Origin of the sequence: Halodesulfovibrio aestuarii DSM 17919 = ATCC 29578 (assembly GCF_000384815.1) — a bacterium.
Classification (GTDB): domain Bacteria; phylum Desulfobacterota; class Desulfovibrionia; order Desulfovibrionales; family Desulfovibrionaceae; genus Halodesulfovibrio; species Halodesulfovibrio aestuarii.
Map to the genome: position 1 here is coordinate 573,548 of NZ_ARQF01000021.1, position 57,020 is coordinate 630,567.

56 protein-coding genes and 3 tRNA genes (2 of these 59 running past the window's edge) are annotated in these 57,020 nt (G+C 44.1%); 16 read left to right on the forward strand and 43 right to left on the reverse strand.

All coding sequences use genetic code 11. From position 1 onward, the window contains the following. The 18 genes from sqr to hysB all read right to left on the reverse strand — a co-directional run. A protein-coding gene (gene sqr, locus F461_RS0113515) for a type III sulfide quinone reductase, selenoprotein subtype (RefSeq protein ID WP_020001694.1) crosses the window boundary here: on the reverse strand, positions 1–374 show its beginning. Its footprint begins 865 nt before the window's first position; 374 of the gene's 1,239 nt are visible here — the first part of the coding sequence; it begins with the start codon at positions 372–374; its stop codon lies off the left edge, out of view. A gap of 168 nt (positions 375–542) precedes the next feature. Continuing rightward, complete coding sequence (locus tag F461_RS17950; RefSeq protein ID WP_020001695.1) at positions 543–1,019, reverse strand: RrF2 family transcriptional regulator; 477 nt, start codon at positions 1,017–1,019, stop codon at positions 543–545. Between the two features lie 347 nt (positions 1,020–1,366). Beyond that, positions 1,367–1,792 (reverse strand): RrF2 family transcriptional regulator, encoded by a 426-nt coding sequence (locus F461_RS0113525; RefSeq protein WP_020001696.1) that lies wholly within the window; start codon positions 1,790–1,792, stop codon positions 1,367–1,369. Positions 1,793–2,210: 418 nt separating this feature from the next. After that, a tRNA-Ile gene (locus tag F461_RS0113530) sits at positions 2,211–2,286 on the reverse strand. Between the two features lie 192 nt (positions 2,287–2,478). Continuing rightward, entirely contained in the window at positions 2,479–3,201 is a 723-nt protein-coding gene (locus F461_RS0113535; protein WP_020001697.1) for a protein phosphatase CheZ, read from the reverse strand. A gap of 259 nt (positions 3,202–3,460) precedes the next feature. Beyond that, on the reverse strand, positions 3,461–3,970 hold the full coding sequence (locus F461_RS0113540; RefSeq protein ID WP_020001698.1) for a hypothetical protein: 510 nt from the start codon (positions 3,968–3,970) through the stop codon (positions 3,461–3,463). Positions 3,971–3,984: 14 nt separating this feature from the next. Next, positions 3,985–4,416 carry an NIL domain-containing protein gene (locus F461_RS0113545; RefSeq protein ID WP_020001699.1) on the reverse strand — a complete coding sequence of 144 codons (432 nt, stop codon included), beginning with the start codon at positions 4,414–4,416 and terminating at the stop codon, positions 3,985–3,987. 20 nt (positions 4,417–4,436) lie between these two features. Then, positions 4,437–5,339 carry a tol-pal system protein YbgF gene (gene ybgF / locus F461_RS18755; protein ID WP_020001700.1) on the reverse strand — a complete coding sequence of 301 codons (903 nt, stop codon included), beginning with the start codon at positions 5,337–5,339 and terminating at the stop codon, positions 4,437–4,439. Between the two features lie 3 nt (positions 5,340–5,342). Next, positions 5,343–5,615, reverse strand: coding sequence for a PLD nuclease N-terminal domain-containing protein (locus F461_RS17960; protein WP_020001701.1), 273 nt, complete (start codon positions 5,613–5,615; stop codon positions 5,343–5,345). A gap of 9 nt (positions 5,616–5,624) precedes the next feature. Next, a complete protein-coding gene (gene lspA / locus F461_RS0113560; RefSeq protein WP_020001702.1) occupies positions 5,625–6,095 on the reverse strand; it encodes a signal peptidase II in 471 nt (156 codons plus the stop codon). Between the two features lie 310 nt (positions 6,096–6,405). Then, positions 6,406–9,219, reverse strand: a complete 2,814-nt coding sequence (ileS, locus tag F461_RS0113565) for an isoleucine--tRNA ligase (RefSeq protein WP_020001703.1) — start codon at positions 9,217–9,219, stop codon at positions 6,406–6,408. Positions 9,220–9,392: 173 nt separating this feature from the next. After that, complete coding sequence (locus F461_RS0113575) at positions 9,393–9,644, reverse strand: HypC/HybG/HupF family hydrogenase formation chaperone (RefSeq protein WP_020001705.1); 252 nt, start codon at positions 9,642–9,644, stop codon at positions 9,393–9,395. 67 nt (positions 9,645–9,711) lie between these two features. After that, positions 9,712–10,200, reverse strand: coding sequence for a HyaD/HybD family hydrogenase maturation endopeptidase (locus F461_RS0113580; RefSeq protein WP_026364770.1), 489 nt, complete (start codon positions 10,198–10,200; stop codon positions 9,712–9,714). Positions 10,201–10,457: 257 nt separating this feature from the next. Continuing rightward, positions 10,458–12,146 (reverse strand): nickel-dependent hydrogenase large subunit, encoded by a 1,689-nt coding sequence (locus F461_RS0113585; RefSeq protein ID WP_020001707.1) that lies wholly within the window; start codon positions 12,144–12,146, stop codon positions 10,458–10,460. Positions 12,147–12,184: 38 nt separating this feature from the next. Further along, positions 12,185–13,138: a hydrogenase small subunit gene (locus tag F461_RS0113590; protein ID WP_020001708.1), complete on the reverse strand. Its 954-nt coding sequence runs from the start codon at positions 13,136–13,138 to the stop codon at positions 12,185–12,187. 264 nt (positions 13,139–13,402) lie between these two features. Continuing rightward, positions 13,403–13,876 (reverse strand): NiFeSe hydrogenase maturation protease, encoded by a 474-nt coding sequence (gene hysD / locus F461_RS0113595; protein ID WP_020001709.1) that lies wholly within the window; start codon positions 13,874–13,876, stop codon positions 13,403–13,405. Between the two features lie 246 nt (positions 13,877–14,122). After that, positions 14,123–15,601 (reverse strand): NiFeSe hydrogenase large subunit HysA, encoded by a 1,479-nt coding sequence (gene hysA / locus F461_RS0113600; protein WP_020001710.1) that lies wholly within the window; start codon positions 15,599–15,601, stop codon positions 14,123–14,125. A gap of 40 nt (positions 15,602–15,641) precedes the next feature. Beyond that, on the reverse strand, positions 15,642–16,598 hold the full coding sequence (gene hysB / locus F461_RS0113605) for a NiFeSe hydrogenase small subunit (RefSeq protein WP_020001711.1): 957 nt from the start codon (positions 16,596–16,598) through the stop codon (positions 15,642–15,644). 835 nt (positions 16,599–17,433) lie between these two features. Here hysB and gluQRS point away from each other — a divergent pair. Together gluQRS and F461_RS0113615 are read left to right on the forward strand one after the other, a co-directional pair. Next, on the forward strand, positions 17,434–18,480 hold the full coding sequence (gene gluQRS / locus F461_RS0113610; RefSeq protein ID WP_020001712.1) for a tRNA glutamyl-Q(34) synthetase GluQRS: 1,047 nt from the start codon (positions 17,434–17,436) through the stop codon (positions 18,478–18,480). A gap of 113 nt (positions 18,481–18,593) precedes the next feature. Continuing rightward, on the forward strand, positions 18,594–18,971 hold the full coding sequence (locus F461_RS0113615; protein WP_020001713.1) for a hypothetical protein: 378 nt from the start codon (positions 18,594–18,596) through the stop codon (positions 18,969–18,971). 114 nt (positions 18,972–19,085) lie between these two features. Here F461_RS0113615 and F461_RS0113620 read toward each other — a convergent pair whose 3' ends face one another. After that, positions 19,086–19,664: a TetR/AcrR family transcriptional regulator gene (locus F461_RS0113620; protein ID WP_020001714.1), complete on the reverse strand. Its 579-nt coding sequence runs from the start codon at positions 19,662–19,664 to the stop codon at positions 19,086–19,088. Positions 19,665–20,026: 362 nt separating this feature from the next. After that, positions 20,027–20,809 (reverse strand): lysophospholipid acyltransferase family protein, encoded by a 783-nt coding sequence (locus tag F461_RS0113625; protein ID WP_020001715.1) that lies wholly within the window; start codon positions 20,807–20,809, stop codon positions 20,027–20,029. Positions 20,810–21,122: 313 nt separating this feature from the next. Here F461_RS0113625 and ettA point away from each other — a divergent pair, with 313 nt between their 5' ends. Further along, positions 21,123–22,808, forward strand: coding sequence for an energy-dependent translational throttle protein EttA (gene ettA, locus F461_RS0113630; protein WP_020001716.1), 1,686 nt, complete (start codon positions 21,123–21,125; stop codon positions 22,806–22,808). 209 nt (positions 22,809–23,017) lie between these two features. On the opposite strand, the gene F461_RS0113635 is transcribed toward ettA, so the two are convergent. From F461_RS0113635 to F461_RS0113655, 5 genes are all read right to left on the reverse strand, one after another. Continuing rightward, positions 23,018–23,566 (reverse strand): BON domain-containing protein, encoded by a 549-nt coding sequence (locus F461_RS0113635; RefSeq protein WP_020001717.1) that lies wholly within the window; start codon positions 23,564–23,566, stop codon positions 23,018–23,020. 25 nt (positions 23,567–23,591) lie between these two features. Beyond that, the gene (locus tag F461_RS0113640; RefSeq protein ID WP_020001718.1) at positions 23,592–24,806 is read right to left on the reverse strand and encodes a replication-associated recombination protein A; all 1,215 of its coding nucleotides are present in this window, start codon (positions 24,804–24,806) and stop codon (positions 23,592–23,594) included. 13 nt (positions 24,807–24,819) lie between these two features. Then, positions 24,820–25,551, reverse strand: a complete 732-nt coding sequence (locus tag F461_RS0113645) for a 16S rRNA (uracil(1498)-N(3))-methyltransferase (RefSeq protein WP_020001719.1) — start codon at positions 25,549–25,551, stop codon at positions 24,820–24,822. A 92-nt stretch (positions 25,552–25,643) separates the two neighbouring features. Next, positions 25,644–26,732 (reverse strand): glycine cleavage system aminomethyltransferase GcvT, encoded by a 1,089-nt coding sequence (gcvT, locus tag F461_RS0113650; RefSeq protein WP_020001720.1) that lies wholly within the window; start codon positions 26,730–26,732, stop codon positions 25,644–25,646. A gap of 49 nt (positions 26,733–26,781) precedes the next feature. Further along, complete coding sequence (locus F461_RS0113655; protein WP_020001721.1) at positions 26,782–28,515, reverse strand: hypothetical protein; 1,734 nt, start codon at positions 28,513–28,515, stop codon at positions 26,782–26,784. A gap of 323 nt (positions 28,516–28,838) precedes the next feature. On the opposite strand from F461_RS0113655, the gene F461_RS0113660 reads away from it, so the two are divergent. From F461_RS0113660 to F461_RS0113670, 3 genes are read left to right on the forward strand one after another with little or no spacing between them, the layout of a single operon-like run. After that, a complete protein-coding gene (locus F461_RS0113660; protein WP_020001722.1) occupies positions 28,839–29,894 on the forward strand; it encodes a GAF domain-containing protein in 1,056 nt (351 codons plus the stop codon). Beyond that, a complete protein-coding gene (mreB, locus tag F461_RS0113665; protein WP_020001723.1) occupies positions 29,895–30,917 on the forward strand; it encodes a rod shape-determining protein in 1,023 nt (340 codons plus the stop codon). A gap of 45 nt (positions 30,918–30,962) precedes the next feature. Beyond that, on the forward strand, positions 30,963–31,736 hold the full coding sequence (locus tag F461_RS0113670; protein WP_020001724.1) for an inositol monophosphatase family protein: 774 nt from the start codon (positions 30,963–30,965) through the stop codon (positions 31,734–31,736). Between the two features lie 26 nt (positions 31,737–31,762). Here F461_RS0113670 and F461_RS17965 read toward each other — a convergent pair whose 3' ends face one another. Further along, the gene (locus F461_RS17965; protein WP_020001725.1) at positions 31,763–32,320 is read right to left on the reverse strand and encodes an NUDIX hydrolase; all 558 of its coding nucleotides are present in this window, start codon (positions 32,318–32,320) and stop codon (positions 31,763–31,765) included. A 19-nt stretch (positions 32,321–32,339) separates the two neighbouring features. On the opposite strand from F461_RS17965, the gene rimI reads away from it, so the two are divergent. From rimI to F461_RS0113695, 4 genes are all read left to right on the forward strand, one after another. Then, a complete protein-coding gene (rimI, locus tag F461_RS0113680; protein WP_026364773.1) occupies positions 32,340–32,813 on the forward strand; it encodes a ribosomal protein S18-alanine N-acetyltransferase in 474 nt (157 codons plus the stop codon). A 17-nt stretch (positions 32,814–32,830) separates the two neighbouring features. Further along, positions 32,831–33,580, forward strand: a complete 750-nt coding sequence (gene tpiA / locus F461_RS0113685; protein WP_020001727.1) for a triose-phosphate isomerase — start codon at positions 32,831–32,833, stop codon at positions 33,578–33,580. A gap of 40 nt (positions 33,581–33,620) precedes the next feature. Next, complete coding sequence (secG, locus tag F461_RS0113690) at positions 33,621–33,962, forward strand: preprotein translocase subunit SecG (RefSeq protein WP_020001728.1); 342 nt, start codon at positions 33,621–33,623, stop codon at positions 33,960–33,962. A 43-nt stretch (positions 33,963–34,005) separates the two neighbouring features. Further along, positions 34,006–34,091 (forward strand) — tRNA-Leu (locus F461_RS0113695). 101 nt (positions 34,092–34,192) lie between these two features. Here F461_RS0113695 and F461_RS0113700 read toward each other — a convergent pair. Further along, positions 34,193–35,500: a phenylacetate--CoA ligase family protein gene (locus tag F461_RS0113700; RefSeq protein ID WP_020001729.1), complete on the reverse strand. Its 1,308-nt coding sequence runs from the start codon at positions 35,498–35,500 to the stop codon at positions 34,193–34,195. 442 nt (positions 35,501–35,942) lie between these two features. Here F461_RS0113700 and rsfS point away from each other — a divergent pair, with 442 nt between their 5' ends. The 3 genes from rsfS to F461_RS0113715 are packed head-to-tail and all read left to right on the forward strand — an operon-like array spanning position 35,943 to position 38,106. Then, positions 35,943–36,317, forward strand: coding sequence for a ribosome silencing factor (gene rsfS / locus F461_RS0113705; RefSeq protein ID WP_020001730.1), 375 nt, complete (start codon positions 35,943–35,945; stop codon positions 36,315–36,317). A 2-nt stretch (positions 36,318–36,319) separates the two neighbouring features. Further along, on the forward strand, positions 36,320–37,861 hold the full coding sequence (gpmI, locus tag F461_RS0113710) for a 2,3-bisphosphoglycerate-independent phosphoglycerate mutase (RefSeq protein WP_235633749.1): 1,542 nt from the start codon (positions 36,320–36,322) through the stop codon (positions 37,859–37,861). A 2-nt stretch (positions 37,862–37,863) separates the two neighbouring features. After that, entirely contained in the window at positions 37,864–38,106 is a 243-nt protein-coding gene (locus F461_RS0113715) for a hypothetical protein (protein ID WP_020001732.1), read from the forward strand. A gap of 81 nt (positions 38,107–38,187) precedes the next feature. Here the strand turns inward: F461_RS0113715 and F461_RS0113720 are convergent, their stop codons facing one another. Further along, on the reverse strand, positions 38,188–38,613 hold the full coding sequence (locus F461_RS0113720) for a hypothetical protein (protein ID WP_020001733.1): 426 nt from the start codon (positions 38,611–38,613) through the stop codon (positions 38,188–38,190). A gap of 508 nt (positions 38,614–39,121) precedes the next feature. Between F461_RS0113720 and F461_RS0113725 the strand changes: the two genes are divergently transcribed. Continuing rightward, complete coding sequence (locus tag F461_RS0113725; RefSeq protein WP_020001734.1) at positions 39,122–40,606, forward strand: sodium-dependent transporter; 1,485 nt, start codon at positions 39,122–39,124, stop codon at positions 40,604–40,606. A gap of 22 nt (positions 40,607–40,628) precedes the next feature. After that, positions 40,629–40,730 carry a methionine/alanine import family NSS transporter small subunit gene (locus F461_RS19100; protein WP_020001735.1) on the forward strand — a complete coding sequence of 34 codons (102 nt, stop codon included), beginning with the start codon at positions 40,629–40,631 and terminating at the stop codon, positions 40,728–40,730. A 315-nt stretch (positions 40,731–41,045) separates the two neighbouring features. Here F461_RS19100 and rho read toward each other — a convergent pair whose 3' ends face one another. From rho to F461_RS0113805, 15 genes are all read right to left on the reverse strand, one after another. Beyond that, entirely contained in the window at positions 41,046–42,470 is a 1,425-nt protein-coding gene (gene rho, locus F461_RS0113735) for a transcription termination factor Rho (RefSeq protein ID WP_020001736.1), read from the reverse strand. Between the two features lie 217 nt (positions 42,471–42,687). Beyond that, the gene (locus F461_RS0113740; RefSeq protein WP_020001737.1) at positions 42,688–43,197 is read right to left on the reverse strand and encodes a CarD family transcriptional regulator; all 510 of its coding nucleotides are present in this window, start codon (positions 43,195–43,197) and stop codon (positions 42,688–42,690) included. A 96-nt stretch (positions 43,198–43,293) separates the two neighbouring features. After that, positions 43,294–43,899: an aminoacyl-tRNA hydrolase gene (gene pth, locus F461_RS0113745; RefSeq protein WP_020001738.1), complete on the reverse strand. Its 606-nt coding sequence runs from the start codon at positions 43,897–43,899 to the stop codon at positions 43,294–43,296. Positions 43,900–43,980: 81 nt separating this feature from the next. Next, positions 43,981–44,565: a 50S ribosomal protein L25 gene (locus tag F461_RS0113750; RefSeq protein WP_020001739.1), complete on the reverse strand. Its 585-nt coding sequence runs from the start codon at positions 44,563–44,565 to the stop codon at positions 43,981–43,983. Between the two features lie 57 nt (positions 44,566–44,622). Beyond that, the gene (locus tag F461_RS0113755; protein ID WP_020001740.1) at positions 44,623–45,570 is read right to left on the reverse strand and encodes a ribose-phosphate diphosphokinase; all 948 of its coding nucleotides are present in this window, start codon (positions 45,568–45,570) and stop codon (positions 44,623–44,625) included. Positions 45,571–45,608: 38 nt separating this feature from the next. After that, positions 45,609–45,684 (reverse strand) — tRNA-Gln (locus F461_RS0113760). A gap of 3 nt (positions 45,685–45,687) precedes the next feature. Next, positions 45,688–46,575 carry a 4-(cytidine 5'-diphospho)-2-C-methyl-D-erythritol kinase gene (gene ispE / locus F461_RS0113765; RefSeq protein WP_020001741.1) on the reverse strand — a complete coding sequence of 296 codons (888 nt, stop codon included), beginning with the start codon at positions 46,573–46,575 and terminating at the stop codon, positions 45,688–45,690. A gap of 1 nt (position 46,576) precedes the next feature. Further along, positions 46,577–47,116 (reverse strand): ATP-dependent protease subunit HslV, encoded by a 540-nt coding sequence (gene hslV, locus F461_RS0113770; RefSeq protein ID WP_020001742.1) that lies wholly within the window; start codon positions 47,114–47,116, stop codon positions 46,577–46,579. A 97-nt stretch (positions 47,117–47,213) separates the two neighbouring features. Next, positions 47,214–48,677, reverse strand: coding sequence for a M48 family metallopeptidase (locus F461_RS0113775; RefSeq protein ID WP_020001743.1), 1,464 nt, complete (start codon positions 48,675–48,677; stop codon positions 47,214–47,216). Positions 48,678–48,679: 2 nt separating this feature from the next. Further along, positions 48,680–50,137: a cysteine--tRNA ligase gene (gene cysS / locus F461_RS0113780; RefSeq protein ID WP_020001744.1), complete on the reverse strand. Its 1,458-nt coding sequence runs from the start codon at positions 50,135–50,137 to the stop codon at positions 48,680–48,682. 16 nt (positions 50,138–50,153) lie between these two features. Further along, entirely contained in the window at positions 50,154–50,588 is a 435-nt protein-coding gene (rpiB, locus tag F461_RS0113785) for a ribose 5-phosphate isomerase B (protein ID WP_020001745.1), read from the reverse strand. A 36-nt stretch (positions 50,589–50,624) separates the two neighbouring features. Then, positions 50,625–50,933: a hypothetical protein gene (locus tag F461_RS0113790; RefSeq protein WP_020001746.1), complete on the reverse strand. Its 309-nt coding sequence runs from the start codon at positions 50,931–50,933 to the stop codon at positions 50,625–50,627. Positions 50,934–51,036: 103 nt separating this feature from the next. Further along, positions 51,037–51,852, reverse strand: coding sequence for a hypothetical protein (locus F461_RS0113795; RefSeq protein ID WP_020001747.1), 816 nt, complete (start codon positions 51,850–51,852; stop codon positions 51,037–51,039). Further along, on the reverse strand, positions 51,852–53,531 hold the full coding sequence (locus tag F461_RS0113800) for a tetratricopeptide repeat protein (RefSeq protein ID WP_020001748.1): 1,680 nt from the start codon (positions 53,529–53,531) through the stop codon (positions 51,852–51,854). The genes F461_RS0113795 and F461_RS0113800 overlap by 1 nt, the downstream gene beginning before the upstream one ends. Positions 53,532–53,581: 50 nt before the next feature. Continuing rightward, a complete protein-coding gene (locus tag F461_RS0113805) occupies positions 53,582–54,637 on the reverse strand; it encodes an RNA polymerase factor sigma-32 (RefSeq protein WP_020001749.1) in 1,056 nt (351 codons plus the stop codon). Positions 54,638–54,859: 222 nt separating this feature from the next. Between F461_RS0113805 and F461_RS0113810 the strand changes: the two genes are divergently transcribed. After that, positions 54,860–57,020 carry the 5' portion of a homocysteine S-methyltransferase family protein gene (locus F461_RS0113810; RefSeq protein WP_020001750.1) on the forward strand. It continues 254 nt past the right edge of the window, so the window shows 2,161 of its 2,415 coding nt (coding positions 1–2,161); the start codon lies at positions 54,860–54,862; the stop codon falls past the right edge of the window.

Consider the following 57,020-nt stretch of genomic DNA (forward strand, 5'->3'; position numbering starts at 1 on the left):
TGAATGTCACCGCGCCAGTCGTCCATCATGCCTTCAACTTCTTCCGGCACAACACGACAGCCAGTACCGATTACAATCCAGTCGTAATCGTACTTGCCTTCTTTAGTGGTAACAACTTTGTTCTTAGGGTCGATGTTGGTGATGGTATCCAGTACGAAGTTAACACCTTTAGGGATAAATTCAGCTTTTGGCTTTACACAATCACCCGGAGTGTAAATCCCGAAAGGCACAAACAACCAGCCTGGCTGGTAGTGGTGCATCGGGTCACGGTCGATGATGGTGATATCCCATTCTTTCTCGGCAAGCAGCTTGCGCATTTTTGCGGCAATCATTGTGCCGCCACAACCTGAACCGAGAATAAGTAGTTTCTTCATGCCTGATCTCCTCTTACATATCAGTGAAGTAGTGCCTACACGTGGGTGCCTAGCAGGCCACGGTAAGCGGTTACGTCATTTTTAGACGATTTTTAAAGCAACATTATATTCATGGAAAAAGTGTACTGCGCGGCAACGCAGTCGTTTTTTTTCTGAATAGATGTACAATTAAGCTAACGTCGGAAGGGGGATGTGTGTCGCATCTCGTGCTTCCAATGTGTTACTGAGCAAAATGTTATTACTGTAGCTTGAAGCTTGACTCCGCATCAGATCAGCAAGAGTAATTTTTTCAAGCGTGTCTTCTAAGGCTTGTGCTACACTATCCCAAGAGCCGACAACCTGAGCCGGGAAGAATTCATCGTCAGAATTAGGAGTAGGGGCAATTACTCCGCCTTCAATTACTCGTAATACCTGCGCAAGAGTTACGTCTTCAGGACGTCTGCAGAGGATATGTCCTCCGGCAACGCCACGTACGCTTCTCACCATTCCCGCAGTTTTCAATGACCGAATAATTTTTTCGATGAACTTAACGGAGATCCCTGTTTTGTCAGATAAAGCCGCAGCTGGGACTGGTTTATTGCCATCCTGTAGAGCAAGATGAGCTAGCAATAACGATGCATTATGTGCAGTTGTAGAGATTCGCATGACTTGCTCCTTAGTTTGGTGTGTAGTTCGTGTCTGTTTAATTCCTACTTTGGTAATCCAGATTAATTTAATCCGGATTAGATAGGTCGGAAATAGCTGAATCAGAAAGGGGTGTCAATAAGGATTACAAAAAATAGTTATGTGTATTAGAGGGAGTTATGGAGAGAGGGATCGAAAGAGAAGAGGACTATCTGTAAACAGTGGGGGCGGTTATAGTCGTGTGGTGTGAAGAAAAGAGAAACACAAAACAACAACGCCTTGCTATACAAAGTAGCAAGGCGTTGTTGTTTGTTCCATATATAAAGCATGTTACAATGCAAAAAATACGAAAGGAAAAATGTTAAAAACTATTCGATAGGGTGAACTTTACCATCAATAATATCTTGCAAAGAAATGGAGTTAAGCTCGTTTTCAAGAACTTGAGAAGCTTTGATCCAGACGCTTCGAGTAGTACAGAAATCTTTGCGTGGACAATCGTCCGCAAGTTTTTTGTCACAGCATGCGGTAAGGCCAACATGCCCTTCCATTATACGAATAACATCCCCAACGGAGATATCCTCGGGGGTCTTAGCAAGCATATGGCCGCCAGCAGCGCCACGCATACTTGCAATTAGTCCGGCTTTTTTTAGGGGACGCAATATTTGTTCTATGAATTGTACAGAAACTCCGGAAGATTCAGATAAGGATGTGGTTTTCAATGGAGAGTCAGTGCCATGCCGTCCTAATTTAACTAGAATTCTGACAGCATAGCGAGTACGCGCAGAAAGCTTCATTAATTATGCCCCTTAAATTACGAAGTCTATTTATTGCGTGTCGATAAGCGTTAAAATTACTACGTTAGTAAGTGCTTCTCGTCAAGGTAGGCTGCGGTTTTAACCCGATTCATATATTGAATATTATATGGCAGTGTTGGCAGCTTCAACAGCTGGATACTAATATTACAAATAATATCATAGCTGGGTTGTATTATGTGGTTGGAGAATGAAAAAGCAAACTCTGGTAACTTCCGTATGGTATGGCATAACAAACCGCTACCAAATGTAACAGAGTATAGTGAAATGGTATAATTTTTTGAGTACTCAATCTTTTTTGATGCTGATAGGATACATCAGCATATACGGTTGGGTAGCAAGAAGGTAGTAAAAACGAAAAAAGGATTTACGGGGATATCCCGTAAATCCTTGTTCTCTCTGGTGGGCCTAGCAGGATTTGAACCTGCGACCTGCCGGTTATGAGCCGGAGGCTCTGCCAACTGAGCTATAGGCCCTTTATGTGCTGAGGAGGAGTAGCTAACACCTTGGTAACTCACTGTCAATTGCAAACTTGCAAAAAGTTACTATGGATGTATGTCTCAGCGTTTTTCTTGTAGTTGTGTGTATCACTTTAGAGCAGGTCATGAAACAGTATTTTGGGTAACATACAAGAAGTATAGTAAAAAGTAATCACTATCTTATAAGTTCTAAAGCCCAAGGGATGCGAGTAGATTATCGACATCTGATTGAGACGTTGCGTCGCTAGGTCCTTTAAGCTCTGAATTTTCAACTTCTTTCGTAAGGTCAGTCTGTTTCGCCTGAGATTCTCTTTCAGCTTTTTTTACTGCGATGAAATCGCTTGTTGAATAGAGGTCAAACACGGTGGTTTTAAGATTTTGTAACGCACCGATGATGCGGAGAATACGCTGGCCGGCAAGGTCCTGAAAGCTTAGTGCTGTCATGATTTCATTCATATTCTGTCCTAGCTTATCTTCAAGAGAAGCAAGGGCAGCTAGATCTTTGTTGTCTGGCTGTGCTCGCCGTGCATTTTGCAGGTGGGCAAATGCAAGTTCCCGCATTTGAATCTGTTGCTCGACAATGGTCATAATGTCATCAGTGGCGTTTTCCAGTGTCTTATATACAGCGTCCAGTTGTTCAGAAGCTTCTCCGAAAAGCTGGGTGGCTTTCTTTTCTTCAGAGACCGTTGACGTATCATCAGGGCCAGTGATTTCAGAATAAATAGATTGAAGGCCTTCATGCATTTCCACACTGAGTTTTTTGTAGAATTCGCCTTCCATTAATGCCTGAGTTAAATGCTCGCTTAGGGTATTTTCTACACTGTTGGTAATGGTCTGTGTAATGCTGTTCGCGAGTTGAGTAGAAACGCGATTTAAAATTTCGTCCATTACAGGAGTGTCTGAGTTATTCATGAAAAAAGTCTCCCTAAGATGTCGTTGAAGTGAGAAAGAAAACAAAAGAGAAAATACCCTTGGGGCACGTGCAACTATGAAGAATTATGGCTTGAAAAGCAACGTGTTCTATGTTGTTTTCCGCAGCATTGATAAAATGTAATAATATTGAAATGTAAGAAGCTTGTGCAGAACAGCAAAAAGCCCTCTGTTGAGAACAACAAGAGGGCTTATTTATTATGAAAGTCTATGGATTCCAGAACGGTTCAACGGTTAGCTGTTATGTAAGACGCTGAGTTCGGATTTGTCTTCGTTCTTCAACAAAGACGTGATGAACTATTTTTTCTCTATCTTCAGCGCTGATCCGGTCAAACTTAATAGTAGCACTTTCGCTGTCAGCCTTTGTTACATGACCACAAGCACCTGCAACACTCAATGGGAAGTCACTTAGAAAGATAAGCAGCTCAAGGTGTGCACCTTCTGTTAATCCAAGGGTGTTCTTGATTGTAAGGTCTGCTCCGCTAAGCTTGATTACCTCTATTGGATTTGGAAAGTCCATTTCGAGCTGATCATGCTTTAAGTGGGAGAGAATCGCATCAAGTTTTGCATTCATGTTTAGCAGAAACGAAACCATTGCTTCCGGTGTGTGTGAGTTTGTAAGCTCTTCAACATCAGCAGCGGAATCAGAAAGACCGAATCCGGAAAAACGGGACGGCTCATCTTTGTCAGTAAGAAGGCGCAGACGCCCTTTGAGATACAATGAGATGGATGCAAATTCTCGTTTTTCCATAAACAACTCCGGTGTTAGATCATTCCGTTTTCAGCATCAACGTGCATAGCGTTAACTGGGCATACTCGTACGCACATGCCGCAAGCGGTGCAGCGTTCAATATCAAATTCGACAATACGCTTTTCACGATTAACAAAAAGAGAACCATTAGGACAGATTGCCGTGCACATACCACAATGCATGCAGGAATCTTCATCACGAGAGATTCGCTGCGCAACAGGGGTTGCAACAACGTGATTTTTTTCCAGATAATCAATTCCTTTTTGGTAATTTTCTCTGGAGCCGATAATTTCAACGGTCATGTACCCTTCTTTACGAGGAGTAATCTGTGCTTTAAGAATGTTAAAAGAAAGGTCAAACATTCTGGTAAGGTCACAGATAACAGGTGAACCGGAAATGGTCGGTGGAAATGTCAGGTGGACGTTTTTACGGAACTCTTTTGTCATGATGTTAACCAATATTGCACTTACTGTTTAGCAAGCTCTTGCTTTGCGCGTTTAGCCTCAACGGATTTAGGGAATTTTTCAATAAGTTGGTTGAGGCGGAACTTGCCGGCATTCGTTTTGCCTTGTTTAATAAAACTGAGACCCTGTTTTAATAAGGCCTGTGGGTATTTGTTGCTGTGAGGATATTTTTTAATAACATCCTCGTAGGCCAAGGTTGCACGCGGGTAATTTTTCATTTGAAAATACGCTTCCCCCTGCCAAAATTTAGCGTTAGCGGCTAACTTAGACTTTGGATAGGTTTTTTCATACTCACTCCACATGCGCTGCGCGTCTTCATAGCGGCGTTCATTAAAAGCATCTAGTGCGCTTTTGTATAATGTTTCTGCAAGATCTTCAGGAGCTACCTTCTGAGGAGGAGTTGCAGGAGCAACAGGCGTAGGAACAGCTACAGGTGGAGTGCCCGGTATTACTTGTCCATTCTGGGGAGGAAGCATTGCTCCGGAGTCAGCAGACTGTGTCGGAGTTTTTTGCGGTGCAGGCGCTGGAAGATGGTTTTCAATACCTAGTTGTGACGACATCATCCGCATGGCACCTTCGATTTGTGTAATGCGTTGTTTAATGTTTGCCACGTCAGCTTCAAGAGAAGCCATGGTACCTGTTTCAGTCTGCACATCCTCAATCTGGCCTTCCAGTGTCGCTACAGAAACTTTCATGCCCTTAAGTTCAGACCAGATATCAGCCTGTTCAGGGCGAACTGTTTCGAGTGCTTGTGACGTTGAACCGAGTGAGTTGTTAAGAACCAAAATTTGTTGTTCTTGTTGAGACAGCTTACGTTCGAGGAGGTTTACTTGTTCCTGTTTAACGCAAGCAAGCAGAAATAACGTACTGAGACATACAATAGTTATACGAATGGTAATTCGCATGGATTATCCTCTCTGTTGAGGTGGTTTCGCCCATGGGGCAAGGCCGGTAGTGCGACGGAAGCCGAATAGAAGGTAGAGGATTCCACCCAGTACTGGCAGCATTACACCAGCAAGCATCCAACCATATTTTTCCATTGGTGAGGTAAATTCATGTTTATACGAATGCCAAATAGACCACAAATTAGGCAAAATGGGAAGAGCGAGTGCCAGAGCTAACAGTGCCGGATGCATTTCAGACACCGAAAAAACATTTAAAATTGGTAGTAATTCAGTCATGAGCCCTCTCTAAGTAAAGTCCCTGATAGTCAGCAGCATTAATCCAGCACCTACACATATGCAGATATCCGCAACGTTGAATGCCGGCCAGTGGTAGTTTTTATAATAAAAATCAAGAAAATCGATAACAGCGCCAATCCGGATTCGGTCAATGAGATTGCCAATGGCACCGCCGAGAATAAAACCCAGCGCTGTAAATAAAATTTTGTTAGATTTTGCTGAACGTGTCATTAGATGCACTGCAACACAGGCAGCTATTGCAGCACCACTAAACAACCAGATTTGCCAGTTGCTTTCTGTACTGTTTAAAAAACCAAATGCCGCACCACGGTTAAGTACATGCACTAAGTTAAAGAAATCAGGAACAACAGGAAAGCCCCTCCAAAGGGGGATGTGGTGAACGGTAAGCCATTTGGTGAACTGGTCCGCGATAATGGAAAAAAGACCAATTCCGTAGACGATCAGATATCGTGAGCGCATGGAACCTCCAGATATGGAAGCATATAGAAAAAGAGCCTGCCGAATCAAGTCCGGAAGGCTCTTAACTTTATGACAAAACCAGTTGCCTCCGGTTATTGAGGATGACCTGCTACATTTTTCTTTGTAACGTTCGCTTATAGCGAAATGTCAATGGTTTGCCTGTAACGCTTTTCCTTAGACGACTTTTCAAAGGCTTTTTACAATGAAAAGTCAAATGAAGAAGCTGTCAGTGCAATTAATTGCAGGTGAGAGCAAAAGCTCTCATACGGGCCAGGGCAACGCCCTAGCCCGTAGAGGCAACTATATTTGATTACTTTGCTGCCTGAAGTACGCCTGTACAACGTGGGCAGATAGTCGGATGTTCGCTGTCTGTACCAAGTTCGTTGCTGTAAATCCAACAGCGTTCGCATTTTTCGCCTTCAGCTTTAGCAACTGTAATCTTAAGTCCTTCAACGGCTTCAGATGCAAAAGCATCTGCCGGAGCATCATCAAGAGCTGCTGTAGAAAGCTGGGAAACGATAAAGTTGGCACGCAGGTCTGTTTTTAGTGCTTCAAGTTTTTCTGCAATAGGTGCTGCCATGTATAAAGTAATGTGGGTATCCAGAGGATGGCCAACAATTCCTTCTTTACGCACTGGCTCAATCGCTTTGGTCATTTCAGAGCGAACTTGAAGCAGCATTTCCCAGTTTACTCGTTCTTCATCTGAGATAGAGAACAGCTGCAGGTCCTTGGAAGAGAGAGCAAATACCGTATCTACTTCCGGCTTGAGGCCTTCAGGAATGTATTTGAACACTTCTTCAGCCGTGAAACTGAGAACTGGAGCCATGCTACGAACCAGTAAGGTTACAATGTGCAGCATTGCAGTTTGTGCTGAACGGCGCTCTTTGCTGTCTGCAGCAGAAGAGTAGAGGCGATCTTTCAGAATATCTAAGTAGAAAGAAGAAAGATCCGTTGTGCACAAGTTATGCAGTGTATGGTACACCTTGTGGAATTCGTATTCGGTGTAAGCAGTCTGAATTTTTTCATATGCACGGCATACAAGGTCAACTGCGTAGCGATCAAGTGGTTCCATTTCTTCAAACGAAACAAGCGCATCAGGAGTAAGGTCGCTGATGTTGCCAAGCAGGTAACGGCTGGTGTTGCGGATGCGACGGTATGCATCAACCAGTCGGCTCAGAATTTCTTCAGAAATACGAACGTCTTCACGGTATTCAACAGAGGATGCCCACATACGGAGAATTTCTGCACCGTATTTTTTGATTACCTCTTCTGGCTCAATACCGTTGCCCACAGACTTGGACATTTTTTTGCCTTCACCGTCGACAACGTAGCCGTGAGTAAGAACCTCTTTATACGGAGGACAGCCACGGGTGCCCATGGAGGCCAGCAGTGAGCTGTGGAACCAACCGCGGTGCTGGTCAGAACCTTCAAGGTACATATCGGCAGGGAAGCTGAGTTCTGGACGCTGTTCTACAACTGCGGCAAAGCTGGTGCCGGAGTCGAACCAAACGTCGAGAATGTCTTTGCTGCGCTTCCAGTGGTGTCCACCACATTTAGGACAAACAAGATCTTCTGGTACGAGGTCAGCGATATCTGATTCAAACCAGTAGTCACAGCCCGTTTTATGCTCTGCAAATTTCTCTACAATGCCTTTTACCCAGTCGGTGTCGTACCATGCTTCGTCACAGCTTTTACAAAGCAGTGCGATGATAGGTACGCCCCACATACGTTGACGTGAGATACACCAGTCAGGGCGGTTTTCGATCATATTGTAGATACGTTCTTCACCCCATGCCGGAATCCATTTAACATCGTTACGGATTGCTTCAAGAGAGCGTTTGCGAAGGTCGTTAGTTTCCATAGTGATGAACCACTGAGTTGTGGCACGGAATATAACAGGCTTCTTACATCTCCAGCAGTGTGGGTAAGAGTGCTTTACTTTGGACTGCGCGAGAAGGTTGCCGACTTCTTCAAGCTTCTCAATTACTTTAGGGTTAGCTTCAGTAATAGTGAGGCCTGCGAAGAACTCAACAGAATCGAGGAAGCGAGCTTCGTCGTCCATTGGAGAATAAATTTCAAGACCGTACTTCTGACCAACTTCAAAGTCTTCGCGACCATGACCCGGAGCAGTGTGAACACAGCCGGTACCGGATTCGGTAGTAACGTGGTCACCGAGGCAGAGAGGAGATTCTCGGTCATAAATAGGGTGCTTGGCTACAATACCTTCAAGCTTATCACCTGTGGTTGTTCCAACTACAGCGTAGTTTTCCCATCCAAAGGTTTTAACGTTTTCTTCAACCAGTGCAGAAGCAAGCAGGTAGAAGTCGCCATTTACAGCCACAAGGCTGTATTCAAGCTCTGGGTGTACAGCAATCGCCATGTTGTCTGGAATAGTCCAAGGGGTGGTTGTCCAGATGACGGCAAAGGTTTTTGCTGGATCAGCCTGCGGGAATACTTCCTTCACCCGTGCGTCGTTCATAGGGAAACGAACATAGATAGAAGGGGATACGTGATCGTCGTACTCTACTTCTGCTTCTGCAAGAGCAGTTTTACAGGATGAACACCAGTAAATTGGCTTTTTGCTACGAGAAACAGAACCTTTTTCCATAAAGTGACCAAGCTCACGAGCAGTTGCAGCTTCGTAAGATGGGTGCATGGTGAGGTAAGGGTTGTCCCAGTCACCAAGAACGCCAAGACGCTTGAATTCTTTACGCTGGATACCAACAAACTTTTCTGCGTATTCGCGGCATACTTTACGGAACACGTGCTCAGGAATAGAGTTTTTCTTATCGCCGAGCTGCTGTTCAACTTTAAGCTCAATTGGGAGACCGTGACAGTCCCAACCCGGAATATACGGAGCTCTTTTGCCCTGCATGTTCTGGGATTTAATAATAATATCTTTAAGAATCTTGTTCAGTGCGTGACCAAGATGGAGATGACCGTTAGCATATGGAGGTCCGTCGTGCAGGACGTACTCACCATTCTCACCGCTTGCGGCGAGCATGGCATCATAGGCTTTTTTGCTTTCCCATTCTTTGAGCATTTCTGGCTCTTTCTGGGAGAGGTTTGCCTTCATCGGAAATTTGGTTTTTGGGAGATGTAGCGTCTTTTTGTAGTCGCTCATGGGAATCTCTTCCTCCGGAAGTAACATTGCTGAAATAAGTCAGTTAGATTGATTTAAATGTTTGCTAAAGTCAAGAACACAGCTGTGATGAAGAAAAATAACTTTTTTGTCAAAAGAAAAAAGTCCCCTGCAGTAGTTCTGCAGGAGACCAAAAATCGTTATGAACTGAATAATTAAAAAGCGCCAGGCGTGCACTCATTAATTCCTGCCATTTGTCTGAGCAATCGCAGTGTCTCCTGTGCTTCATCAAAGTCCAGTTTCCGAAGTGCGAATCCTGCGTGAACAATCACGAAGTCGCCAATTTCGGCAGGACTTTCTAAAAGCATAGTCGAAACATCAATATATGTTTCACTTTGTCCCACACGACATTTTGCCACGGTATCAGACTGAATTTCTACAACTTCAGCAGGAATTGCAAGGCACATAAGCACTCCTAGGAACAGCGTAAGGCTGATAATTCATCAAAATATACGTTGAAAAGATTCCGGTTGGCTATTTTTTGAAAAATTTGCCGCCGGATTCGGTAATTTCCTGGAGTACAATGTCACACATTGAATCGAGTTTGCAAGCTACTTCTGATGAGAGATTTAGATTCATTGTTTGATAGTCGCTAGGCTCCATCCCGATTACAACAGTATCAGGACGGTTTCCTACCAGTTCACAGAAAATAAGGGTGTCGACTAAATCAGTTTGATGCATGGAGTTGTTAAAACCAAGGCTTTTGCGCAGATCTTCGCCAACTAGACGGTATATTGAACCGGCTTCATCGCCGCATAGCACGGCATCAACAACAATTAATTTGTCGTATTGAACGATGTGGTCCATCAGCTTCATGCCAAGTGTGCCACCGTCAAATAAGGTTACGTTATCTGAAAAATTATATGAAGAGGACAGCTGTTCAACAGCTCGAACTCCAAGGCCTTCATCAGTATACAGAGTATTTCCCACGCCCAGAACGAGAATTTCAGGAGAATTATTCATAATATCTTTTGTTGCCTCACTGGCTAATGCGGCCATCTGTGTATAGTTGGGGCGGTTCTTCGAAGAACGACGTGTTGCCTGAACCTCGTAAGAGGTATGCCCTCCAACCTGCGATTAGAAGTAAAATTTTGTGAAGGGTATGATTGGTTATAATCTAAGGATTACAAGATGGTGGATAAGTTTTAAAAAAAACTTTGTAGTATGTTTGCTGGGGGAAATCTAGTAAGATTTCCCCCAGCATTTAGAGGCGATTATCTTTATCTAATTTTGAACTTATGTACTTTGTTTGTATTTCCATCGATCACGTGTACGCCACAGGCGATACATGGGTCGAAGGAGTGCACAGTTCTGAGGATTTCAACAGGGCGTTCTGCATCTGCCACAGGAGTACCGACAAGTGCTTCTTCTACTGGTGACAGCAGGTCGTTTGCACAGCGAGGTCCAAGGTTCCATGTGGAAGGCACAACAAGCTGGAAGTTATCAATCTTTTTTTCTTTAACTTTAAGCCAGTGAGAGAGCCCACCGCGTGGTGCGTTAACAAAACCAACGCCTTCGCCTTTTTCAACCATATCGACATCTTCGATAATTTGGTTTTTACCTGCAGCGAGGTTGGCTTCAAGCTGATCCAGCATGTCCACACAGTGTTCAGCTGCAACGGCTGTTTCAATACCACGAGCGGCGATACGACCAAGGGTTGAGTAGAGATTTTCTACTTTAATGCCAAGGGTATTAAGAACGTGATCTACAAGCGGTTTAATCTTTGGATGACCTTTTGCGTAGGCAACGAGTACCTGTGCAAGAGGGCCGGTTTCCATAGCTTTATCTTCATAGCGAGGAGCTTTCATCCATGAGTAGCGATCTTCACCGAACATTTCAGTGTACTTAGGATCAGTTTCGCCTTTGTATGGATGTAATGCTTTATCGCCTTCGTACCAGCTGTAGCGTACGTGTTCTGCAATTTTATTTGGATCAAACTTCTGTACGTTGCCGAAGTCGCGATTCATCACTATGCCGGCTGGGAAGTAACGGGAATCAAGTTCCTGACCTTTTGTCGGGAATTCGCCGAAGGTAAGGAAGTTGGTACAGCCACCGTATTGCGTCCAGTCTTTATACTGGCCTGCGATTGCAAGAAGGTCAGGAATGTAGACTTGGTCAATGAAGTTTTTGGTCTGCATGAGCAGATCGCGGAACTGCTTGAGCTTTTCTTTTTCCAAAGATTTGTAGCAGGTAACGCCGCCAACTTGCATGAACTGAGGATGCGGGTTTTTACCACCGAAAATAGCCATAGCACGGGCAGGAAGCAGTTGTATTTTGAGTGCTTCAAGGTAGTGTGCTGTACCTATAAGGTTAAGCTCTGGGCTCAGGTAGTAACCTTCGTGACCGTTTAAGAAGTAAGCATTAGTGAAAGGTCCAAGCTGGCCGCTGTCTACAAACTTCTTAAGAGTTGCCTGAACCGCTTTAAGGTCTTCGACTTTGGTTTGGCGTGGAGAGATTGAGTTGGCGATGGAAGCAGCTTTCTTAGGGTCTGCTTTCAGGGCACCTGCTACATCAATCCAGTCCAATCCGCAGAGATGATAGAAATGCACGAGATGGTCATGCATATACTGGCTACCCATAACAAGGTTACGGATAAGGGTAGCGTTTTCCGGAATGGTTACATTACAGGCATCTTCTGCTGCGCGGGTGGAAGCGAGGCCGTGTACGTAGGTACATACGCCGCATGAGCGCTGGGTAAAGTGCTGTGCATCTTCCGGTTTGCGACCTTTAAGGATTATTTCAAGCCCACGAAATAGAGTAGAAGAACTCCATGCGTTGGCAATTTTACCATCTTTTAATTCTACCTCGATACGAAGGTGACCTTCGATACGCGAGACAGGATCTACAACAACTCTGCCGCTCTTGTTGCCCTGAGGGGTAACAGGGAATCCAGAGGAATTGCTTTTCATGTATCTTGCTCCTTGGGATAAGCTATCGGTTCAAGCTGCTAGTTTTCATAGAACGGGCTCATTTCGTCCCAGAAGTTAGGTTCAGAGCAGCCGATACAAGGGTGACCTGCATCAACAGGCCAGTTTACCTGATTGAATTTGATGGTAGGGCAGTTGTTATAGGTATCTGGACCCTTACATCCTAATTCATACAGGCACCATCCCTTGCGAGCTTCCTCAGAATTAAAGGAAGGAGCAAACTCACCAGCTTCAAAGTGTGGTAAGCGTGGGCACTGGTCATGAACGCTTGTTCCAAAGAACGGAACAGGTCTTTGCAAATCATCAAGTTCTGGGGCTTTGTGCTTTGTGAGATAATATAAAATCGTACCCACAAAGTTATACGGGTTAGGAGGGCAACCCGGAACATTGATGCCTACGATGTTTTTATCTTTAAGGATTTCATTAACACCCTTTGCACCAGTTGGGTTAGGAGCAGCAGCCTGAACGCCACCAAAGCAGGCACAGGTGCCATGGTTGATAAGAGCTGTAGCTTTAGGAGCAATGTTGTTGACAATGTCCAGCATGGTATGTCCGGCTACTTTACCGTATATACCGCCGTCTTTTGTCGGGACACCACCTTCAATAGCAAGGATAAAGCCATTAGGATTTTCCACAGCCTGCTCAAGTGCTTTTTCAGCAGCATCGCCTGCAGCGGTCATGATAGTCTCATCATAATCCAATGAAATGGTATCGAAAAGGATCTCTTGAATGTACGGCTCATGTGCCCGAAGGAGAGCTTCGGTACAGCCGGTGCATTCTGCACAATGCAAATACACAACAGAAGGGCGGAGTTTAGAGGTGATAGCTTCGGCAATTTTTGCTCCGAACGCAGGAGCCATTCCAAGGGACACAGCAGCCGCAGTACAGTACTTCATGAACTGACGGCGGGAGACCCCTTTCTTTTCTAGACGTTCAACGACATCGTCTTTGCCGAGACCTACAGAAATTTTCATACAACCTCCTTATAGGAAGGAAACGGTTTGCACCTTAGTGCTACACCAGACGTATAAACACTGTTGGCTTCATACGTAACACTACATATCTATTAAAGAAACCAACTGATATAACTGCCATCACGATAGCATAATTGAATTTTTCTTCATAATAGAAAAAAAGAATATCATTGGGTTATTTTCATTACGTTTTTCGAAGGTTGTGTCAGATACAAAAAAAAGCCCCTGATACAGGGGCTTTTTTATTGGCAGGAAAAAATAACCTTAGCTCATTTCTGCAATAATCTCATTAATGCGTTTACGTGTATGAGCTACGAACTTGTCAAATTTAGGCTTGCAAACATCGGAGAGACCGATGTTCCAAGTTGTAATGTCATAGGGCTGCATTCCAATAATTTCCATTTTAGGACGCTTACCACAACGCATTTCACACATGCGTAATGAATCAAGCATGTCAATATCATGAATCGAAACACGCTGTTTTTTGTTAGAGCGGATATCGTCTTCAGTCAGTTCATAAATGGTACCCGGTTCATGTTCCGCGTGGATAACATCAAGAACAAGCAGTCTGTCGTAGCCTTGGAAAAGGGCGTAAATATCTTGGGTAAAGGTTCCTGCTTCCATCACGGTAACATTTTCCGGCCATTCTTCTTTCCAAAGAACTTCAGCAGCATGAACGCCGACACCGTCATCAGTTAAAAGCGTATTGCCAATACCTAGTACTAAAAGTTTTTCCATGATCCGTCCTTTAAGCAGCAATGTGAAAACAGAAAAAATGAATTACCTATCAATAAAATAAACAGTGAGACCTGAGCAAGGCTTTTGTCTCAGTTGTTTTCTCGACCAGAGAAAAGAGTTTGAAGAAAAAAAGAGGAACCAGACGGTTCCTCTTTTATTAGGTAATTTCAGGAGCGAGTCTTATTCAAACTCAACTACGGAAACTTTACCGGTCTCTGCGTTCATCACGTGAACGGCACAGCCCAGTCATGGGTCAAAGGCGCGAATGAGACGCGCCACGTTTACTGGATTATCAATGTCCGGAACTGGGATGCCGATGAGAGCTTCTTCAACAGGACCGCGTACACCCTTGTCATCGCGAGGGTTACAGTTCCAGAGAGTTGCAGAAACAATCTGGTAGTTGTTGATTTTGCTGTCTTTAACATCAAGGTAGTGGAGCAGAGCGCCGCGTGGTGCTTCTGTGAAACCAGTACCTTCAGCAGATTCAGGAATTTCGTAAGCAGTGAAGGTCTCTTCGTCTGGCTTAACTTCTTTGAGCCATGCGTCAATGAAGTCAAGAATGTACCAAGATTCTTCAGCACGTGCTACGTGACGACCCATAAGGGAGAATGCTGCGTCTTCACCGAGGTCGCGGAAGCGTTTTGCATCCATACCGAATTTTTCTTTCAGCATTTTCTGACCGACTGGTGAAAGTGGAGGGTTCTCAACCCACATACGAGCGAGAGGACCTACTTCACAAGCGACGCCATTGTAGCGAGGGGCCTTAACAAAACTGTATGCGCCTTCTTTCTCAGGAGCAGGAATAGTTTTGCCTTCAGAGTAGTGAAGACCTGTAGTGGAATCTTCAAACCATGAGTATTTAACATCTTCATGGATTTTGGAAGGATCAAACTTATGATCTTTACCATCAAAGTATACGCCGGATTTCATCATGAACTTGGAGTAGGCATTATCAAGCGGGAAAACACCGTATGCGATACATGCTTTATGTCCCTGTCCAACTTTGAACATATCAGGGTATACAGAACCAACAGTATAAACAGTCGGAAGGTATTTGTTATTAACAAAGTCGCGAACTTTCTTGAAGCGCACTGCGTATTCAAGGATTCGATCTTTGGTAGGCATTTCAGTTGTGCCACCAGCTACGAGGCCTTGTACGTGAGGCATTTTACCGCCCCAGATAGCAACCATTTCGTGACAGACAGCACGTACATCGAGAGCTTCAATGTACTGATCAACTGCCGCTGCGTTAACAGCTTTGAGATCTTTGCTGCGATCTTCAAGAAGGTCAGACTTTTGGTAACGAGGTACAAACGGTGCGCTATCAGGACCCTGAACGAAGTCCTGTGCTGCTAAGTGGTAGAAATGCAGAAGGTGAGACTGCAGGTAGTTAGCACCGAGTATGAGGTTACGGGTAATGCGGGCATTGTTGGTTACTTTAACGCCAAATGCTGCGTCCTGAGCCATAATAGAAGCAGTTGCGTGCGCTGTTGGGCATACGCCACAGATGCGCTGAACGATCTGGGAAGAGTCGCGAGGGTCGCGACCACGAAGGATCTGCTCAAACCCGCGGTACATACCGCCGGAAAGCTTTGCGTCCACAACTTTGCCGTTTTCAACGGTAACATCAGCTTTTAAATGGCCTTCGATACGGGTTACCGGATCGATTGCGATATGAGCTGTTTTACCGCTGGCTGCTGCTCCATTTCTTTTGCAACCAGACATGTTAATTCCTCCTTAGGAATGTATAAGGGCGCACAAGCCGTTACGCAGGCTCGTAGAACGGGGACTTACCGTCAGGGAAGTCTGGCTCAACGCAACCGATGCATACAGCATTCTGTACACACCAGTTCATACCGTTGTTCCATTTACGTTTGTAACAATCAGACATGGTGTCTGGACCTTTACAACCGAGTTCCATGCGACAACCTCTAACATCAGTAAACTTAGTTGCCAGAAGGTCATTATCAAAGTCTTCAAGGTATGGGCAGTTGTCGTGAATGTTTTCGCCGTAGAATGGAGTAGGTCGTCCATCATCGTCGAGAATTTCAACAACTTCACCAAGACCATCTGCAAGACCATGCTTTTTGATAGCATCAAGAGCAACAGTTACTGTACCAACGATCCAGTCAGGATGCGGAGGACAACCAGGAATGTTAACAACAGGAGTAGCAATTTCTTCGGATTCGAAGAAATCACGCACACCTTTTGCACCGGTTTGGCTGCCTGCTGCTGCAGGGATACCGCCGTATGCAGAACAGGTACCTATTGCGAGCACTGCTGCTGCCTTAGGACCGAGTTCTTTCATTGCTTCGACCATGGTAATTTCTTGGTGATCGGCTTCGCCGACTACACAGTATTTACCCTCGGCTTCAGTAGGAATGCTTCCTTCGACAACAAGGAAGAATTTACCGTCATACTTGTCTGCAATTTTGAACATATGCTCCATTGCAGGTTCGCCTTCCCATGCCATCACTGTTGGATGGAATTCAAGACTGATAACTTTAAGCAGAACATCTTTAATGTGTGGGTTAACAGAGTTCAGGAGGGACACGGAACATCCCGTACATCCTGCACCTTGTAACCATAAAACTGGAGGGCGTTCGCCGTTAAGTGAACCGGAAATCGCTTCACATACAGCTGGGTTGAACATTTGGGAAACCCCAAGTCCAGCCACAGTCCCTGTACACAGTTTAACAAAATCACGCCTGTTGAGACTCATCCCTGCCTCCTTGCATTTGGGCGTTTGTAAACCATAAGTATCAAACGAATCTATAACGTTGAAGAACAATAGAAGTCGTACATCTTGCTGGCAAAATGTGTCAATAAGATGCCGATGATTTCTCCTGTAATCTATAGAAAAAATTGATAATACACTGTTTGTGTAATGAGTGTTCGCTCAATCGATACTGTTCGTGTTATTTTAATAAAAGCAGTAACACAATTGATTGAGTAACTAGTTTTTAGGTCGTAAAAAAATTAGTGAAGCAAATAAAAATCATGAAAATCTATTGGGGAAACAAATTTCTTTTGCGGGGTGACAAATGGCAGTGAACAAAAAAAAGCACCAAGGCTAATACCTTGGTGCTTTCAAGTTGAGTTACGTTGAGAATTAATTAGTTTCCTAATCAGAATGCTGGCGAATTATTGGGGTCTATTCGCCTGTTAAGATGCATGGTGGAGTTTCCAAATGGGCACCTCCGTAAACTTCAAACTTTATCAGTTAGGTTACAAGATGAACTAATAAACTTCAGCTTTTATGCTTATCTTGAAATAACTATACCTCTAACTAAATGGTTGGGCAATAGTTTTTATTTTTAATTAAAACGGAAGGTTCTAAGGAGCGGCACAGAGTATAAAGGTATTGTTACTTTTTTCTGAATCGTTATTGCAGGTTTTTAAAATTACTTTAATTTAGCAAGGCAATTTTTATGTCTTTCATTGAGAATGTAAGAAATTTGCGACGGCCTTTTGCGAACATGTGTTTCTCATTAATGGATAAATTTAAGGTTGTAATGGTGGTTGACTTATCATGCACGGCATGATTTCAACGGTGCATGAGCTCCTTAAGTAATCTTGCAAAAATAGCTGCGGAAATTTGTCCTGCCGGTACATCTCCGCATTGTACTGTTAAAGGCCGTTTTGCCCCATCCCCAACAGGTTACATGCATCTTGGCAATGCGTGGTCTTTTCTCGTTTGTTGGCTTGCAGCCCGGGCAAAGAATGGCCGGCTTGTTCTTCGAATTGAAGATATTGATCCGGATAGATCAAAGCCTGAATTTGTCGATGGTATAATTGAAGATCTCAAATGGCTTGGTCTGGATTGGGATGAGGGGGTTGATATTGGCGGAGAATACGAACCATATACGCAAAGTGAGTCGACCTTATTATACAGCAGGGTTATAGAAGCACTTCAAAAGGATGGGTTGGTCTACCCGTGTTACTGTACCCGCAAGGAATTGCGATCATTGGCATCTGCACCGCACCTGAGTGATTATGGAAGTGCTTATCCGGAGCTTTGTTTACATCTTTCAGAAGAAGAACGAGGAGAGAGGGAAGCTGCTGGACGCAGAAGCTCTATGAGGTTGCATTGTGAAAAAACTGAAATTGGTTTTACTGATGCTTTGCACGGTGATTGCTGTATGAGTTGGAAAGAATGCGGTGGGGATTTTCCCCTTAAGCGTTCAGATGGTGTTTTTGCATATCAGCTGGCTGTTGTTGTAGATGATATGCGTCAGGGGATAACACAGGTTGTTCGGGGTGAAGACATACTACATTGTACCCCCCGGCAGGTGTATTTGTATGAATTGTTTGGTTGTACCCCTCCGGAATATATCCATCTTCCACTTGTTGTCGACCATGAAGGGGAACGATTGGCAAAGCGGCATAGGCATTTTGAATTATGCAAGATGCGGGAGGATGGAATTTCTGCTGAAGCGGTTGTCGGGTATCTTGCTTACCTTGGTGGACTTACTCCAACTTGTCAAAAAATGTCTGTTCGTAAATTGTTAGATACGTTTTCTATAGGTCAAATTAATACGAATGCTTTGCAGCTTGAAAAAGACGTAATAGAGCGCCTTAAAGGGCTTTCTAACGCTTGCTGACTTAATATAAAATCGATACGGTGCATACGTGAGTAATTTTGTGCATTGTATGCGATAAAATTATTGCTGAAAAAACAAGTTGATATACTTGAGAGAAAAGGTGGGAGTTCGCAATGCAGTTGGATACCGTGTTTACAAAAGAAAAGCTGGAAGAATTGTTTCCAGCATCAAAAACTGATGAATTCTTCGACGCGTTATACGGAGAAGCCGAAAGTGGTGCTTATGACATTGAGCTTGCGTTTGTGAAAGCCACCGACAACATGCTTGAGTTTGCCTTTTATTTAAATCAGCGTAATGGCGCATGTCTTGCCTGCAATTTGACCTATGGTCTTCCGCAAGTGTTTATGCGTCATCCTGTTATTAATGTTAAAGGGCTGGTGGATGAGATTGCTTCACTCGCAGGAAAGGATGAAGTAACGTTTGAGCTTGGTAGAACTTATGAAGAGTCTCATGCGCGTCATATCATTCCATTGGTGATTAAGACTACATAAAAGCACAAAACAAATTTTTGAGACTTAATACAGGCATAGTATTGAATCTATGCTGATGGCACAAAAAAAGGAAGAGATGTATCTCTTCCTTTTTTTGTAGAATAGCAAATAATGTTAGTCGTTTTTAATACTACGGGAAATAAATTTGAGGACTTCGTCGTAAAGATTAGCAGGTGCATATGGTGTGAGTAGACGGGTTCGAATTGCACCAACTAAGTTACAGGTAAGGACTGAAGTGGTTTCGTGAGCAGGTAAGTCTTTAATTGAACCATCCTCTATGCCTCTGCGTACGTGATATTCAAGTTCTCGTGGTACTTGATTGAATTTCTCGTACATAATATCCCGATCCGTTTGGGTTTTCATATCTGAGTATGGAGAGCAGCGAACGAGAACAAGAAAGTGAGATTCCGGCATTACAGAATAGTCTAAGTAGGTACGGCAAAAATTCATAACAGAATCGTAACCTGTATCTCCTTGAGCACATGCTTCTCTCAGCTTGATAATGAAGTCATCCAGAACATCCAACCCAGCTGCAAGAAACAATTTTTCTTTGTTTCCATAGTGGTGTGTAAGTAAACCAAGAGCAACTCCGGCACGTTCAGAAATTTTTTTAAACGTAGTCTCGGCATAGCCATACTCACCAAAGAGCTCTTTTGCAGCCAGTAGCAGAGCTTCTTTTTTTGTTATTGTCATAGCTTGACCCTGTAGTTTTAGGGTTAATCCAGTAGAGCTTCGCGGCAACTCGAAATTCTACCTAATAAACTGTTTGAGCACGCAATAATGTTTAGCTCACAATTTTTTTTGCGTCAATGCATGAGAAAAATTTTCTAGACTACCGTACAAAAAATTCGTGCAGGCACGTTTTAAGAAGAAAACGAAAAGATACAATGCTTGTCCATTGTTACAGACTAAGTCGGGACGGATGCCTTTTGTGAAAGAGTATTGTTGTACTGTAAAATAGAAAGCCGTCATTTTATATACAGAAGCTCATATAACGGTGATTTTTTTAATTGCTAGTTCCTAACTAGTTGAAAATTGGTTTAGCGCACAATGAGTTATTTTTCCCACTTGTTCAAAGAGGTCTCAATAAAGTTACATACGGAGGTATGCGCTTCTTTACCATTGCTTTCAGCCGTAATAGGGGGATGGAATGCAAAATGAACTTTTTTTGAAGTATCAATGGGCCCAAATTCTTTGCCAAGCTTGCTGTGCCCCCAGCTGTCTGTTTTTAGGGCAAGAGGTACAATAGGAACACCAGCTTTTTTGGCGAGTTTCACACCAATTGAATTGAATTTTGTGCGATCAAAGTTTGTGCTTCTGGTGGATTGGGGGAAGACAATAATCGATTTGCCCTGTGCAAGTTTCTCGCATCCTTCTGAAAGTACTTTTTTCAAATCTTCGCGAGGGTTTGTTCGGTTCACTGCAATTGGTTCTCTGGAAGCCATAAGATTTCCGAAGAAAGGATAGTTAAGGAGTGAACTTTTCACGACAAAAGTGACAGGCTTATGAGGCTGGATAATCGCTGGAAGTACAAATGTTTCGAGCGTGCTCATATGGTTACCGATGAATACGCAAGGAGAATCAAGTTCTGTAAAGGCAGAAAGGTTTTCGAATGAAAGAGAGACGCCGACTCGTTCCAAAGCTTTAATTACACGCAGACTGGCGTTAACCCACGCCTGATCAGAAGACTTGCCTTGTTTTGCTTCTCTGTTCGCAAAGAATGCTGTTTTTGCCATTGAGGGGTAGAAAAATAGAGAAGGGAATCTGCTGGAAAAAAAGCCCCTTGCGTCGTTAGGGGTAGTATATGTGTTACTGTACATTACAGAGTAGTTTTTCATGTAGTCTCCGGACAGTGGGAATGTAATGGTCAATGTAGGTTTTAGCTAGCATAGAACCCGTTGCCATTACAACGTCTTAGATTGCGGTGGGAGTAGGCTCTTTTTGTTTTTTTAGAGCAGTTACCTTAGTTGAGTGACGTGATTTCCTTTTCTGGACAATTTGCAACAAATGCGCAAGAAGGGAAAAAATAATTTTCCTGTGCAATGTGAACTTTGTTCTGCAATCTTCAGAACAAAAAATATATGATGGAATATGATGGCAACGAAAACAAGTTGCTGCTCAATAGGTTACTAATAGATTCAAGGTGGTAATATGAGTCAGAACGAGCCGGATAAGATTATTTATTCAATGGTTCGCGTGACAAAGCGTCACGGCCAGAAAGAGGTTCTTAAGAACATTTCTCTTTCATATTTTTATGGTGCAAAAATTGGTGTACTGGGTCTTAACGGTTCCGGTAAATCTTCTCTTCTTAAAGTTCTTGCCGGGGTAGATTCAGCATTTGAAGGAGAAACGCATGTTTCTCCCGGTTTTACTGTGGGCTATCTTGAACAGGAACCTCTGGTGGATGAAACACGTACTGTGCGTGAAGTCGTCGAAGAGGGTGTTGGTGATGTCATGTCTCTTATTAATGAGTTTAACGACATCAATGCTAAGTTTTCTGAACCTATGGAGCCAGAGGAAATGGATGCTCTTATTGAGCAGCAAGCTCAGGTTCAGGAGCAAATGGACGCGAAGGGCGCCTGGGATATTGATTCCCGTTTGCAAATGGCGATGGACGCCTTACGTTGTCCTCCTGCTGATACTCCGGTGAATGTAATCTCAGGTGGTGAGAAGCGTCGTGTAGCTTTATGTCGTCTGCTGTTGCAGAATCCGGATATTTTGCTTCTTGACGAACCTACCAACCATCTTGATGCAGAGTCTGTTGCGTGGCTTGAACGTTACCTGCAGAACTTCCCGGGTACAGTTATCGCTGTAACACATGACCGTTACTTCCTTGATAACGTTGCAGGCTGGATTCTGGAACTTGATCGTGGCCGTGGTATTCCTTGGAAAGGTAACTATTCCAGCTGGCTCGACCAGAAGCAGAAACGCCTTGCACAGGAAGAAAGGAAAGAATCTGAGCGCCAGAAGACGTTGCAGCGGGAACTTGAATGGATCCGTATGTCTCCTAAGGGCCGTCATTCCAAATCAAAAGCCCGTATCAGTGCATACGAATCTCTTGTTTCTCATGAGTCGGAAGCACATGCTAAAGACCTTGAAATTTACATTCCACCGGGACCACGCCTCGGTAAGCAGGTTATCGAGATGAAGGGTGTAACAAAGTCCCTTGGCGATAAACTGCTTGTGGAAGACATGAACTGCATTATTCCGGCAGGTGCTATTGTTGGTATCATCGGGCCTAACGGCGCCGGTAAATCAACTACCTTTAAGATGCTTATTGGTGAGGAAAGCCCAGACTCCGGTGAGGTTGTAGTCGGCGAAACTGTTCAGTTTGCTCATGTAGATCAGGGGCGTGATTCTCTTGAAGCTGGAAAAACTGTGTACGAAGTCATCTCGGGTGGTTACGAGACAGTAAAGCTTGGAACACAGGATGTTAACGCGCGTGCATACTGTTCTCGTTTTGGTATTACGGGTGCAGATCAGCAGAAGAAAGTTGATGTCCTTTCAGGTGGTGAGCGTAACCGGGTGCACCTTGCTCAGATTCTTAAATCTGGTGCAAACGTAATCTTACTTGACGAACCTACAAACGATCTCGACGTAAATACCATGCGTGCGCTTGAGGAAGCTCTTGAGAACTTCGCAGGCTCTGTGCTGGTTATCTCTCATGACCGTTGGTTCCTTGACCGTCTTGCGACGCATATCCTTGCTTTTGAAGGCGATTCTCAGGTTGTCTTCTTTGACGGAAACTACACCGAATACGAAGCTGACCGCAAAAAGCGTCTTGGCAAAGATGCGGATCAACCTCATCGTATTAAATACCGTAAGCTTACTCGATAGATAGCAGACTTTTGTACACTTCGTGCAAAATGTTTTTTAAAGCGAACTCATTTGAGTTCGCTTTTTCTTTGCTGATATACTGTTACGTCTCATCGTTTGTGCGCTAGCCCAACAGGGCTGTCTCGGCTACAGGAGTGAAAAGTTTTTCCGTTATCAGAGAAGAGTATAGCAAAAAAAAGCAGACTCATGTTTTGAGTCTGCTTTTTTTACTATTGTACCTGAATGTATGAGGTAACGGATCTAACCTTGGGGACAGCTCTGGCGTGTTGAATGATTTTTTGTTTCTCTTTTGTTGTTCCTACAATGCCTGTGAGGATAATGTTACATTGCACAACATCAGTAGAAACATTGGTTGACCAGATTTCTTTGTCGCCAATTAGTGCTTTTTTGAGTTGAGCATTCATGGTCAGGTTGTCTGTTGTTCCACAAAAATCTTGTTCATTTTTGAGAAGCAGATATGGCACAACTTCTTGAACGCCTTTTGTGTTACGTGCCGTAGAAATAGCAGTATTGCGTTGTGCAAGGGAATCTACTTCTCCTACTAGATATACCTTTCCATTGAATGTGTTGACGGATACGTCAAGTGCACTGATTGTTTTACTTTTTACCATTTTTTTGAGGATAGTGGTGGTGATAACAGTATCTGAATACTGCTCGCTGATATTGCGTTCATCAACAGCAGCGTTGTACACAGCACACCCTGACAGGGTGTAGCAAAGAGTAAGTACTACTGTAACGCAGAGTAGCTTCTTTAGCATATGTCTCTCCTGATGCTATGGGGAATTAACGGAAGCTTTTTCTGGCACGGGCAAGCCACGCAGTCAGGCGCGGTTCTACCCCTTGTTCTCGTTGCTGATAAAATTTGCGGCCTGCGAGATCGTCAGGAAGGTACTGCTGGGGAACATACCCTTCTGGATAATTGTGTGGGTACAGGTAGCCTTTTCCGTATCCCCACTCCTTCTGAAGTTTGGTAGAGGGGTTGCGTAAGTGCAGGGGCACAGGCTTGCGTCCATGTGTCCGTATCTCTTTTGCCGCGGCCAGATAGGCTGCATAGGCTGAATTACTTTTAGGAGCAAGAGCCAAATAGGTTGCAGTTTCGGCAAGCGGGATGAACCCTTCCGGCATACCTACAAACTCAACAGCTTGCTGACACGCAACGGCGAGCGGTAATGCGTTAGGGTCTGCAAGACCGACGTCCTCTGAGGCGGAAAGTATAAGCCTGCGACATACAAAACGAGGATCTTCTCCTCCTTCAAGCAGGCTTGCAAGGTAGTATAGGGCCGCATCAACATCACTGCCGCGGATAGCTTTAATCATAGCGGAGGCGAGCTCGTAGTGGCTGTCTCCGTTTTTGTCATGACGAGCAATAACGTCAGGGAGGGCTGCTTTTAACTGCTCCGGCTCTCTGGATTCGGGAGGAAGTAGAGCGATGTATTCCACAAGGTTTAGCATTGTGCGCGCATCACCATGAGCAATTCCTGCAACCATTTCGTAGACTGTTTCATCCAGTTCTACACCGCACGCCTCAGCACCTTTTTGAGCGAGTGCTTGAAGTGAAGTATTAGGCAGCGGTTTTAGTTTTAGGGTATGCAGTCTGGATAGTAATTGCCTTGTGACGCTGAAAGAAGGGTTCTCAGTCGTCGTGGCTATGAGTGTGATTTCGCCTGACTCCAAAATGGGAAGAAAAAAGTCCTGTTGGGCTTTAGAAAATCTATGGAGTTCATCTAAGACAAGAACTTCTACACCCTTGAGAGATTTGCGAAGTTGGGTAAGACCGGCTTCCGGTGCGCTTACTCGTAGCCAATTTAATCCGGTATGCTTGGCAAGCAAAAGTGCAAGTGTTGATTTTCCGCATCCCGGAGGGCCGAATAATAGCAGGCTGGGTAGCCTGTTCGCTTTTGTCAGCGCAGTAATGCGCGCGGAAAGGTGTTCCTGTCCTGAAAATTCTTCAAAAGAATTTGGGCGAATTTTGTCTGCAAGAGGTTGTTTCGCCTCCATAGACATCTCCTTGCTAACGTGCAGCATTGTTTACTTCACCTTTCCACCATGCAAGACCGAGACACAGCAAGGCTGCTGTTTCCCAGCGCAAAATTCTTTTTCCAAGGCTTACCGGTTGCACGCCTTGTCCTTTGAAATATTCAGCTTCTGCATCGGAGAAGCCGCCTTCCGGGCCGATGATAAATAATGTTTTTCCAGAAAGATCAAGTTGTTCTGAAGAAAGAACGTCAGACGGAGACTGACCTTCCCACAACATAAAAATATTGTCGAACTCTTCTGCGCGATTCATAACGCCTTTTGCGCCATCAGCAAACGTTTCGAGTTCAGGAATCCAAGGATTGTTGCATTGTTTGGCTCCAGCCAGCATTTGACCTTCCCAGCCTTCTTTCACCTCAACAGGGACTTTGGATTGAGACCTGTCTGCCTGCCAGAACCATATTCCAGCGGCACCGAACTCTACAGCTTTTTCGAAAATCCAGCCGCGACGAACGGATTTGCCCCAACCTATTGCAACATAGTGTTCTGCTTCTGGTTTCGGGTGCTGTATGACGTCCTGTTTTTCAATTGATACAGTATGCTTTGTCATATCACTAATGATAAAGGTGCCTTCACGCCCTTTGCCATCTAACAGACGAATACTGTCGCCTGTTCTCATGCGAAGTACTTTAATGGCGTGTTTTGCTTCTTGTCCTTCAAGCACGCAGTGCTCGTCCCATTTATCTGCTTCAAGAAAAAATGTTTTCATGAATTATTATCTCATTATTGTGTGTAGTGCCAAAGGGAATAAAAAAGGGAAGCCATACGGCTTCCCTTTTAATTTATTCACTTGGATGCAGCTTAGTCAACAAGCTTCATACGTGCTGTGCCACCTTTGTAGAATGGCAGCTCGGTTTTGGTTGCTTCAAGAGAGGTGCGAGCGCCTCTAACAAGGAATTTTTCGTTATCGGCAGCTTCAACTTTAACGTATGCTAATGCTACGGAGTGACCAACACTCGGGCAGTAAGAACCACTGGTAACATGGCCAACTTCTGTACCGTCTTCAAGAGTAACGGCATCGTGGTGGCGTGCAGACCGGCGACCCGGAATGGAAAGGGCAATAAGGAGTTCACTACCTTCACGATCTTTTCCCTTACCAATGTAGTCGGCTTCAGAACGGAGCATCCAGCCCATACCAGAAGCAGCAGGTGAATGGACTGTATCGAGATCCTGACCGTAGAGCGGAAGACCAACTTCAAGACGAAGCGTATCTCGTGCACCAAGGCCAGCTGGTTCAACTTCTTCCTGCGCCATGAGGGCTTCCCAAAGTGCGACTGCGTTTTCGGAAGGAAGGTAGAATTCGTAGCCGAGTTCTCCAGTGTAGCCGGTACGGCTGATAATGAGCGGCTGTCCGTTGAATTCTACGGTGCGGAAGTTGAAGTATTTGAGGTCACGCAAAGAACTGTCGAATATTTTTTCAAGCACTTCATAAGATTTTGGTCCCTGAAGGTCGATCTTCGCAGTCTGGTCAGACATATTCTCAAGCGTAAGGTGCTCTGGAAGGTGGTCTTTAATCCAGGAAAAGTCGCTTGCGATGCATGCAGCGTTAACTACAAGCATGTACTCGTCTTCTTCAAGACAGTACACAATAAGGTCGTCACGGATGCCGCCTTCTTTGTTCAACAAGAAACCGTAACCACATTTTCCGGGAGCAAGTTTGTCCAGATTATGTGTAACAATTTTAGAGAGAGCTTCACGGGCGCCTTCGCCTACGAGACCAAATTCACCCATATGGCAGATGTCATAAATGGATGCCTGCTCACGGCAGTGAGTGTGCTCAGCGATGATGCCTGTGTACTGGATTGGCATTTCCCATCCGGCAAACGGAGCCATTTTGGCACCAGCTGCTTTATGCCAAGCGGTAAGTGGGGTTTGTAAAAGTTCAGACACAGCATGTCCTCCCGAATCTGGTTAAAGTGTTGTTGTTTTGTGGTTGTTATTAAGGGCCGAAACCCTCAATAGATTTGTTTCGAGATTTGCGGATTGCTTTAATGTCGTCAAGCAGGGAGACCAGTTTGCCGTATTCTTTTTTTATGCTGAGTCCGTACTCAGAGAGGTCGTCATCACGTTTCATGATGTAGTTTCGGCACAAATAACGATCATTTAAGATAGCCTCTGTGATGCTGATCATGGAAGCAACCAACTCATCGAAATATGTTGTAATATCAAATTTTAATTCTTTTAGAATGTAAACGGCTTGTTGAACCATTTTGGCGTACGGGATTTTCTCGCCCTTGATTTTACGTTTTTTCAATCGTTCAAGAACCATTAGTTTTCGGGCTTGCTGAATGTAGTTATAGCGAAGCTGTACGTCTAAATAGAGATTTTTGTGTCTTTCGAATGATTCTTCGTTGTCAGGATCAAGCAGATATCCATCAAGGATTTTTACGACATTTGCATAGAATTCATCGGAATAGCTGATGATGCGACGTTGGTGTTTCGATAACCACGAATATAAAAACTTGAGACGTTTCTCTTCAGTATCGGTGTTTTCAACGAGTTCTATCCGTTTATAGGTAATGTGCCCGATATACTCACCGCGTACGATATCGTTTAAACGCAGAATCATGTTTGTTGTATCTTTAATGATATTAAGGTCATCAACGGAACGGCCAGTGATCGGGTGGATAACTTCCTGTTTTGCCACAGAAAGTGCACGCTCTTGTCGAACGTTTTCCGGGTTAAATTTATGCTGTGTATATGTAACGCGCAAAATTACAACATGACGTTTTCTGTCAACAAAGAAACCGCCTTCTTCGAGTTGGCGGATTACCTCAGACTGGTCTTCGTCAACCTGCACTAAAGCAATTTTTTCTACAGTAGGGTAGCGTCTTTTTTTTGTGGCAGAAGAAATAGTGGTGATAACCCTGTCTGTCTGTCCCAGTACACGAACCATGAATTTTTCACCAGCCTTATGTAATCGGCGGGAGAATAAAGCGCTTGAGGTCCTGCGTTCGGAACAAATGGTGAAGCCGTAAAGCTCCATGAGATACTGATATACAAATAGCCTATTTTGCTCGTATTTCGTGTGGTTCCCAACTTCAAATTTTTTAGCTCGGAGTCCAAACCGTTTGATCTCTGGATCAAGGTCAGAAGGGAAGGAGCCGTATACACCTGCTAAGTGGAAGAAGCCGGACGAATCGAGTGCGAGAACGTGCGCTCTGTCCATTTCAAGAATGTACGGGAGTAGCTGCGGATAGTAATCTAAGACAGAAGTGTCGACTTTGCCGAATTCTTGTTTAAACAACTCATGCAGTTTTCGGGGGATACGGTTCTGAATTGTTTCAACATTTTGCTCAATAGTACAGTTTTCCAATGGGCAGGCGTAACCGTCGGCTTTAAACGTAACGTCCATTAGCGAGTGCAAAATATCAAATTGAAATATCTCTGAAAAATATTGTAGTTCACGCTCAAAGGCTACCAGCGAAAAGCCAGGCAGGTCTTTGTATTCAAAAAAATCGCTTTCGAATGAAGGGAGCAGTTCTCCGCGCTCAACAAGGGGATAGTCGGCATTTTCAAAAAAAGGTCGCAACAGACATTGTGTAATCTGTACGGCATCAAGAAAAGTTTTAAGCTCCGAAAGAGTAGTGATGCTTATAGGTTCACTAAATGAAAAAGTGTCTTTCCATGGTAACCCGCATTCGCGGAAGGCATTTTTCCAGAGTTTTTGCATTGGCAGTTGGCTGGCTATTGTTAAAAGAGGTAAAATAAAAGTGCTAGCAAGAGCCCTATGTGCTTGGTAACCATCGCATACTATTTTTTTTTCTAAAAAAACTCTAGCATTTCATAGAAAAAAACCTGTACTCTCATTGCTTGGCGTCCTATTAAAAAAATGATAATAAATTCTGAGGGCTTCATCTTTATAAAGATCCATAAGGGCTAGCCGTAAAGATGTCGCCTGATTTACTGTATACGCAATATCCGTTATAGAGTGTTGCGCTGCAAGGTTTTACTTTGTGTTTGCGCAAATCATAATATTTTACTGGGTTATATTGGATGAATACAACCGCTTGTTATGAAAGAATTTTAGGCATTATTTGTAGTGTCTTCGACGCATACTCTGCCGTGCTGATTATGCCGGATCGCTCCGGTAATCACTTCTCTGTGGCCAGCAGTTTTAGTCTTGGTGATATGGTAAATAAGAAAGAGACGTTCTCTGCTGGAACTGGGAAAGGCCTCGTTGGGTGGATCATTAGCAATGAAGCACCAATGCTGGTTAACGACTTTGATACCAGACAATACAACTTGGGGTATTATGCGCAGAATGAAGAAACTAAAATTAAGGCCTTTATGGGGGTGCCTCTTAAAAATGGTGCCGGGGTGTTGTGTTTAGACAGTAAAAGACAGTATTCATTTTCGAGTAAGGATCAGAAAATTCTACAACTGTTCGGGGAACTAGTGTACGAGGTGCATTCCCGTTCTTTTGTTGTTGAAGAGCAGGTTAATTTGTCGCAGCAATACCATTGTTTGCAGGTTATTTATTCATTGCGTAATCACTTGAAAAAATGGGACTCTTTTTTGTCTAAGTTCTTAGTCCTTCTTTCAGACACCTCGCATTTTGAATATTGTAGTTTGGCAACACGGGATGAGGGCGGTCAAAATTATCATATTGAAGGTGAAAATTATCAACTGCTACAGGGTGAAGTGGAAGAGATTCCATACGGTAGCGGATTGGTTGGATGGGTGTTTAAAAATAGCACGCCTTTCTTTGTGGAAGGCGGCAAAGCTGCAAGTCAAACTTCTCCATTATATGGCAAGAAAAAGGGTGTGCCCCAGTTTGTCAGCGTGATATGTATTCCGCTGGAAATAGGTGGTATGACTCGAGGTGTTTTAACGCTTGCGAGTGAAACGTCTAAAGTGATCCCTGAGGAGCTTAAGACGTTTTGCCAGATGGCTTCAGAGCATCTTTCATTATTTTTGGAGAATTTGTATCTACGCAGCAAACTGTATGAGGCGCATCGACAGGTTGATGACCTGCAGCGCGCTGCAGCTTACGAACATGAGAATGAAGCTCTTTTTTCATTTTCATCTAAGACCCAAGAGAGCGAATAAATGCTGGGAAAACTCTTGAGCATGTTCGGAAAAGATCTGGCTATGGATCTTGGAACTGCTAATACGCTTCTATATACAAAAAAAGACGGTATCGTGCTTAATGAACCGTCAGTTGTTGCGATTGATGTTGAACGCAACAGCGTGCTTGCCGTCGGGCGTGAAGCGAAAGAATTTCTTGGTCGTACACCTCAGCGTATCCGTGCAATCCGTCCTATGAAGGATGGTGTCATTGCGGATTTTGAGGTTACCAAGCAAATGATTTCATATTTTATTAAAAAGGTTATCACCGGCTTTAGCCTTGTGAAGCCGAATATTGTTATCTGTGTGCCTACTGGTATTACTCAGGTTGAAAAGCGTGCTGTAATTGAATCTGCTCAACAGGCAGGCGCTCGAGATGTAAAACTTGTAGAAGAACCGATGGCTGCGGCAATCGGGGCTGCTCGTCCTATTCACCAACCGGTTGGAACCATGGTTGTTGATATTGGCGGTGGTACTACAGAAGTTGCAATCATCTCTTTATCTGCAATTGCCTACGCTGAATCAGTCCGTGTGGCTGGTGACGCGCTTAATAATGCCGTGCAAAGATATTTTCAGGAAGAGTTTCAGCTTCTTGTCGGGGAAAATCAGGCCGAGAAAGTTAAAATGACTATTGGCTCCGCTTTCCCTTTACCGGAGCCTTTGGTCATGACTGTGCCCGGTAAGGACATTGTTTCAGGGACTCCAACTTCTGTCGAAGTGACTGACGAAGATATTCGTATTGCACTTTCTGAATCAGTAAGAGCAATAGTTTTTGCGGTTCGTAAAGCGCTTGAAAAAACTCCCCCTGAGCTTGCAAGCGATATTGCTGAACACGGCTTGCTGTTAGCTGGTGGTGGCGCGTTGCTTAAAGGGCTTAATGAGCTTATTATGCAAGAGACTGGTTTGCAGGTTGTTATTGATGAGGACCCGCTTACCACGGTCGTTCGAGGGACTGGCAAGACGCTGGAAGATCGAGCTAAGTTCTCGGATGTATATATAAACTAACTTACTAAGGCGACCAACGGTCGCCTTTTTCTCTTGGAAAATACAATGGATTTACAAAAGCTGTTACCGCAAGTTCGTTCTGCTGTTATTGAGTCTGGTGCTCTTATCAGGGAAGCATGGGATAAGCCGCGAAAGGTTCGCTATAAAGGGCGGATTGATCTCGTAACTGAAACAGATGTTGCGGTCGAGAATGATGTGAAGGCTCGACTTGCAACAATTCTTCCTGAAGCAACCTTTCTTGCTGAAGAAAGTGCTGCCGAGGCTCCTTTGAATGAGCTTACCTGGGTTATCGACCCGATTGACGGAACAACAAACTTTACGCATCAAGTGCCGTTTGTTTGTACGTCTGTAGGACTTTGGCATAATGGTCGAATTGTGTTGGGAGTTATTAACGCTCCGATCATGAATGAGTGTTTTTACTCTGTGGCAGGTGGCGGTGCATGGTGTAATGATAAGCAGATTTTCGTAACAAAAAACGATAATCTCGAGAACTCGCTGGTTGCAACCGGTTTCCCGTATACGATTGCAGAAGATGCTGATGATATCACTGATCGTTTGCGCCGAGTGTTAAAAGCGTCACAGGGGATTCGCCGTTTAGGCGCAGCCGCGCTGGATCTGGCGTATCTTGCAGCTGGCCGTTTTGATGTGTTCTATGAGAAGGGGCTGAAGCCTTGGGATACTGCTGCTGGCTGGTTGCTTGTGAATGAAGCGGGCGGTTGGGTGACAGAATACGATGCTTCGAGAGATTTTTCTTTATATTCACCAAATATTCTGGCGAGCAATACGCTTTTGCATGCGCAGATGTCGAAATTAATGTAGCAATTCAGATCGTAAAATATATATGGTCATATCGAGTCTGTAAAAATGATATTTTCGCGTATGGCCCATTTTAGGATAGACGTGAGCAGGTCTGGAAAGTGTTCATAGAGTGATTGCAATTCTTCTGCATCAACATAGAGTCCATCCTGAACTTCTTCTGGGTTCGGAGTAATCGTACGTGCCCCGATGTTGGCAGAGTAAATAGAACTCCACAGGGTTGCATCATCTATACGTACTTGCTGTGAGTTTTTATAATGTAAAGATATAGAAGTCAGGTTGAGTTCTTTGAGCAGCACTCTTTCGGCAGATGCTTCAAGTGCTTCATTTGCAGCTACGTGTGTTGCGGCAGAGATATCCCACATTCCGGGCGCTAATGTTTTATTATCAGCTCGCCGTTGCAGGAAAAATTTCCCTTGTTTGTTATATATAAAAACGAAGACAGATTTCATTGCAAGACGCTGTGCATGCGCTGTTGCTGAGGGTACGACCATGAGTGGTTTGCCACAGCTGTCTACAACTTCAATATGACGTCCGTGAGAAGCGGCATCATCGGTGGAAGTATTTGGATAAATAATGTCTGACATGTTTGCTAAGATAGGGCCGTTGGAAGCTGATGAATATGTTTTTTTTCGTTTAGAGAAAAAAGATAGCGCAGAAGTGGCGGCACTTGAGAAAAAATGTTTTTCAACGCCTTGGACTGAAAAAGAGTTTAGTCTTTCCTTTGACCAGAAGATTTTTGAAGTCTTCGGTTTGAAGAAAAATGATATATTAGTGGCGTATATTGCTATGTACCATACAGAGGATGAGTTGGAAATATTAAACATAGCCACGGACCCGAAACATAGACGAAATGGTGCAGGAAAACGGTTACTTGCTCTTATGCTTTGCATTGGGCAAAAATTAGGTATACAACAGGCGTTTCTCGAAGTGCGCAGAACCAATATTCCTGCCATCAATCTTTATGAACAGATGTGCTTCTCTCAAATTGGGGTGCGAAAAAAATATTATAAAGACACCGGTGAGGACGCGTTACTATATAAATGTAACCTTGCGGATCTCTCCGATTGTCTGTGCTAAGTAAGGAGTAATGACTCATGAAAAAGCTTATGGCTGCAAACTGGAAAATGTTCAAAACTGCTCAGGACGCTAAAGAAACCGCAGCGGAGCTCGTTGAACTTGTTGGTGAGCTTTCTGAAGACAGAGAAGTTGTTGTGTTCCCTCCGTTCACGGCTCTGCATGCCGCAGGCGGAGTGTTCTCTCAACATGAAGGCTACTCTTTTGGTGGGCAGAATGTTTGTGCAGCCCTCGAAGGTGCATTTACTGGTGAAATTTCTCCACTAATGCTTAAAGATGCCGGTTGTACTTGGGTTCTCACAGGTCACTCCGAACGCCGTGCTCTTTTTGGCGAAACCAGCGAACAAGTTGGCGAAAAAACAACTTTTGCACTGAATAACGGTCTTAATGTTTGCCTTTGCATTGGTGAGACTCTTGAAGAGCGTGAAGCTGGTAAGCTTGAAGCAGTTATTTCTGAACAGCTTGAAAAAGGTCTTGCAACTATTCCTGATGTAGCTCCTGAATGCCTTGCTGTTGCGTACGAGCCTGTTTGGGCTATCGGTACCGGCAAAGTTGCTGGTCCTGAAGAGATTGTAGAAGCTCATGCGATTGTTCGTGCTAAACTTCTTGATATTTTGAAAGGAAAAGCTAATACTACCCGCGTTCTTTATGGCGGAAGTGTTAAGCCAGAAAATGCTACTCAGATCATTGCACTTGACAATGTTGACGGTGTCTTGGTAGGAGGCGCTTCCTTGAAGGCTGAAAGCTTCAGCAAAATTGTTACTGCTTAGCAACCGATTCGGATTGATATAGCTCTTAGGAGGACGTTTCGTGGAAACCTTGATTCTGACCCTGCACGTTGTGGTCTGTCTTGCACTCATTTTGCTTGTTCTTTTACAGGCTGGTAAAGAGGGCATGGGTGTTATCTTTGGAGGCGGCAACCAGTCTGCTTTTGGCGGCGCTGGTGCAGGCGGTCTTCTTGTGAAAGTTACTGCAACACTTGCAGCAATCTTTTTCATTACTTCTTTGAGCTACAACTACATCGCCAGTGATCATACTTCTGATGATTCAACCATCATGAATATCCAGATTGAGCAAAAAGCCCAGCCTAGCCCAGATCAGGCTGTCGAGCAGAAAGCTCAGCCTAGTTCTGATAAGACTAACGATAAGTAGATAATGCGCGTTTAGCGCTTCCTCAGTAACGCTTGCGTTACATGCCCAGGTGGTGGAATTGGTAGACACGCTATCTTGAGGGGGTAGTGGGCCACGCCCGTGGGAGTTCGAGTCTCCCCCTGGGCACCATGAAATTAAAGGGATCGAAGAAAATATTTCTTCGATCCCCTTTTTTATTTGTTTTGAGGGAAAGGCAATAAAAAAGCCCGCTTACGCGGGCAGTTATTTTATTATTCAGCTTCGTTTCGTAAGTCGAACACTCGCTTGGCTTTGCCTTGTGAGCGTTCAATGGATCTGGGTTCAACGAGACGTACTTTAGTGGAAACACCAAGGAATTCCTTAATTGTTTTTTGAATACGCATTTCAATCTGCTGGAGATTTTTAATGGCATCAGAAAAGAGGGTCTCATCAATTTCAACCTGAACTTCAACAGTATCAAGATTGCCCTGACGTTTGACGATAATCTGGTAATGTGGAGACGCTCCTTCAGTTTCAAGAATGATGGATTCAATTTGTGAAGGAAATACGTTAACACCACGAATGATGAGCATGTCATCACTGCGTCCTGTAATACGGTTCATGCGAACATGAGTGCGGCCACATTTACATGGAGTGTAGTTCAAAGAAGTTATGTCGCGTGTTCTGTAACGAATAAGCGGGATACCTTCTTTGGTTAACGTGGTGATTACCAGTTCACCTGTTTCACCTGCCGGTAGTTGTTCACCAGTTACTGGATCGATAATTTCTGGCAGGAAGTGGTCTTCAAAAATATGCATGCCGTCTTTGGCAACTGCACATTCAATAGATACGCCAGGCCCCATGATTTCAGAGAGACCATAAATGTTTACAGCGTCAATGCCCATTTTCTTCTGCAGGTCATTACGCATTTCGTCCGACCACGGTTCTGCACCGAAAATGCCGACACGTAGTGGAAGATCGCGCATGTCAATTCCCGCCTGCTGTGCTGCTTCGTGTAGAACCAGACCGTAGGATGGGGTACTGCAGATTACTGTGGCCCCGAAGTCCTTCATGAGTGAGACTTGACGTTTTGTACCGCCACCGGAAATAGGAATAACTGTTGCGCCAAGACGTTCTGCGCCATAATGGACGCCTAACCCACCAGTAAATAATCCGTATCCGTAGGAGTTGTGGATAAAGTCACTGCGGTCTGCTCCGGCTGCCATAAAAGAGCGTGCCATAAGTTCCGCCCAGTTATTCACATCGCGTTGAGTGTATCCTACTACAGTTGCTTTACCTGTGGTACCGCTGGAAGCATGAAGGCGGACAATATTCTCTTTTGGAACAGCAAAAAGTCCAAACGGGTAGTTGTCACGTAGATCCTGCTTCTCAGTAAACGGGAGTTTAGCCAAGTCGCTGAGGCTTTTGATATCGGCAGGAGTAATTCCTGCCTTGATAAACTGTTCGCGATAGTGAGGAACATTTGCGTACACTCGTTCACAGAGGTTCTGTAGCCGGCGTAATTGAATTGCTTCTAACTCTTCACGAGGCAGTGTTTCTTGCTCAACATTAAAAATCATACATGACTCCTGATACAATAAGAATAAAATAACTACACGGTTCAGGGGGGATATGAGGCTAGCGAGTTCGTATACCTGTCGCCTCCTGAATCTTTTGGACCTAGTCAGCTTGCTGACTATATATGTACGTGCAACCATAGGAAATGCACCATAATCGGGAGGCGGGTCAAGTCTGTTTCTCAAAATTGTCATTTTTAATGGAAATTCTCTTCCTCTTGTTAATTGCGTATAGACCGTAAATGACGTAGGAAGGTGCAGGATTATTAGACTGGTAAAGTCGGAGACGTGTTTCTACTGACATTACCGGAAGAGACTTTATTATTTCTTTGCAGCGCCAGATGCTGTGAATAAATTAAAATTATAAGCATTGCATGTGCTGCGCGCAGTGGTCTAAGCTTAGGCTGCAAAATTAAAGCGTAGCACCAACGAGTGGATGAAAAAAATGATTGAAAAAAAATACAGCACTGTTTCTTCTCAGGAAAAAGTAGCTAAAATTATTGAATGGCTTGAAGCTAAAAAAGCTACCAATGTCGTTGTTCTTGATCTTGAAGGTGTTAACTCTTTTACTGACGCAGTGGTGATTGCTACTGCTAAATCTGTTCGTCAGGCAAAAGCGTTAGCAGACGAAGTTTCTATGCGCGCTAAAGGCGAAAATTACGAGCACATGCGTGTAGAGGGTAAAGATAACGCTCAGTGGGTTCTTGTTGACCTTAACGATGTTATTGTGAATATCTTCCAAGAAGATGTTCGTGACTCTTTCAATTTGGAAAGTCTCTGGGCCGACGCTAAAGTTTTATATAAATCTGAAGCTGAATAGGAATGAGCACCATGACACCAACCCTTTTGTTGATTCTTGATGGTTGGGGCATTGCTCCTGCAGGAGAAGGGAACGCAATTTCTCTTGCGAATACACCTAACCTTGATCATTTAGTTGCTGATTATCCGATGTCCCGTCTCGCTTGTTCCGGTCGTGCTGTTGGGCTTCCGGAAGGCTTTATGGGAAACTCTGAAGTCGGGCACATGAATATCGGTGCAGGTCGGATTGTATATCAGGATATGACGCTTATTGATGTTGCACTTGAAGAAGACAAGTTCCAGAAGAACCTTGTTCTTAATAATGTTATGACGTCAGCAAAAGCGAAGGGTGGGACAGTCCATTTGATGGGCCTTCTTTCCGATGGTGGTGTTCATAGCCATATTAGGCATTTGATTGCGTTGCTTGAAATGGCGAAAGTCATCGATGTTGATGTTTGTGTGCACGTGTTCCTTGACGGCCGTGACACCTCTCCTACAAGCGGGCTTGGTTTTGTAAAACAGCTTCTTGAAGCGATTGATCGAATCGGTGCAGGTCGTATTGCATCTATTTCTGGTCGTTATTACGCGATGGATCGTGATAAGCGCTGGGATCGTAACCAGCTTGCATGGGATTGTTTTGTGCATGGCAAGGCTAGAATCGCAACTGATCCATTGAAAGCTATTCAGGATTCCTATGATGAAGGAATCACAGATGAATTCTTTGTACCGACATCAATTATTGAGCAGGGCGGTGAGCCAACTGTAATGAAAGATGGCGATTCTGTTTTTATGTTCAACTTCAGGGCAGATCGTATGCGCCAAATGGCACAGGCTATGTGTACTGATAGCTTTGCCAATTTTGAACGGGGCAATTTCCCTAAATTATCCGCGCTTGCTTCTATGACTTGCTACGAACGAGCTTTTGGCTTTCCTGTTGCATTTGCTAAAGATGACTGTCCGGATCCTTTAGGAGAAGTTGTCTCAAAGCTAGGTGTTAAGCAGCTTCGCATTGCAGAGACTGAAAAGTATGCTCATGTGACGTACTTCTTTAACTGTGGTCGTGAAGAGCCCTTTGAGAATGAAGATAGAGAACTGATTAGTTCACCTCGAGATGTGGCCACATACGATTTGAAGCCACAAATGAGTGTTGAAGAAGTTACAGATAAACTTCTTACTGCGATTGCTTCGAAAGAATATTCTTTGATTGTCTGTAATTTTGCTAACTTGGACATGGTTGGCCACACTGGAATTATTGATGCTGCAATCAAAGCGTGTGAAGCCGTCGATGTATGTGTAGGCAAGGTTATCAATGCTGTTCGAAGTAACGGCGGTAGAGCTTTGGTTACTGCTGACCATGGCAACGCAGAAGAGTTGCTTAACGCAGCTGGTAAAACGCATACTGCACACACTACCAATCCTGTTCCGATAGTTCTTGTTGATGAGAACGCTTCTTTGAAGCTTCGCGAAGAGGGTAAATTAGGTGATATTGCACCAACTATTCTTGATCTGTGGAATATTGAGCAGCCTGCTGCGATGAACGGAACAAGTCTTATTTGTAAGGACTAAGCATGAGCAATTCACAGAAACCGATTTCTCCTGTTAAGCCTGTGGGCATGGAAGTAATTTTTTTCTACCCTTGCCCTCATTGTGGTCGTAAAGTACCAATTATCGGCGCGGTTCAGCCTTCAATGGAGCGCTGTGATGCATGTCAGAACCTTTTTCCGATTGTCCCTGTCGACCGACGGACTTTGCAGTATCTTAAAATTTCTTTAGCAGATGGCGGGGCAGCAATTGACCCCGATTTCATGTAGATTCAGTTTTTCTTAGAGAGTAAAAAAGCGGAACCCAGATTTTCTGGGTTCCGCTTTTTTTATTCATGTTGAATGGGCTAATTACTTTTTAGCGCTATTATATGCATCGGTAATTCTGTCTTTAATATATGCACGCATTGTTGCATCATCTTCATCAAGGTTAAAGCAGCAGGCATCTTCGCCCATCAGCCCTCCTGGTACCCAGTCGCCCAGTTCATCAGCATCATTAATCATATCTGCATAGAAACAGACAGAAAGCCAGCGGTCATCAGGGTCGTCATCAACTACGTCTACAAGTACAAACAGTTCACGTTCAGTTTGTTTTTCGTGTTTCGCGCGCAGAGAAAAGCTTACTCCGGGTCTACCTTTAAAAGAGAGGCTCAGACCTTCAAAAGAGAGTAACAAGTTTTTGTAATCTACAAATGCAGATTTGGTTTTAGCTTCTGATTCAGTCCAGCTTTCAAGCAGAGCGTCAAGCTCTTCACGATGAGAAGTATCAATAAACATATATCTCTCCTGAATAGAGTGTCGTGAAATTAATTACTAAAAACACTGAAATTTCTCACGAGAAGAGCGGTGTGTCAATATGAGTCAGTAGCCAATGTATGATCAAATCATGCATATTTTATTCTTTTTAGTGTAGTTACGACAATAAAAGAAATACACATTTTAGTTAAACAGTAAGGTTATTATAACAGCTTCTCTACTATAGCTATAATTGTTGATATAGATATAAAAACAGGAAGTTATTGTTTGTTTTTTCAATTTTGGAACTTTCTGTTGAACAATTCTGTAAGAAATAAGTAGACATTTTTGTGATCTAAACGTACTCCGAACTTAACGAATGGGAAGTGAATGCCTGATTCAGGCTGTTGTTTTACAAATTTGAGATTTAGCATCCCGACGATTCTGTCGAAAATATCGTCTGCTGCTTTTGTATTCTTCAAATTGTACTATTCAGACTGCTGAAAGCTGCATTCATTATTAGTGTGTTAAATTTAGTCGAGGTACTGCTATGGAAAATCGTGAACAGTGGGGATCCCGTGCGGGATTCATTCTTGCTGCTGTAGGTTCTGCTATCGGATTGGGTAATATCTGGCGTTTCCCGTACATTGCGTATGAAAACGGCGGTGGTGCGTTCTTTGTTCCTTACATTTTCGCTCTGCTGACCGCAGGTATTCCGTTTATGATCATGGAATTTGGCCTTGGTCATAAATACAAAGGTTCTGCTCCAAAAGTTCTTGCCGCTGTTAACGCAAAATTTGAATGGCTTGGCTGGGTACAAATTATCACCGCAGCAATTATTGCAGTATATTATGCTGCTGTAATAGGCTGGACAATTAACTATCTTGGCTTTGCTTTTGATGGCGCTTGGGGTGCTGATACAAAAGGTTTCTTCTTTGGTGAGTACCTCGGTCTTACTTCTTCCCCGACTGAACTTGGTGGAGTTCGCTGGCCGATCTTTGGTGCTTGCGCACTTACCTGGGGGTTAACTTGGCTTGCTTGTAACTCCGGTATCCGCAACGGAATTGAACGTGCTTGTAAAATTCTTATCCCGCTTCTTTTTGCATTAGTACTTGTGTTTATCGGTCGTGTGATCACACTTCCTGGTGCAACCGATGGTTTGGATTTCCTTTTCACTCCAGATTTCTCAAAGCTTACAGACTTCAGTGTTTGGGCAGCTGCATATGGTCAGATCTTCTACTCGCTGTCCATTGGCTTCGGTATTATGGTCGCATACTCAAGCTACCTTCCTAAGAAGGCCGATATTAGTAACAATGCCGCTATAACAGTTTTTATTAACTGTGGATTCTCTACACTTGCTGGTATTATGATCTTCTCTGTACTTGGTAGTATGGCCCATTCCACCGGTAAGGCTGTTGCTGATGTTGCCGGTTCTGGTGTGGGGCTTGCCTTCATTACGATTCCGGCTGCAATTAACACTATGCCGGCACCGCTGTTCTTTGGTACAATTTTCTTCCTGTGTCTCACAATGGCTGGCGTTAGCTCACACATTTCTATTGTTGAAGCTGTGTCTTCTTCTGTGATCGACAAATTTGGCGTTTCTCGCCAGAAAGTTGTAACTACTTTTTGTATTGTTGGTTTTGCTCTTACTTCAGTATTAACCACTGGTGCGGGTTTGCTGATTCTCGATATCGTTGACCATTTCAGTAACACAATCTGCATACTTTTTTCAGCGCTCGTTGAAATTATCCTTATGAGTTGGGTTATCGGTCTTGATGACATTCGCGAAGACGTTAATGCTCACTCAGACTTCTCTGTTGGTAAGCTTTGGGCATTCAGCCTTCGGATCATTACTGTGCTTGTCCTTGGCTACTCCTTCCTTTCTGGCCTCTATACTAAAATTACTGTTCCATACGGGGGCTACCCAACGTTTGATCTCGTGATGTTAGGTTGGTCAATCCTGCCTCTCGCTATTTTGGTTGCGATTTTCCTTCAGAAGAAACAGGCACATAAGCATTTCCAGCATTATTCATAATGGGTTTTAAGGAGAAAATACTATGGCTACATCCGCAATCATCATGATGGTACTCGGCCTTCTCGTCACTTGGGGCGGCGCAGCATTCTGCATATCCGTTGCTATCCGCAATCGTGACATCTAGATTGTAAGATTATATTCTAAATGAACAGACGCTGTCTCATGGCAGCGTCTTTTTTTATGGATAATGTCAAGTTTTGAGTTTTGTCTGGAGACTGGCGCAGAAGAAGGTGTCAGATTATGTGCAGATTAAGATTCGTCAGTGCGGGGGAGACTTTTTACCTGCTCATGAAGATGAGCAAAGAATAATATAGACTATAAGTGGATCAAAGGCTTCTTGCTCGGATATTACTGAAGGGAAAAAGACTGACATAAAATATGGTAGGCAATAAAAAACCTCGCCATAGCGAGGTTTTTTATAAGTATCTTTCAGTTGTTCTTACTTATTCATGGAGATGAAGAATTCATTGTTGCTTTTGGTCTTACGCATTTTGTCGAGCAAGAAGTCCATGCTGTCAATGGTGGACATTGGAGCAAGGATTTTGCGAAGAATCCAAATTTTATTAAGCATTTCTGTGCCAAGAAGGAGGTCTTCTTTGCGGGTGCCGGTACGGTTGATATCAATAGCCGGAAATACGCGTTTTTCAGCGAGATGACGGTCAAGATAGATATCGAGGTTACCAGTGCCCTTAAATTCTTCAAAGATTACTTCGTCCATTCGGGAGCCTGTATCAATGAGGGCTGTAGCGATGATTGTTAAGCTACCGCCTTCTTCGAGATTACGTGCTGCACCAAAGAAACGCTTTGGACGTTGCAGTGCGTTAGCATCAAGACCACCGGAAAGAACACGTCCAGAAGATGGGGTAACTGCGTTGTATGCACGCCCAAGACGAGTAATGGAATCGAGCAAAATAACAACATCTTTACCACGCTCTACAAGACGTTTCGCTTTTTCTTGAACCATCTCTGCAACCTGAACGTGGCGCTGTGGAGGTTCATCAAAAGTAGAACTGATAACTTCAGCGTTTTTAACCGTACGCTCCATATCAGTAACTTCTTCAGGACGTTCATCAATGAGTAGAATAATAAGATATACATCTGGATTATTAGCATTGATGGAGTTAGCCAGTGATTGAAGAAGAATTGTTTTACCGGTGCGTGGAGGGGCAACAATTAAGCCACGTTGACCGCAGCCAATAGGAGCCATGAGGTCGATAACTCTGCCGGAAAGGCTTTCTTTTCCGTTTTCCATTACGAGCTGGCGTTCTGGATAAATAGGAGTGAGGTTATCGAAGAGAACGAGGTTTCGAGATTTTTCAGGTGGTTCAAAGCCAATTTCGTTGACTCTGAGCAAAGCAAAATAGCGTTCGCCTTCTTTAGGCGGTCTAATTTGACCTGAAACTACATCCCCTTTCCGCAGACCGAAGCGTCTGATTTGAGAAGGGGAAACATAAATGTCATCCGGCCCAGGCATGTAGCTATACATTGGTGAGCGTAGAAAACCGAATCCATCAGGAAGGATTTCGAGAACGCCCTCGCCAAAAATGGCTCCATTTTGTGCAGCACATTTTTGTAGTAAAGCAAAAATAAGTTCTTGCTTACGCATGTTGCTTGGGTTTTCAATCTCATACTCTTTGGCAAGCTCCATCAGCTCCGCTGCTGGTTTGCGCTTAAGTTCTGAGAGATTGAGGCCTTCGCTGGGATCTGCATTTGGATCGGGAGTAAATTGAGGCGCTGGAGCTCTTCTGGACTTTTCTGTCCGAGGAGCAGCAGGGGGTCTGCGTTTACGAGTCGTAGGACGGGTTGTTGCAGCTCTACGAGGTTTTTCCTGCTTCGCTTCTTCGACGTCTTTTTTAGTTGCCATATAGACTCAAAGGAATGGTTTAATTTGAATAGAACATGCACGTACGTACATAGAGAAGCTATGAGACATAGCCGATGACATAGTTTGGAAAGTTTTGTGCGTCCCCCGACGGAAGGACAAAGACGTTGAGCAGTGTCAAGTAGGGGGGACTAAAGAAAATAACTAACGTGTATAGAAGAAAATAGCGTATCAGAAAAAAAATGACAAGAAAGTCTGACTATTTTTTTTCTTGTGCAGCAATTACATCTGCAAACATTTCTTCGATTTCTTTTTGGACAGCATCTTGGGTCGTGTCTGTAGCATGAGCTATTTCAAGGGTAATGAGACCCATTGCTTGCTCCAATAAACGACGTTCACCAAAAGAAAGCTCCTTATCTTTACCGATAAGGAGGAGCTCTTTTAGAACGTATGCTACGTCTTCAAGTGCGCCACTTTTAAGTTTATCAGAATATTCGCGATAACGGCGGTTCCAGTTTTGACCGGTATAACCAGTGAACCCTGAACGGTCATCGAGAGATTTAAGAAGATCAAGACCTTCTTCATGAGTGCACAGCGGGCGCAAAACGTTGCTTGCGGTAGTAACTGGCACCATGAGTGTCACATTGTTGCTCAGTATCCGGATGAAGTAGAATTCAGCCTCGGTACCGCCAACAGTCTGAGTCTCGATTCTTTCTACTTTGCCTACACCCTGAGCTGGGTATACTACTAATTGATCCTGAGCGAACACAGCGAGTCTCCTTACAATGTCTGCGTTACATCGTGAAACGCGAACCACACTCTAACGTAATACGCATTAAGAGTCTATGGTTATCTATTCGAAGAATTAGAGAAGCTTGAAGGAATTAGTTGTTTTCACAGCTTCATCAAAACCGGATGAAACAAACGCTTCAATACCTTTTAGGGCACCTTCAAGAACCATTTCAACCTCAGCTTGTTCAGCTTTGTTGAAACGATTAAGAACGTAGTTGGATACGGTGCCATGTTCAGGCTTGCCGATACCAATACGCATGCGGTTGAAGTTGCGGCTTCCGAGATGCTGCTCAATAGAGCGTAATCCGTTATGCCCAGCGTGTCCGCCACCGATTTTGAATTTTATTCGACCTAATGGGAGGTCTAATTCGTCGTGCAGTACAACAACCTGTTCAGGTGCAATGTCGAAGTATTTGCATGCATGACCAACAGCTTCACCTGAAAGGTTCATGTAGGTCATTGGCTTAATGATAAGCCAGAAGTTTCGGGATGTGCCTATTCTGCATTTCCATGCATCATATTTTTTCTTTCCTATAGAAAGAGGAGAGCATGCATCGGGCGAAAAACGCTGTGCATCTTCTAATAAGTGGTCTGCAACCATAAAACCAAGGTTGTGTCGGGTATTTTCGTATTCTTTACCCGGATTTCCTAGTCCAACGATTACTCCGGAAATATTCATGACTATCCTGTAAGTGAATCCAATAAAAAGGAAATGGCCTCATGCCGAGGCATGAGGCCAACGATTTCACTAGGAATTCGCTTAATCTTCTGCTTCTTCAGTTTTTGAAGAACCACGGCCTGGTACGACTGCGAGCACTTTAAAGTCGTCGTCGTAGTAAGCAGTAACGTTTTCTGGAAGTTCGAGTTCACTAACTTTGAGGAAGGTGTGGATGTCAAAATCAGTTACATCAACAACAACTTCGTTAGGAATATCTGCAGGTTTAGCAGAAACAGTGACTACTTGACGGTATTCTTCAAGACGGCCACCGAGTTTCACACCTTTAGATTCGCCAGTTGTGCGAACTGGAATCTTGATACGAATTTCTTTTTCTGGGTCAATGCCATAGAAATCTACATGCTGGAGACGGTTTTTGAACGGGTGACGCTCAAGTTTCCAGATGAGACAATCTTTAACTTCGCCGTCGATATCAAGAGCGATAACGTTGGTAAGGCCTGCTTTTTCGTAAAGCTTTACGAGGGGCATTTCGTTCATCTGTACAGGAATGTTTTCGCCGGTAGTGCTGTAAAAGATACCAGGAACTTTGCCTGCTACACGAAGCCTACGGTTAGCGCCTTTGCCAAGACCTTCGCGTTTAGTAACGGAAAAAGTGATTTTTTCAGACATGTAATAACTCCTTTGAGGTTCCACCACGAGGTTTTTCACTCGCTGCAGACGCGTTCTTTAAACAAAAAGAACGCTTACGGAGGATTCCGTGTGGATATTGTGAATTGCTTTAGCAAGAAGACCTGCAATAGAGAGGACTTCGAGCTTGTCGCATTGGTTGATTTTGTCGCCGAGAGCAATTGTATCGGTAACAAAAACTTTTTTGAAAGTTGATTTACAAAGACGTTCAATGGCTGGGCCGGAAAGAACCGGATGAGTTGTACACGCCATAACTTCTTTGGCACCGTTGTTCATAAGAACGTCAGCTGCAGCACACATGGTGCCTGCAGTATCGATCATATCGTCGACAACGATGGCTATTTTGTCTTTTACGTCACCAATAACGTGCATTGCTTGAGCCTGATTTGGCTTGTCACGACGTTTATCAATGATTGCGAGGCCTGCGTTAAGACGCTTTGCGTAAGCACGCGCACGTTCAACACCACCAGCGTCAGGGGAAACCAATACGATTTCACCTTGTTCGTTCTGGATGCCACGAAGACGATCGAGCATAACAGGTGCAGCGTAAAGGTTGTCCACAGGAACATCAAAGAATCCCTGAATTTGTCCCGCGTGAAGGTCTACGGTTACAAGGCGATCCATTCCTGAAGTAGTCAGGAAGTCCGCAACAACTTTTGCGCTGATAGGCGCACGAGGAGCAACCTTACGGTCCTGACGTGCGTATCCGTAGTAAGGAACAACTGCAGTCACGCGGCCAACACTTGCACGCTTCAGAGCGTCGAGCATAAGGCAAAGCTGCATAATATTATCGTTAACAGGCGCAGAGGTAGAGAGAACAACAAATACGTCGTCACCTCGTACATTTGCACCGATCTCGATGCGGCATTCGCCATCGCTGAAAGTTTCACAAAGGGTTGGAATAAGCTCACAGCCTAAGTGGCTGCAAATTGCTTCTGCCAACGCAGGATTGGAAGAGCCGGTGAGGATTTTTAGATCGCCGTTCATGGTACCATACTGGGGTTATAGTTAGTTACCTGTAAAAATGGCTGGGACGGCAGGACTTGAACCCGCGGATGTCGGGACCAAAACCCGATGCCTTACCAACTTGGCTACGTCCCAGTATTACAGGTGGTGGAGATATGTGGCAACGCCTTCAGCCTCTAAGGCTGTTGCAGCACGTGCAGCCTGTTCCGTCTCTCGATACAAAGCAAAGATGCTAGAACCGCTTCCACTCATGACGGCGCCTTCAGCACCAAAAGACATGAGTTTTTCTTTGTACGCCCGCAGCTTCGGAAAGGCCGAGTATACCACCACTTCAAAACTATTAAAGAGCCACAAGGCACGAGAGGAGTGCTTTCTATCTTTTGAAGGTGTTGTTGTCAAGATTTCTTTCTTATTATTACTCGCACTAGTGCTTCGCATTGTCTTGTCCCACTCCGCAAATGCCCATGGTGTAGATATACTGATATCAGGGCAAATAAGAACGAGAGAATATCCGGAAAGCGAGATAGTTGACGGTTCCAAAATGTCACCGATGCCAGTTGCGTGTGCTGGAACATTGTTCAGAAAGAATGGCACATCTGCGCCGATGCTTGCAGCAAGAGTATTAAGGCGTTCAGGCGAAAGAGCATTGTTGGGACAGTACTTGTTTAAATAGTTAAGAATTGTGGCGGCATCAGAACTTCCGCCTCCAAGACCTGCCCCATCTGGTATGCCCTTTTCAACGGTGATAGCAAGGTCAGGCTTCCAACCTGTGGCATCACTATATTTTTTCCAGCTTTTATAAATAATGTTTTTTTCTGGAGGAATAGAAAGTGCTGGGCATTCAAGAAGAAGGCCGCTTCCGGTTGCACCTTTAGAAATGGTAATGGTATCAAAAGGGCTTGGAAGCGGAAAGAATAGGGTATCAAGTTCATGATACCCGTTTTCCCGAACACCGGTAATTTCTAAATGCAGGTTAATTTTGCACCCCGCATGTAGTGTGACGGAGGCTGGTTGCGTAAACGACATGTTATTTGTTGATGGTTTCAATAGTAAGGTTTTTATTTGTAAATACACATATTTCTGCAGCGATGGCCATCGCATTGCGGCAAATATCTTCTGCGCTCATTTCAGTGTGACGCTGGAGGCCGCGGGCAGCTGACAGTGCATATGCGCCGCCACTGCCGATTGCTGCGATGTTGTCGTCCGGCTCAATCACGTCACCATTACCGCTGATGATGAAAACATATTCAGCATCTGCAACAATGAGCATTGCTTCAAGTTTTCTGAGATATTTATCAGAACGCCAGTCTTTGGCCATTTCAACAGAGGCACGTAATAGGTTGCCTCCAAATTCTTCCAGTTTTGCTTCACAACGTTCAAATAACGTGAATGCATCTGCAGTGGCACCAGCGAAACCGGCGATTACTTTTTCGCGGTAGATGCGGCGTACTTTGCGTGCCTGATGCTTCATAACAATGGATTGCCCTAATGTTACCTGTCCGTCGCCAGCCATTGCAACACCGTTAGCATCTTTTACTGCCAGAATAGTTGTTCCACGAAGTTCCATAACAAATCCTTATATTGTGCTTGTCGTATATGAATCGAAATTGTCAGATGAAAGGGGAATGAATTATTCCTGCCTGTTGTACAGGCAACGTAAAAAATTATTCCCAGTATGCAGCTCGTTCATCCCGCTGTTTTTTGATTAGCTCAAGAGCCGACGTCTGTTCTTGGGTCGTAGCAAGAGCCTCGGCTTTTTTGATATGATATGCTGTTTTTTTGGGGTCATTGCGATAGAGCGCACTGTAAGCAAGATGTAGATGACCATTAAATTGATCACCACTTTGTCCGAGCATTTTGCCGTAGAAAAAATGTACTTCTGAATCTTCAGGTAGTTTCCGTAAAATTTTTTGGTAGTAGGACCCTGCTGATTTTGAATCACCCTTGTCATTAAGCAAACGGGCATAGAAAAACAGTGTCATTAAATCTTCAGGATTGCGTACCGCGGCTTTTTGAAGCAAGAAAATTGCTTTATTAGTATCACCCTTGGTGTAGTGGAATCTACCTGCTTCTCGAAGGATCAGGTAGTCTTTGGGTGCATCTTTTACTGCTTTATCAAAATATTCTGCTGCTTCCTTAACTTTATTAACTCTGGCTGCGGCGATACCTCGCCCCATGAGAATGATTGGTGTTTGTTCTTGTTTAGAGAAATAGGTAAGGGCAGTATTCGGGTCAGTAAAACGCGAGCGCACAAGAATCTGCACTCGTTTAAAGCGGATGTCATCTTCAGGACGGCTTTGCATATCCTTTGGTAAAGAGGCAACCCGTCCTGCCAGGTAATCCTGACGTTCTTCTACTGCGGGGTGAGTAGACAGATAGGAAGGCATGTTGGAGCCGGATTCCCATTTGCGTCTGCGGATTTTTTCAAAGCTGTTGGACAACCCGTTAGGGTTATATCCTGCATCAGTAAGGTAAATCAGACCCATTTGGTCTGCTTCCCGTTCGTCCTCACGACTATAGTTGAGTAAAGCAGCCTGACCTGCCGCCATTGAGCCGGTAATAAGGCCGCTGGTAACTTCAGACCCGCTCTCTGTTGTTGCACCAAGTACGGCACCTGCAAGCATCCCGACAAGACTCATTAGTTGAACTTTTTGCGATTTTTCGATGCGTTTGGCAATGTGACGTTGTGTGATATGCGCAAGTTCGTGAGCAAGAACTCCTGCAAGTTCGGATTCATGTTCCATTTCCAGCAGCATTCCTGTGTGGACAAATACGTAACCACCCGGCACGGCAAATGCGTTCAGGGTGTCGTTTACAATTACATTAATTTCAAAAGGGAAAGGCTGGGGAGGGATGTTTTTCTGGAGTCTGTCCAGAACTCCTTCGACGTAGGACACTATTTCAGGGTCTTCAAGAATAGGCATTCTGGATTTGATGAGAATGCTGAATTTTTTGCCAAGTTCAACTTCATCTTTTACGCCGAATTTGCCAAACGTATCAAGAATATTGGCTTTTGCAAGATGAACAGGAGGCAATAGAATAAAAAGCACTGCAACAAAAGCGCACAAGAGGTTCTTCCAGAATGAAGTTTGTGTCATTGTATGATTATGCTGCAGTGCTTTTTTCATAGTTAGATTACATCCCATACCGGGCCGGAAGGTGTATCTCGTACATCTACGCCCAGTTCGGTAAGTTTTTCGCGAATAGTATCAGCAGCTTCAAAATCCTTGTTTTTACGGGCTTCAAGGCGCTGAGCCATGAGTTCTTCGATAGCATCGATAGAAATGTTTTTGCGAGTAGCACGCTTGAGTTTGAGATCCTGCAGGAATGTTTCCGGTGCAAGAGCAAACAGACCGAGCACTTCGCTCCATTTGATAAAGTCAGCGATAAAGCTTTCAAAAAGGGCTTTGGCTCCTTCACTTTTACGCATTGCTTTATCTTCTATGACGCGGTTCATAAGGCGAACAAGAGAGAAGATATGGCCGGTAGCACCGGCAGTGTTCATATCATCAGCCATGGCTGCATCAAATGCTGCACTTTGTTCTTTGTATTCGTTTGTAATGTCTTCAGGCAGAGCTGACTTGCTCCACTTAGACTTGTTTAACTCGTTCAGAACAGCAAGCTTTGTTTCATAAATACGTTTGATGCTCTTTTCGGCCTCATCCATAGCAATAAAGCTGAAGTCAATCGGGCTACGGTAGTGCTTAGTGAGCAAGAAGAAACGAAGTACTTCTGGAAGATATGATTCCAGAATATCACGGATGGTTTTAAAGTTTCCGAGAGATTTGGACATCTTTTCAGAATCAATTTGTACAAAACCATTATGAACCCAGTAGCGTGCCATTTCTTTTTCAGTTGCAGCTTCACTTTGGGCTATTTCGTTTTCATGATGCGGGAAGATAAGATCAAGTCCACCACCGTGGATGTCCAAAGGCAGCGGCATGTGCCGATGGCTCATTGCAGAACATTCAATATGCCAGCCAGGACGACCTGGCCCCCAAGGGCTTTCCCATGAAGGTTCTCCTGGTTTTGCACCTTTCCAGAGAGCAAAATCGAGTGGATCTTCTTTTTCGTCACCCGGAGCAATGCGAGCGCCGGAGCGCATGTCATTAACATCACGACCGGAAAGCTTGCCGTAGTCTTTGAATTCACGAACACGGAAATATACGTCACCGGATTCAGTGGAATATGCTTTGCCTTTTGCAATGAGATTTTCACACATTGCAATCATATCGTCGATATGCTCAGTACATTTCGGTTCAATGTCGGCACGGAGGACGTTAAGTGAATCCATATCTTCGTAGAAGGTTTGGATGTACTTTTCAGCGACTTCTTTGCTGCTCAAGCCCTCTTCGTTAGCACGTTTGATGATTTTATCATCAACGTCCGTGAAGTTACGTGCGAAGAGAACTTCAAGACCAGTACTGCGAAGGTAACGAACAAGAACATCAAAAACCACTGCAGATCGAGCGTGACCAATGTGACAAAGATCGTACGCGGTAATGCCGCATACATACATATTCACTTTGCCTTCAGTAAGAGGAATAAACGCTTCTTTCTTGTGTGTCAGAGTATTATAGAGCTGCATGGTCGTGCTATTCCTTCTACGCTTTGTCGAACTGGTCAATGCGACGCTGGTGACGGCCGCCTTCAAATTCGGTTTCAAGGAAAATTTCTGCAAGATTTATGGCAACGCCGGGGCCAGTAACTCGTTCTCCAAGGCAAAGTACATTTGCGTTGTTGTGCTGACGGGTAAGGCGGGCATGAAATTCGTTAGTTGCAAGCGCAGCGCGAATGCCAGGAATACGGTTGGCAGCCATAGACATGCCGATGCCAGTGCCGCAAATAAGGATACCAGGCGCGTTTTTTTCCAGAACCTTTTCACACACTTTTTCTGCGTACATCGGATAATCTGTGCTTTCGGTGGAGTAGCATCCTAAGTCTTCAACATCGTAACCATTTTTAGTAAGATGTTCTACGATGACAACTTTAAGGGCAAAGCCGCCATGATCCGCACCGATAAATACTTTCTTAGACATTATTACCTCTATGTTACTGGCGGCGTAATCGCCGAGTTATGCGTCCTGTTTATGCGCTTCTTTAAGGCGCGCTATTTCTTCTTTTAAGAAGCTGATCTGTTTTGCTGCACTGGTCATTTCAAAAGATGGAGTAGCAGGCTTCTCCTCATTTTTTTCAAGGTGGTAGGAAGTCACCTTGCCGAGTGCTGCATACTCTTGCTCTAATCGCTTTTCAAGCTGCTTTATCTCAAAAGAATGAAGAATATCAGAAAACATGCGTTTTATATTTTGTTTCCAGACAGAAATACCAAAGCAAAGGTTTTCAAAAACAGATTTTTCTTTTTTAGGTGCAGAAGTGTCAGACATGATCCCCTCGTGTAATTTGCAATGCTGTTCAGTAGATTATTATAGTTACGTTTTTTTAGCTGGGAGAAACTGTAATCATGGCACAATAAAAATATGTTATGTGCTACTGCATGGGTCTTATTGGTTCAAGTTTAGTATCAGGAGGCAAAACGAGCTGTAGCGCCTTAGGATCAAAAGGGCTGACCGGAATTGTGCGGTCTTTTATTAAAAAAAGTGCACTTCGTTCTGTTCCGGCTAGTACTCTTATCTTGGTAGGCTGCCTGTCCTTATATTTCTCAAAAGAAATAGACATAGATTTATCTTTTTGCTCCCAAACAACAGGAAGTCCTTGTTTATTTAAGACAAGGACGCCATTCGTCAACTTTTGTGACGTATTTTTATTACTTACCGGTGTAGAAAATGTATACGCAATATTCGCAGCGCCTTCGACGTATGCGGTGTCATATGTTGTCGGGAAGAGCTTTGTGTAATTGCCGCGCAAGAGCGCTATAATATCCTGAACAGACACAGGAATCGGCAGTCCCATGCGCACTAACAGGTCCTGCCCGGAATCAGAGTAGACAGCGCGTTTGCTATCTGGCTCGTAAATGATTGATTGTAAATTACTCATACGCAAACTGGCAACGATAGAGCCAAATGGACCGATGATGTCTATTCGGACAGGAGCAGCACCGTTTCCCCACATGATCAGAGAAGCGCGGTTGCTGGTCTCCGATGTTTTAAACCGAAAGGAAGAACGGATACTGAAGGGTTGTGAGGTTGGGTTTCGTCTGGCGTTTGCAAGGTATTTTGCCCATACCTGTTCTGCTTCTGTTTGCGTTGCCTGCTGGTCTATACGGATTTGCGGTGCATGTTGCGCACACGCACTTAGTAAAAAAATGCAGAAGACTACAGAAGCCAGACGAAGTAGCCTTTTCATCATAACTCCTTGAGTTTTTGTTTAATTAACTCTGGATTACTGTGACCATTGAGTGCACGTGTGTAGCCTTTTCGGGCTTCTGTTTTATTTCCACGTTTTTTTGCAATGTCACCATAATGTTCCCAAATAGCAGGGTCACTTGTTCCAAGAGTTACGGCTTGGGTTATATATGTCCATGCGTTTTTGTAGTCATCACGTAAAAAATAAACCCACGCTAACGAATCGAGAATATATGGTTGGCCCGGAGCAAGGTTTGCAGCTGTGCGAACCAGCACTAAAGCCCGGTCAAGATCTTTTCCCATTTCTGCAAGAGTGTAGCCGACAAAGTTAAGTGCCTTGAAATATTCTGGGTCATCGCTGATGATTTGTTCCATAATCTCCAGAGCACGTTTTTTATCACCAAGAGAGTGGTAAATAGAACCCTTGGTGAACAGCAATTCTTGATCATTGGGCCAGATGGTGAGAGCTGAATTTATAGTTTTTAATGCATCTTTTGGACGCTTAGCTACCATAAGCAGTTCGGTTTCCAACTCAAGGATAAAGCGGCTTCTAGGGTCGTGTTTGCGGGCAGACTGTACCAGTTTGATGGCTTCATCTGTTTTTCCTAACTCGTATAAAAGGCGGCTTCTAAACTCTAAGCTTTTTGTCCAGCTTGGGTTGTCTCGAGGGATATTGTTAAGAAGCTTTAATGCTTTGTTTAGGTCTTTTTCATATTCGAAAGCGATGAGGGCAAGGTGAAAGAAGACTTCAGCCGGCTGTTTAGCTTTAGCAAACGGCTCAAGCATTACTTTGGCTTCTTTGTAAAATCCTTCATTAATGAAAATTGTAGCTGCTTCCAATGTAAAGTCGTCAGAGTCAGGACCAATTTCTACAAGTTCAAGAGCCTTAGCGAGGTGGTTGAGCTTAAGATTTAAGTTGATAAGGCGTAACCAACTTACTTCGTTAGAAGTATCTACAGTGATAAGCTGTTCGTATGCTTGTTCGGCAAGAACATAATCTTGTTTTCGTTCGTATAACCGTGCCAGTTCTGACCATGCTTCCAACGAGGTGTCTTTCTGGTCTGTCACGGCCAGTAATTCTTTTTCCGCATCATCATACTTTTTTAACTGTATGAGTGCCTTAGCGAGAAATAGACGAGTGATAGGCGAGCGATGTGCCTCTTTGCTTTCCCGAAATGCGTCAACTGCTTCAGGATATTTTTCGCTGTCGAAGTACAATAATCCGATTGCACGGAATGCGTCATCAGATTGAGAGTGGTCTTCCAGATATTTCCTGACTACTCCAACAGCTTCATCCAGTTTATTTTCCAGTCTGTAAGACTCTGCTTTAAGCAGCACCATTTGAAAGTTATCAGGGAAAGCTTTAGTGCCTTTAGTAGCTATCTTGCGAGCAGTAAGCGTTTTATCGTTACGTAGATAAAAGTTAATTGCTTCTATATAAATTTCAGGCGGTGGTGACAGTGTGAGGAGTTTTGTAAGCGCATTTTTAGCTCCGCTGTAGTCATTTTCTCTCGATGCATCTTCAAAGAGCAGGTAGTAGTAAGTCGTAGCAGCTTCAGTATTAAGTATTCCGGAAGGTGCTGACTGCGTTTCAGGCATAGTTGTAGCACATCCAGAGGCGAGCAACAGCGCGCAGCAGAATATGATAACAGAACGAAAGCGTTTGTTATTTGTACGCATAATAAGAATCCATAATTAGGGGTAGAAGTTTGGGGCTGTTGGAAGTACCCCTAGCGCTGAATCCAATCTTTAGAAAAGTCTTTAATTTCTTTAAACAAATAGTCTCTAATTTTTTGCAACAATCGTGCTTCAATTTGTCTGACGCGTTCCCGGGTAATTTCGAATTTTTCTCCGATTTCTCGCAGCGTAACCGGGTCATCAGATAATAGTCTTTTATGAAGAATCTCAAGCTCTTTATCGTTAAAGGTGTGCTCAATTTCATTAATCTTTTGTGTAAGCATTTCTGCCATTTGATGATCTGAAAGCACATCTTCAATACCTGGGCCAAGTGCAGGAAGAAAGTCCATTCTCGTTGCGCCGCCTGCGTCATCACCAATCGGGATGTTGAGGGACATATCAGAAGCATCCAGGCGTTGTTCCATTTCAATAACCTGTTCTTCTGATACATTGAGTTTTTTAGACAAAGTTGCGGCGTCAGGATCAAATCCTTGAGAGATAAGGCGTTGTCGTTCTTTATTGAGGTTGTAGAAAAGTTTTCGTTGGGCTTGTGTGGTTCCAACTTTAACAAGTCTCCAGTTATCCATAATAAATTTAAGGATGTATGCCTTAATCCAGAACGATGCGTAGTAGGAAAACTTAATTCCTTTGTCTGGGTCAAATTTGTTAACGGCACGCATGAGCCCCACGTTCCCTTCCTGAATGAGGTCAAGGACGTTTTGCATCCAACGGCGTTGAAAGTCCATTGCGATTTTAACAACAAGGCGGAGATGGGAGGAAACAAGACGAAAAGCTGCATCAGAGTCGTTGTGCTCTTGCACGCGCTTGGCTAGTTCAAACTCTTCATCAGGTTTGAGCATAGGAAACTTGCTAATTTCCCGCAAGTACATGCTTAGAGAGTCTGTAGATCGTGTGCGGGCGCTAGTACTTTTATCAACGAAGACTGGCAATGTGTCAGGAATTTCATTTTCGTCTTCTTTTGTAATATCGATAACAGGATCAATATCTAAGTTTTCCTCTTCGTCAGAATCTTCCATATCAAGAAGTTCGACTTCGGCAGCGTTTTGGTCTTTAAGGGAATTCTTAGTTTTTTCTGTAGATTTGGTCATAATCCTGTATTTGTATAATACCTTATAGCTTAGCATAAACACTGTTGTTACACAGTATCTATGTCTGGTTAACTGTGTGGATACATGCTATTTAGCAATGTAAACCATATAGTTTTTGTTTGTTCTTTTCAATGTTTTTCAGTAGAGCATTACTTTCTTAAATTGGTGATCTAGTGCCCAGTGTGGCGTATAATACTTTTGGGATATGTTTAGGAGTTGTTTGTGGCGGATTTTCGTAGTGCCTTGTCTTCTGGTGAGTTTTTATTTTTCGATGGTGCAATGGGAACTATGCTGCAAGCACGCGGGTTGACTGCTGGCGTGAGTCCGGAAGTCTGGTGCATGTCAAACCCTGATGTTTTGCAGGGAGTGCATTGTGATTATGCTCGTGCTGGTGCCAATGTTCTCACTACTAATACCTTTGGTGGAACTTCTTTTAAGTTACCGGAGGGTATGGATGTTGTCGGCTTTAACCGGGAAATGGCTGCCGCTGCCAAACGTGCTGCCGTTGAATCTGGCAGGGACGTTTATGTAGCCGGTAGCGTTGGTCCTACTGGACATTTTCTACGCCCTTTGGGTGATGTTGAATTTGCAACACTCGTTGATTCATATAAAGAACAAATTTCCGGCCTTGTAGAAGGCGGTATTGATCTTATTATTTGTGAAACCCACTTTGACGTTGCAGAGTTGCGTGCTGCAGTTGTGGCTGTACGCGAAGTTTGCGATTTACCTGTTGGGGCCTCAATGACATTCGAAAACGGAATGTCATTAACAGGTTCTTCTCCGGAAGTTTTTGTTGAGACTATGCTTAACATGGGGGTTGATTTTGTAGCAACAAACTGTAGCGCAGGGCCGGAGCAAATGGTCCCTGTTGTGCAGGAAATGCTCGAATACTCAACGGTACCTGTGTTGGTTATGCCAAATGCAGGTCTTCCTGAACTTGATGAAAATGGCAATACTGTTTTCCGTCTCGACCCCGATTCTTTTGCAACGCAGACAAAAGTGTTCGCTGAAATGGGGGCACGCTGTCTTGGTGGCTGTTGCGGCACTTCTCCTGATCACATCGCTGCTTTGGTAGCAGCTGTTGACGGATTGATTGCAAAGCCTGTCCTTCGTGAGACAGATTGTTTTTGCATGACGTCTCGGTCTCAGGCTGTACGATTCGGTAAAGAACATCCAGCCCGCATTATTGGCGAACGAATTAACCCGACTGGAAAAAAGCAATTAATCGCTGAATTACAGAATGGTCAGCTTACTTCTGCTTTGATGTTTGCACAGGAGCAGCTTGACTGTGGAGCACCTGTTCTCGATGTGAACGTTGGCGCGCCAATGGTGGATGAAACTGTAATATTACCGGATCTGGTAGAAAAACTGGTATCACAGTTCCCTATACCTCTTTCTATCGATTCTTCGAATATGGATGCAGTTGAAGCTGGGCTTAAAGTGTATCCTGCTTCTGCTCTGGTAAACTCTATCAGCGGTGAGGAAGGGCGCTTGGAGCGTCTGGGGCCATTATGTAAAAAGTATGGTGCACCGTTTATCATGCTTCCTCTTACAGGCAGCAAGTTGCCTGTTGCCGCAAAAGACCGCATCGCCATTATTGATGCAATGTTGGAAAAAGTGGATACACTAGGTATTCCTCGTCGCCTTGTTATGGTCGATGTGCTTGCACTTGCTGTTTCTTCTAAGCCGGAAGCCGCGTTGGCGTGTCTTGAAACTGTTGAATACTGTACAACGCTTGGTCTGCCGACCACTATCGGGCTTTCAAATATTTCTTTTGGGTTACCAGCGAGACCGTTGCTGAATGGCACCTTTTTAGCCATGGCTGTGTCAAAAGGACTGAGTTCCTGTATCGCTCATCCGGGCAATCCGCAGATTTGTGAAACTCTTGCTGCAGCTGAAGTTTTACTTGGCCGTGACGAAAACGCAGCACACTTCATTGCAGGTTTTTCTGGCTGGAAGGCTGGAACAGGAACCGTTGTTGCTGGTGGATCAGTTACAAGCAGTGCTGCTACAACAGTATTTGAAGCGGTCGTAAAAGGTAGTAAGGATGCTGTCATCGGGCTTATTGAAGCCGAGCTGAAAAAGAAGAAAGAGCCGTTTGAAATTGTAAACGGTATGCTTATTCCAGCGATTACTGAAGTCGGGATGAAGTATGAGCGTAAGGAGTATTTCTTACCGCAGCTTCTTCGTTCTGCTGAAACCATGCAGCACGGTTTTTCTTTGTTGCGTCCTCTGTTGGAAAAAGATGCAGCTGCAACTGTCCGTCCTAAAGTAATAATGGCAACGGTTGAAGGTGACATTCATGATATTGGTAAAAATATCGTATGCTTAATGCTTGGCAACCATGGCTTTGACGTGGTTGACCTTGGTAAGGATGTTAAAG

Bases quoted from the DNA above. Each gene is read 5' to 3' on its own strand.
- F461_RS17950 (WP_020001695.1), bottom strand. From the start codon at position 1,019: ATGCGAATCTCTACAACTGCACATAATGCATCGTTATTGCTAGCTCAT.
- F461_RS0113525 (WP_020001696.1), bottom strand. From the start codon at position 1,792: ATGAAGCTTTCTGCGCGTACTCGCTATGCTGTCAGAATTCTAGTTAAA.
- F461_RS0113535 (WP_020001697.1), bottom strand. From the start codon at position 3,201: ATGAATAACTCAGACACTCCTGTAATGGACGAAATTTTAAATCGCGTT.
- F461_RS0113540 (WP_020001698.1), bottom strand. From the start codon at position 3,970: ATGGAAAAACGAGAATTTGCATCCATCTCATTGTATCTCAAAGGGCGT.
- F461_RS0113545 (WP_020001699.1), bottom strand. From the start codon at position 4,416: ATGACAAAAGAGTTCCGTAAAAACGTCCACCTGACATTTCCACCGACC.
- ybgF (WP_020001700.1), bottom strand. From the start codon at position 5,339: ATGCGAATTACCATTCGTATAACTATTGTATGTCTCAGTACGTTATTT.
- F461_RS17960 (WP_020001701.1), bottom strand. From the start codon at position 5,615: ATGACTGAATTACTACCAATTTTAAATGTTTTTTCGGTGTCTGAAATG.
- lspA (WP_020001702.1), bottom strand. From the start codon at position 6,095: ATGCGCTCACGATATCTGATCGTCTACGGAATTGGTCTTTTTTCCATT.
- ileS (WP_020001703.1), bottom strand. From the start codon at position 9,219: ATGAGCGACTACAAAAAGACGCTACATCTCCCAAAAACCAAATTTCCG.
- F461_RS0113575 (WP_020001705.1), bottom strand. From the start codon at position 9,644: ATGTGCCTTGCAATTCCTGCTGAAGTTGTAGAAATTCAGTCTGATACC.
- F461_RS0113580 (WP_026364770.1), bottom strand. From the start codon at position 10,200: ATGAATAATTCTCCTGAAATTCTCGTTCTGGGCGTGGGAAATACTCTG.
- F461_RS0113585 (WP_020001707.1), bottom strand. From the start codon at position 12,146: ATGAAAAGCAATTCCTCTGGATTCCCTGTTACCCCTCAGGGCAACAAG.
- F461_RS0113590 (WP_020001708.1), bottom strand. From the start codon at position 13,138: ATGAAAATTTCTGTAGGTCTCGGCAAAGACGATGTCGTTGAACGTCTA.
- hysD (WP_020001709.1), bottom strand. From the start codon at position 13,876: ATGGAAAAACTTTTAGTACTAGGTATTGGCAATACGCTTTTAACTGAT.
- hysA (WP_020001710.1), bottom strand. From the start codon at position 15,601: ATGTCTGGTTGCAAAAGAAATGGAGCAGCAGCCAGCGGTAAAACAGCT.
- hysB (WP_020001711.1), bottom strand. From the start codon at position 16,598: ATGAGTCTCAACAGGCGTGATTTTGTTAAACTGTGTACAGGGACTGTG.
- gluQRS (WP_020001712.1), top strand. From the start codon at position 17,434: ATGAGCTCCTTAAGTAATCTTGCAAAAATAGCTGCGGAAATTTGTCCT.
- F461_RS0113615 (WP_020001713.1), top strand. From the start codon at position 18,594: ATGCAGTTGGATACCGTGTTTACAAAAGAAAAGCTGGAAGAATTGTTT.
- F461_RS0113620 (WP_020001714.1), bottom strand. From the start codon at position 19,664: ATGACAATAACAAAAAAAGAAGCTCTGCTACTGGCTGCAAAAGAGCTC.
- F461_RS0113625 (WP_020001715.1), bottom strand. From the start codon at position 20,809: ATGAAAAACTACTCTGTAATGTACAGTAACACATATACTACCCCTAAC.
- ettA (WP_020001716.1), top strand. From the start codon at position 21,123: ATGAGTCAGAACGAGCCGGATAAGATTATTTATTCAATGGTTCGCGTG.
- F461_RS0113635 (WP_020001717.1), bottom strand. From the start codon at position 23,566: ATGCTAAAGAAGCTACTCTGCGTTACAGTAGTACTTACTCTTTGCTAC.
- F461_RS0113640 (WP_020001718.1), bottom strand. From the start codon at position 24,806: ATGGAGGCGAAACAACCTCTTGCAGACAAAATTCGCCCAAATTCTTTT.
- F461_RS0113645 (WP_020001719.1), bottom strand. From the start codon at position 25,551: ATGAAAACATTTTTTCTTGAAGCAGATAAATGGGACGAGCACTGCGTG.
- F461_RS0113655 (WP_020001721.1), bottom strand. From the start codon at position 28,515: ATGCAAAAACTCTGGAAAAATGCCTTCCGCGAATGCGGGTTACCATGG.
- F461_RS0113660 (WP_020001722.1), top strand. From the start codon at position 28,839: ATGAATACAACCGCTTGTTATGAAAGAATTTTAGGCATTATTTGTAGT.
- mreB (WP_020001723.1), top strand. From the start codon at position 29,895: ATGCTGGGAAAACTCTTGAGCATGTTCGGAAAAGATCTGGCTATGGAT.
- F461_RS0113670 (WP_020001724.1), top strand. From the start codon at position 30,963: ATGGATTTACAAAAGCTGTTACCGCAAGTTCGTTCTGCTGTTATTGAG.
- F461_RS17965 (WP_020001725.1), bottom strand. From the start codon at position 32,320: ATGTCAGACATTATTTATCCAAATACTTCCACCGATGATGCCGCTTCT.
- tpiA (WP_020001727.1), top strand. From the start codon at position 32,831: ATGAAAAAGCTTATGGCTGCAAACTGGAAAATGTTCAAAACTGCTCAG.
- F461_RS0113700 (WP_020001729.1), bottom strand. From the start codon at position 35,500: ATGATTTTTAATGTTGAGCAAGAAACACTGCCTCGTGAAGAGTTAGAA.
- rsfS (WP_020001730.1), top strand. From the start codon at position 35,943: ATGATTGAAAAAAAATACAGCACTGTTTCTTCTCAGGAAAAAGTAGCT.
- gpmI (WP_235633749.1), top strand. From the start codon at position 36,320: ATGAGCACCATGACACCAACCCTTTTGTTGATTCTTGATGGTTGGGGC.
- F461_RS0113715 (WP_020001732.1), top strand. From the start codon at position 37,864: ATGAGCAATTCACAGAAACCGATTTCTCCTGTTAAGCCTGTGGGCATG.
- F461_RS0113720 (WP_020001733.1), bottom strand. From the start codon at position 38,613: ATGTTTATTGATACTTCTCATCGTGAAGAGCTTGACGCTCTGCTTGAA.
- F461_RS0113725 (WP_020001734.1), top strand. From the start codon at position 39,122: ATGGAAAATCGTGAACAGTGGGGATCCCGTGCGGGATTCATTCTTGCT.
- F461_RS19100 (WP_020001735.1), top strand. From the start codon at position 40,629: ATGGCTACATCCGCAATCATCATGATGGTACTCGGCCTTCTCGTCACT.
- rho (WP_020001736.1), bottom strand. From the start codon at position 42,470: ATGGCAACTAAAAAAGACGTCGAAGAAGCGAAGCAGGAAAAACCTCGT.
- pth (WP_020001738.1), bottom strand. From the start codon at position 43,899: ATGAATATTTCCGGAGTAATCGTTGGACTAGGAAATCCGGGTAAAGAA.
- F461_RS0113750 (WP_020001739.1), bottom strand. From the start codon at position 44,565: ATGTCTGAAAAAATCACTTTTTCCGTTACTAAACGCGAAGGTCTTGGC.
- F461_RS0113755 (WP_020001740.1), bottom strand. From the start codon at position 45,570: ATGAACGGCGATCTAAAAATCCTCACCGGCTCTTCCAATCCTGCGTTG.
- ispE (WP_020001741.1), bottom strand. From the start codon at position 46,575: ATGTCGTTTACGCAACCAGCCTCCGTCACACTACATGCGGGGTGCAAA.
- hslV (WP_020001742.1), bottom strand. From the start codon at position 47,116: ATGGAACTTCGTGGAACAACTATTCTGGCAGTAAAAGATGCTAACGGT.
- F461_RS0113775 (WP_020001743.1), bottom strand. From the start codon at position 48,677: ATGAAAAAAGCACTGCAGCATAATCATACAATGACACAAACTTCATTC.
- cysS (WP_020001744.1), bottom strand. From the start codon at position 50,137: ATGCAGCTCTATAATACTCTGACACACAAGAAAGAAGCGTTTATTCCT.
- rpiB (WP_020001745.1), bottom strand. From the start codon at position 50,588: ATGTCTAAGAAAGTATTTATCGGTGCGGATCATGGCGGCTTTGCCCTT.
- F461_RS0113790 (WP_020001746.1), bottom strand. From the start codon at position 50,933: ATGTCTGACACTTCTGCACCTAAAAAAGAAAAATCTGTTTTTGAAAAC.
- F461_RS0113795 (WP_020001747.1), bottom strand. From the start codon at position 51,852: ATGAAAAGGCTACTTCGTCTGGCTTCTGTAGTCTTCTGCATTTTTTTA.
- F461_RS0113800 (WP_020001748.1), bottom strand. From the start codon at position 53,531: ATGCGTACAAATAACAAACGCTTTCGTTCTGTTATCATATTCTGCTGC.
- F461_RS0113805 (WP_020001749.1), bottom strand. From the start codon at position 54,637: ATGACCAAATCTACAGAAAAAACTAAGAATTCCCTTAAAGACCAAAAC.